41 protein-coding genes and 1 rRNA gene (1 of these 42 cut by a window edge) are annotated in these 52180 nt (G+C 50.6%); 36 read left to right on the top strand and 6 right to left on the bottom strand.

All coding sequences use genetic code 11. The features are described from left to right. Positions 1 to 113: 113 nt before the first annotated feature. From rrf to INP77_RS04115, 15 genes are all read left to right on the top strand, one after another. Positions 114 to 227, top strand: a 5S ribosomal RNA gene (gene rrf / locus INP77_RS04185). 355 nt (positions 228 to 582) lie between these two features. Beyond that, positions 583 to 1278 (top strand): 2-C-methyl-D-erythritol 4-phosphate cytidylyltransferase, encoded by a 696-nt coding sequence (ispD, locus tag INP77_RS04180; RefSeq protein ID WP_368667900.1) that lies wholly within the window; start codon positions 583 to 585, stop codon positions 1276 to 1278. A gap of 12 nt (positions 1279 to 1290) precedes the next feature. Continuing rightward, positions 1291 to 1773, top strand: coding sequence for a 2-C-methyl-D-erythritol 2,4-cyclodiphosphate synthase (gene ispF / locus INP77_RS04175; RefSeq protein WP_194747455.1), 483 nt, complete (start codon positions 1291 to 1293; stop codon positions 1771 to 1773). 6 nt (positions 1774 to 1779) lie between these two features. Continuing rightward, a complete protein-coding gene (locus INP77_RS04170; protein ID WP_194747454.1) occupies positions 1780 to 3609 on the top strand; it encodes an ABC transporter ATP-binding protein in 1830 nt (609 codons plus the stop codon). A gap of 187 nt (positions 3610 to 3796) precedes the next feature. Beyond that, positions 3797 to 4219, top strand: a complete 423-nt coding sequence (gene gspG / locus INP77_RS04165; protein WP_194747452.1) for a type II secretion system major pseudopilin GspG — start codon at positions 3797 to 3799, stop codon at positions 4217 to 4219. Between the two features lie 5 nt (positions 4220 to 4224). Further along, on the top strand, positions 4225 to 5397 hold the full coding sequence (locus INP77_RS04160) for a type II secretion system F family protein (protein ID WP_194747450.1): 1173 nt from the start codon (positions 4225 to 4227) through the stop codon (positions 5395 to 5397). Further along, a complete protein-coding gene (locus INP77_RS04155; protein ID WP_194747448.1) occupies positions 5394 to 7106 on the top strand; it encodes a GspE/PulE family protein in 1713 nt (570 codons plus the stop codon). Before INP77_RS04160 ends, INP77_RS04155 begins: the two co-directional genes overlap by 4 nt. Beyond that, a complete protein-coding gene (locus tag INP77_RS04150; protein ID WP_194747446.1) occupies positions 7087 to 7929 on the top strand; it encodes a hypothetical protein in 843 nt (280 codons plus the stop codon). Before INP77_RS04155 ends, INP77_RS04150 begins: the two co-directional genes overlap by 20 nt. Next, positions 7913 to 8491 (top strand): hypothetical protein, encoded by a 579-nt coding sequence (locus tag INP77_RS04145; RefSeq protein WP_194747444.1) that lies wholly within the window; start codon positions 7913 to 7915, stop codon positions 8489 to 8491. Before INP77_RS04150 ends, INP77_RS04145 begins: the two co-directional genes overlap by 17 nt. Beyond that, positions 8488 to 9105 carry a hypothetical protein gene (locus tag INP77_RS04140; protein WP_194747442.1) on the top strand — a complete coding sequence of 206 codons (618 nt, stop codon included), beginning with the start codon at positions 8488 to 8490 and terminating at the stop codon, positions 9103 to 9105. Before INP77_RS04145 ends, INP77_RS04140 begins: the two co-directional genes overlap by 4 nt. Then, on the top strand, positions 9095 to 9724 hold the full coding sequence (locus INP77_RS04135) for a hypothetical protein (RefSeq protein WP_194747440.1): 630 nt from the start codon (positions 9095 to 9097) through the stop codon (positions 9722 to 9724). The genes INP77_RS04140 and INP77_RS04135 overlap by 11 nt, the downstream gene beginning before the upstream one ends. After that, positions 9721 to 11748, top strand: a complete 2028-nt coding sequence (locus INP77_RS04130; protein ID WP_194747438.1) for a secretin N-terminal domain-containing protein — start codon at positions 9721 to 9723, stop codon at positions 11746 to 11748. The genes INP77_RS04135 and INP77_RS04130 overlap by 4 nt, the downstream gene beginning before the upstream one ends. Beyond that, a complete protein-coding gene (locus tag INP77_RS04125; protein ID WP_194747436.1) occupies positions 11748 to 12254 on the top strand; it encodes a type II secretion system protein in 507 nt (168 codons plus the stop codon). The genes INP77_RS04130 and INP77_RS04125 overlap by 1 nt, the downstream gene beginning before the upstream one ends. Next, positions 12241 to 12633 carry a type II secretion system protein gene (locus INP77_RS04120; RefSeq protein ID WP_194747434.1) on the top strand — a complete coding sequence of 131 codons (393 nt, stop codon included), beginning with the start codon at positions 12241 to 12243 and terminating at the stop codon, positions 12631 to 12633. The genes INP77_RS04125 and INP77_RS04120 overlap by 14 nt, the downstream gene beginning before the upstream one ends. A gap of 24 nt (positions 12634 to 12657) precedes the next feature. Next, positions 12658 to 13185, top strand: coding sequence for a type II secretion system protein (locus INP77_RS04115; protein ID WP_194747432.1), 528 nt, complete (start codon positions 12658 to 12660; stop codon positions 13183 to 13185). Here INP77_RS04115 and INP77_RS04110 read toward each other — a convergent pair. Next, on the bottom strand, positions 13182 to 13829 hold the full coding sequence (locus INP77_RS04110) for a lytic transglycosylase domain-containing protein (protein ID WP_194747430.1): 648 nt from the start codon (positions 13827 to 13829) through the stop codon (positions 13182 to 13184). The two genes, INP77_RS04115 and INP77_RS04110, sit on opposite strands and share 4 nt — an antisense overlap. A 264-nt stretch (positions 13830 to 14093) precedes the next feature. Between INP77_RS04110 and epsA the strand changes: the two genes are divergently transcribed. The 20 genes from epsA (at position 14094) to INP77_RS04010 (ending at position 46282) form a co-directional block, all read left to right on the top strand. Further along, positions 14094 to 14927: an XrtB/PEP-CTERM-associated transcriptional regulator EpsA gene (gene epsA, locus INP77_RS04105; protein ID WP_194747429.1), complete on the top strand. Its 834-nt coding sequence runs from the start codon at positions 14094 to 14096 to the stop codon at positions 14925 to 14927. 265 nt (positions 14928 to 15192) lie between these two features. Then, positions 15193 to 15990 carry a PEP-CTERM sorting domain-containing protein gene (locus tag INP77_RS04100; protein WP_194747428.1) on the top strand — a complete coding sequence of 266 codons (798 nt, stop codon included), beginning with the start codon at positions 15193 to 15195 and terminating at the stop codon, positions 15988 to 15990. Positions 15991 to 16073: 83 nt separating this feature from the next. After that, positions 16074 to 17579, top strand: a complete 1506-nt coding sequence (locus INP77_RS04095; protein WP_194747427.1) for a hypothetical protein — start codon at positions 16074 to 16076, stop codon at positions 17577 to 17579. Between the two features lie 341 nt (positions 17580 to 17920). Next, positions 17921 to 19621 carry a ShlB/FhaC/HecB family hemolysin secretion/activation protein gene (locus INP77_RS04090; protein WP_228518686.1) on the top strand — a complete coding sequence of 567 codons (1701 nt, stop codon included), beginning with the start codon at positions 17921 to 17923 and terminating at the stop codon, positions 19619 to 19621. Between the two features lie 51 nt (positions 19622 to 19672). Next, positions 19673 to 29866 (top strand): filamentous haemagglutinin family protein, encoded by a 10194-nt coding sequence (locus INP77_RS04085; protein ID WP_228518685.1) that lies wholly within the window; start codon positions 19673 to 19675, stop codon positions 29864 to 29866. Between the two features lie 286 nt (positions 29867 to 30152). Further along, a complete protein-coding gene (locus INP77_RS04080) occupies positions 30153 to 33236 on the top strand; it encodes an ExeM/NucH family extracellular endonuclease (RefSeq protein ID WP_194747424.1) in 3084 nt (1027 codons plus the stop codon). 57 nt (positions 33237 to 33293) lie between these two features. Next, the gene (locus tag INP77_RS04075; protein WP_194747422.1) at positions 33294 to 34061 is read left to right on the top strand and encodes a PEP-CTERM sorting domain-containing protein; all 768 of its coding nucleotides are present in this window, start codon (positions 33294 to 33296) and stop codon (positions 34059 to 34061) included. Between the two features lie 69 nt (positions 34062 to 34130). Then, positions 34131 to 36428 carry a 5'-nucleotidase C-terminal domain-containing protein gene (locus tag INP77_RS15020; RefSeq protein WP_194747420.1) on the top strand — a complete coding sequence of 766 codons (2298 nt, stop codon included), beginning with the start codon at positions 34131 to 34133 and terminating at the stop codon, positions 36426 to 36428. Positions 36429 to 36513: 85 nt separating this feature from the next. Beyond that, the gene (locus INP77_RS04065; protein WP_194747418.1) at positions 36514 to 37023 is read left to right on the top strand and encodes a PEP-CTERM sorting domain-containing protein; all 510 of its coding nucleotides are present in this window, start codon (positions 36514 to 36516) and stop codon (positions 37021 to 37023) included. Between the two features lie 155 nt (positions 37024 to 37178). Next, the gene (locus tag INP77_RS04060) at positions 37179 to 38855 is read left to right on the top strand and encodes a DUF2341 domain-containing protein (protein WP_194747417.1); all 1677 of its coding nucleotides are present in this window, start codon (positions 37179 to 37181) and stop codon (positions 38853 to 38855) included. A gap of 10 nt (positions 38856 to 38865) precedes the next feature. Continuing rightward, the gene (locus tag INP77_RS04055) at positions 38866 to 39276 is read left to right on the top strand and encodes a biopolymer transporter ExbD (protein WP_018986307.1); all 411 of its coding nucleotides are present in this window, start codon (positions 38866 to 38868) and stop codon (positions 39274 to 39276) included. Positions 39277 to 39279: 3 nt separating this feature from the next. Next, positions 39280 to 39684: a biopolymer transporter ExbD gene (locus tag INP77_RS04050; RefSeq protein WP_194747416.1), complete on the top strand. Its 405-nt coding sequence runs from the start codon at positions 39280 to 39282 to the stop codon at positions 39682 to 39684. A gap of 9 nt (positions 39685 to 39693) precedes the next feature. Then, positions 39694 to 40404 (top strand): TonB C-terminal domain-containing protein, encoded by a 711-nt coding sequence (locus tag INP77_RS04045; protein WP_228518683.1) that lies wholly within the window; start codon positions 39694 to 39696, stop codon positions 40402 to 40404. 93 nt (positions 40405 to 40497) lie between these two features. Beyond that, positions 40498 to 42123, top strand: coding sequence for a putative porin (locus tag INP77_RS04040; RefSeq protein ID WP_194747414.1), 1626 nt, complete (start codon positions 40498 to 40500; stop codon positions 42121 to 42123). A gap of 9 nt (positions 42124 to 42132) precedes the next feature. Then, complete coding sequence (locus INP77_RS04035) at positions 42133 to 42807, top strand: hypothetical protein (RefSeq protein WP_194747413.1); 675 nt, start codon at positions 42133 to 42135, stop codon at positions 42805 to 42807. A gap of 49 nt (positions 42808 to 42856) precedes the next feature. Further along, entirely contained in the window at positions 42857 to 43543 is a 687-nt protein-coding gene (locus INP77_RS04030; protein WP_194747412.1) for a CAAX prenyl protease-related protein, read from the top strand. A 119-nt stretch (positions 43544 to 43662) separates the two neighbouring features. After that, complete coding sequence (locus INP77_RS04025; protein WP_228518682.1) at positions 43663 to 44622, top strand: EpsD family peptidyl-prolyl cis-trans isomerase; 960 nt, start codon at positions 43663 to 43665, stop codon at positions 44620 to 44622. Positions 44623 to 44764: 142 nt separating this feature from the next. Next, entirely contained in the window at positions 44765 to 45079 is a 315-nt protein-coding gene (locus INP77_RS04020) for a Crp/Fnr family transcriptional regulator (RefSeq protein WP_275357170.1), read from the top strand. Positions 45080 to 45469: 390 nt separating this feature from the next. Beyond that, complete coding sequence (locus INP77_RS04015) at positions 45470 to 46021, top strand: bacterioferritin (protein ID WP_194747409.1); 552 nt, start codon at positions 45470 to 45472, stop codon at positions 46019 to 46021. A gap of 39 nt (positions 46022 to 46060) precedes the next feature. Then, entirely contained in the window at positions 46061 to 46282 is a 222-nt protein-coding gene (locus INP77_RS04010; protein ID WP_194747407.1) for a hypothetical protein, read from the top strand. A gap of 245 nt (positions 46283 to 46527) precedes the next feature. Here the strand turns inward: INP77_RS04010 and INP77_RS04005 are convergent, their stop codons facing one another. The 5 genes from INP77_RS04005 to INP77_RS03985 are packed head-to-tail and all read right to left on the bottom strand — an operon-like array spanning position 46528 to position 51055. Beyond that, a complete protein-coding gene (locus tag INP77_RS04005; RefSeq protein WP_194747405.1) occupies positions 46528 to 47925 on the bottom strand; it encodes a DUF4350 domain-containing protein in 1398 nt (465 codons plus the stop codon). Further along, entirely contained in the window at positions 47918 to 48664 is a 747-nt protein-coding gene (locus tag INP77_RS04000) for an ABC transporter permease (RefSeq protein WP_194747403.1), read from the bottom strand. Before INP77_RS04000 ends, INP77_RS04005 begins: the two co-directional genes overlap by 8 nt. Before the next feature lie 14 nt (positions 48665 to 48678). Then, the gene (locus tag INP77_RS03995; protein ID WP_194747401.1) at positions 48679 to 49311 is read right to left on the bottom strand and encodes a response regulator transcription factor; all 633 of its coding nucleotides are present in this window, start codon (positions 49309 to 49311) and stop codon (positions 48679 to 48681) included. Positions 49312 to 49326: 15 nt separating this feature from the next. Further along, the gene (locus INP77_RS03990) at positions 49327 to 49680 is read right to left on the bottom strand and encodes a hypothetical protein (protein ID WP_194747399.1); all 354 of its coding nucleotides are present in this window, start codon (positions 49678 to 49680) and stop codon (positions 49327 to 49329) included. Continuing rightward, positions 49667 to 51055: a sensor histidine kinase gene (locus INP77_RS03985; protein ID WP_228518681.1), complete on the bottom strand. Its 1389-nt coding sequence runs from the start codon at positions 51053 to 51055 to the stop codon at positions 49667 to 49669. The genes INP77_RS03990 and INP77_RS03985 overlap by 14 nt, the downstream gene beginning before the upstream one ends. A 292-nt stretch (positions 51056 to 51347) precedes the next feature. Here INP77_RS03985 and INP77_RS03980 point away from each other — a divergent pair, with 292 nt between their 5' ends. Beyond that, positions 51348 to 52180: the beginning of a methanol/ethanol family PQQ-dependent dehydrogenase gene (locus INP77_RS03980; RefSeq protein ID WP_194747397.1), read on the top strand. 964 nt of this gene lie beyond the right edge of the window; 833 of the gene's 1797 nt are visible here — the first part of the coding sequence; it begins with the start codon at positions 51348 to 51350; the stop codon falls past the right edge of the window.

Here is a 52180-nt window from a genome sequence, read left to right as displayed (position 1 = left end):
AGTTGTTTCATACCCTGCCCATTGATGCCTGAAAAAGCAAAATCCTTTACTTCTTCCAATTTGTTAAAGCAGGCTGATTCATATCAGCACCATGCATAACATTACCAGTTATGTTTGGGGACAATAGCAGTTTGGAACCACCCCTTCCCATCTCGAACAGGGCCGTGAAACGAACTTGCGCCAATGATAGTGTACTCTTCGTATGCGAAAGTAGGTCATCCCCAAGCTCCTATTCTAAAAAGCCCTCGGCAGCAATGTCGGGGGCTTTTTTATTGCCTGTATCCGGCAGGCAAATGAAATTCAGGCAGAAAAAAACCCGGTGCAAGCACCGGGTTGAAGTGTCTATTAAGATCAACTCAAAATAGACTGCCATGAAAACTTAAGCGCTGCACTGCAGCGTAAAATATAATTGACACCGCTCAAGCGGTTGTTGATCTGCTGCTTCTCCCTCTTTTACACACATCTTAAAAAATACACAGGCGTATGTCATTGACCCAGGTGGGCTATCAAGAAATCTCAGTAAGAGTTTCAGCGGAATAGACGTGTGAGCATAAAGCCTTAAAAGAGACATGTTAAAATGACATGATGTCTCAATACCATGTCTTAATCCCCAGTGCTGGTCGTGGTTCGCGTATGCAATCATCACGACCGAAACAGTATTTACCATTGAATGGTGAGCCGCTGTTGAAGCATGTGATCCAGACATTTGAGTCGTTTGCAGCCATCGCTAGCATTTCGGTGGTTATCGCAGAGGATGATCAGGACTGGCAACCCGCTTTACTTGCGGGATGCCATAAAACACGCGTGCTGCTGTGTGGTGGCGCGACCCGCGCTGAAAGTGTGCTAAACGGATTGCGTGCCCTGAATACTCAAGTTCAGGCGCGAGACTGGATTCTGGTGCATGATGCCGCGCGGCCTGGCATAGATCATGAGATGCTATTACGGTTAATAGACAGCGTGGGTGATGACGATACTGGAGCGATTCTGGCTTTGCCGCTGGCCGATACGCTAAAGCGTGCCGGGACGCAGACCACGATTGCAGAGACCATCCCGCGTAATCATTTATGGCAGGCTCAAACGCCACAAATGTTCAGATATGCGGAGTTGCAATCTGCGCTCAGTCACTCGATCGAAAAACAACCTACCGATGAAGCGCAAGCCATGGAGTGGATGGGACATCACCCAAAACTAGTCCAAGGTAGCCTTAAAAACATGAAAGTCACTTATCCTGACGACCTGCAAGTGGTTGCTGCGTTGATGCAGATGAGCCAGTCATAGAAAGCAAAAAGTATGATTCCTGTGAGAATTGGGCACGGTTTTGACGTGCACGCCCTGGTAACCGGGCGGGATTGCATTATCGGTGGCGTGAATATCCCGCACAGTCATGGACTGGATGGGCATTCGGATGCAGATGTCCTGTTACACGCTATTTGTGATGCCTTGTTAGGGGCTGTCGCGTTGGGAGATATCGGTAAGCATTTTCCACCAACAGATATGCGCTTTAAAGGCATAGATTCACGCGAGCTTTTGCGGCATGTGGTGCGCTTGCTTCACAACAAGGGTTATCTGGTTGGTAACATTGATGCCACGGTGATATGTGAGGCGCCACGACTGGGCAAGCATACTTCGCAGATGTGTATGAACATTGCCAGTGATTGCGATGTGGCGATTGAACAGGTCAACGTCAAAGCGACGACGACTGAAAAGCTGGGCTTCACTGGCCGCAGTGAAGGTATTGCGGCAGAAGCCGTTTGTACTGTGTATTCCAAGTAGTTGATGATGCGATTGTTTAGCCGTTTTGAAGCACTGGTTTCGCCGTTTCCTGCCGAAATCCTGAGGCGCTTGCCTACGCGTTTCTGGCCTTTTATGTGGGCCTGTTCGTATGGGATGCGCCGTTATATTTTAATCATGACGCTGCTGACAGCCTGTATCGGCTCGTTTGAGGCTTTGCTGTTTGCCTTGATGGGCAAGGTGGTCGATAAGTTGACAGCCATCCAACCGTCACAATTATGGACGACACATCAATCTACATTATGGCTAGTGGCGGCGGTATTGGTTGGCAGTACCGTGGTCATTCTGTTCCAGACCTTACTCAAGCATCAGACATTGGCTGGTAACTTCCCAATGCGTTTGCGCTGGCAGTTTCATCAGCATATGCTCAATCAAAGCATGGGGTTTTATCAGGACGAGTTTGCTGGCCGCGTGTCGGCGAAAGTGATGCAGACTGCATTGGCTGTGCGCGAGGTCTGGTTTATTCTGGCCGATATCATGGTGTATGTGTTGCTGTATTTCACTACCATCGTCACGGTGGTGGGCAGCTTTCATCCTTGGATGGTTTTGCCGTTTTTAGGCTGGTTAAGCTTGTATGCCTGCGCGCTGGTTTATTTTATTCCGCGTTTAGCCAAAGTCTCGCAGCATCAGGCAGATGCGCGTTCTCTGATGACCGGCCGGATTACGGATGCCTATACCAATATTTCCACGGTTAAACTGTTTTCGCATGCCGGGCGCGAGGCCTGCTATGCGCAATCTGCCATGCAAGAGTTTCTGGATACCGTGCATGGGCAAATGCGCATGGTGAGCTGTGTCGAGAGTATCAATCACTTTTTAAATATGTGTTTGATCATTGCCAGTGGCAGCATGGTGCTATGGCTGTGGTCACAGGGCCTGGTCGCTGCCGGTGCGGTTGCGGCCGTAATGGCGATGAGCTTGCGCTTAAATGGCATTTCACATTGGGTCATGTGGGAGCTGACCTCGTTGTACGAGCAAATTGGCACCGTACAAGATGGCATGAATACGCTGTCGATTGAAAACCGCGTGCTCGATCAGCCAGATGCCGTCGCGTTAAACGTCCCTAAGGGGGAAGTCGTATTTGAGAAAGTGGAGTTTGCTTATGACAAGCAACCACCGCTCTTGAAGCAGTTTGATTTGCATATCCGCCCCGGAGAGCGTGTCGGCCTGGTCGGCCGCTCTGGCGCGGGCAAGTCTAGCATCGTCAATTTGCTGATGCGGTTTTATGACATTCAGGCCGGGCATATTCGTATCGATGGGCAATCGATCGCCTCAGTGAAACAAGACTCCTTGCGGCAACAGATTGGTATGGTGACGCAGGATACTTCTCTATTACACCGCTCCGTCAGGGAAAATATTTTATATGGCCGCCCAGATGCAAGCGATGAAGAGATGATAGTGGCTGCCAAGCGGGCCGAGGCACATGAATTTATCCTCACCTTGCGCGACGCCAAAGGCCGTACCGGCTATGACGCCCATGTCGGTGAGCGCGGGGTTAAGCTGTCCGGTGGCCAGCGGCAGCGCATTGCCATTGCCCGTGTCATGCTGAAAAATGCACCGATTCTGGTGCTGGATGAGGCCACCAGTGCCCTGGATTCTGAAGTCGAGGTCGCTATTCAACATCATTTGTCGCAGTTGATGGAAGGTAAAACCGTCATTGCGATTGCGCACCGCTTGTCTACCATTGCGGCCATGGACCGATTGATTGTGCTGGATCAGGGGCGGGTGGTCGAAACCGGCACCCATCAGGCCTTGTTGGCGCAAGATGGGATTTACGCCAAATTATGGACGCATCAGAGTGGTGGCTTTTTGGGCGAATAGCCCGTTCAACTACCAGACGTTTCCTTTTCTAATATCACGTTTGAATCATCAGGCCATTCGGCCTGATTTTTTTATGGCTGTGCTTGGCATCGCCTCTGTTCAATTGTGACAGTCTGTCATATTACCGCCACTTTTCTGCAATCTAATCTGCTTAGTATTGTCATCAAATTTTCATGGAGTATTTTCGATGGCTAGTCTTGCTATCCGTTGTAATCGCGGGTTTACCTTGCTGGAGTTATTGGTGGTGATGGTCATTATCGGCCTGTTGGCCGGCTATGTCGGCCCCAAATATTTCCAGCAGATTGGCAAGTCAGAAGTCAAAACGGCCAAAGCGCAGATCGCCGCGCTGGAGCAGGCTCTGGATCAGTTCCGTCTGGATGTCGGGCATTATCCGAGTACCGAACAAGGTTTGACGGCCCTGATGAATAACCCAGATAACCAGCCAAACTGGGCCGGCCCTTATTTGAAAAAAGAAGTGCCCAACGACCCTTGGGGCAAGCCTTACCAATACCGTATGCCCGGCCAGCACGGCGAGTATGATCTCTACAGCCTGGGTAAGGATGGCCAGGTCGGTGGCAGTGACGAAGCGCAGGATATCAGCAACTGGTAAATGCCATGCACTATCAGGCAAAAGTGTTGAATGGCAGCACCCTGACCATGGTGGAGCTGCAAGCCGATGATGAGCAGGATGCTTACGCCCAGTTAAAGGCGAAAGGCTTGTTGCTGGTCTCGCTGCAGGCACAAAAGCAGGGCAAAATAGCCAAGCGCCAGGCGTTTCCGTTGGCTTTGTTCAGCCAGGAGTTGCTGGCCTTGCTCGATTCCGGCTTGAACCTCGTCGAAGCCATTGATGCACTGGCTTTGCGGCAGGATCATACACGCGGTGTTTTACAAGGCATCTTGCAATCACTGCAGCAGGGTAAGTCGTTTTCTGCGGCCCTAGAGCGGCAGTCTGCGGTATTTCCGCCCCTCTACATCGCCACGGTGAAAGCCGCCGAGCGCACGGGCGACCTGGGCAATGCCTTGTCTCGCTATATCGCTTATGACAATCAGGTGTCATTACTCAAAAAGAAAATCGTCAGCGCGTCAATTTACCCGCTGCTGCTCATCGTGGTTGGCGGCTTGGTCATTGCGTTTTTGATGGGCTTTGTCGTGCCTAAATTCAGCAGTGTCTACGAAGGCACGGGGGCAGACTTGCCTTGGATGTCGCAGCTGATGCTGCAATGGGGCAGCCTGATTGCCCAGCATGGCGAGCTCATGTTGACGCTACTGGGCAGTGTATTGGTCATGCTGGTCGTGTTATTGAAACATCCAGCCATGCGGCAGTGGATGTTACGCACCTTGTGGCGTATTCCTGCCATCGGTGAAAAGCTGCAACTCTATCAATTGGCACGCTTTTACCGCACGTTGGGGATGTTGCTGGCGGGAGGGACCCCAGTGATGGTGGCGCTTGATTCGCTGGAAGGATTGCTGGATAGCAGTCTTGCGCTGAGTCTCAAGCAGGCACAAACCATGATTAGCCAGGGCCAACCCCTGTCGCAAGCCTTCCAGGTCAACGGCATGACGACGCCGATTGGCGAGCGCATGTTGCTGGTGGGCGAGCGCGGGGGTAATGTGGCACAAATGATGGACCGCATCGCCAGCTTTTATGATGAAGAGTTGGCACGCTGGATAGACTGGTTTACCCGGCTGTTTGAGCCCTTGCTCATGCTGTTTATTGGCCTGGTGATCGGCGTGGTGGTGCTGTTGCTGTATATGCCCATTTTTGAACTGGCAGGACAAATTCAATGAACCAGCCTCTCCCCAATCAGCACGTGCCTGCTGAGCCACTACAGTCGCTCTCTGCAGAACTATTATCGCAAGCACAAACGCAGGCCTTGCAACAGCAACGGCGCGTGATCGAGGTGCTCGAAGACCTGCTCCCGGTGGACACTGAAATTCTGGTGAGCCAACTGGCTGACTTGCTGCATTACCCGGTCGCCACCATGCGCGATATGCGCGAGTGGCAGGTAGCTTTTGAAGTCATCAGTTATAACGAAGCGCAGCAAAAAGAGTGTCTGGCGTTTTATGACGCGCAAAAAACACTCATTCTCGTGTTTGCTGACCCGTTTAACCGCCAATTGCCGTTGTGGGTACAGCATGCCGTAAAGCAGCCGTTTGTCTGGCAGCTGGCACATCGGCTGGAGATTAGCGCCTACCTCGCGGGTGAAGAAGAGACCATGCGCGCCATGGATGGCGTAGGTTTGCCCAGTGAGCAAATGCAAGAAGGCGAGGACGAGCTGGTCATGCAGCTCTCGCTCAAGTCCATTCACGAAGATGCCAACCCCATCGTCAAGCTGATTAACTCCACCTTATATGATGCCCTCAAAACCGGCGCCAGCGATATCCACCTCGAAACGCATGCAGGCGGTCTGGCCGTGAAATACCGGATTGACGGCGTGATGGCCAGCATCGCCAATAGCCCCGGTCTGGACAGTGCCGAGCAGGCTATTTCGCGGATCAAGGTCATGGCGCAACTCGATATTGCTGAGCGCCGGATTCCGCAAGATGGCCGCTTTAAAGTGCATGCCATGGGCCGCCTGATTGATTTCCGTGTCTCTATCATGCCCAGTGCGTTTGGCGAGGATGCCGTACTGCGGGTGCTGGACCGCAAGGCCTTGACCGAGCAGGCGCAAGGCTTGAGTTTGAAAGCGCTGGGCTTTGATGCCGATGTGATTGCCAGATTCCGCAAATTAGCCAGCGAGCCGTATGGCATGGTGCTGGTCACTGGCCCGACCGGCAGTGGTAAAACCACCTCTTTATATGCCGCCATCTCAGAGGTGAATACGGGGTTTGACAAGATCATCACCATTGAAGACCCGGTTGAGTACCAGTTACCTGGCGTGCTGCAAATCCCGGTCAATGAGAAAAAAGGCCTGACCTTTGCGCGCGGCCTGCGGTCAATTCTGCGGCATGACCCGGACAAGATTATGGTGGGTGAAATCCGCGATGCCGAGACTGCGCAAATTGCCGTCCAAGCGGCGCTGACTGGCCATCTGGTGTTTTCTACCGTGCATGCCAACAGTGTGCTCGATGTCATCGGCCGTTTCATGCATATGGGCGTAGACCCTTACCATTTTGTGTCAGCAGTGAATGGCATTATTGCCCAGCGCCTGGTGCGCGCCTTGTGCCCGCATTGTGCCGAACCGTTTGTGCCGGATGCTGATTTACTGAGTGCCTCTGGCTTAAGTGCTGAGCAGGCCGCCAGCATGCAGTTTATGCATGCCAAGGGCTGTGGCCATTGCCGCGGCACGGGTTACAAAGGCCGTAAAGCGGTGGCCGAAATACTGGTGCTTAATGACGAGTTGCGCGAGATGATTATTGCCCGCCAGCCGATCCGCCAGTTGAAAGAGGCGGCTGCCAGAAATGGCATGCGTACCATCCGCGAGGCGGCGATCAGCGCCGTGGCTGAAGGCATGACCAGTTTGCAGGAGGTTAACCGTGTCACGTTTGTTGCCTGAGTTCAGCGTACTTGGCCTGACGCGGATCCTGGTGTTGTCTGACCAGTTGCAGGCCGAACATATTCCGGCGGGCTTTGCTTCGTCCCCTGTCTTTGCGACGACTGCCTGGTCAGGCGCAGATGCGCTTGCGCTGCAGCCAGCATTACAGGCAGTGCTGGCACAGTTGCCAGCCACACGCTGGCAAAAGATAGAACTCTATCTCGCTGACCAGCATGTGCATCTGATGCGCTTGCCTGCCATGACCCAAGGTCTGCAGGCATTTGACTGGAGCGGGCAGGATCAGCAAGCCTATGCGCGCGCCATGCTTATGCAAACTTATGGTGAAGCCGCACGTAGCTGGCCTTTCCGCTTACAGGATGTTTGCCAACCACAAGATAGCCTGCTGGTGGCTATCCCGGTGTTGCAGACACTGGATTGGACTGCGTTGTTACGTCCGCATGCCCTGCAATGGCAGGTGCAAGCCTATGCTTGCGCCTTGTGGGCCAACACTAGGCTGCCCAAAACCGGCACCGTGCTAACCGCAGAGCCGCAAATGCTCAGACTGTTGCAGCTTGAGCAAGGTCGTATCATGCATGTGGCCGGGCTGGCGACCTCTCTGCAGGCAGTGGAAACCATGGCAGACTGGGTGTTGCGTGAGCGTACCTTGCTGGGCGTGCAGGCGTCAGCATGTTACTGGGTAACCGAGCCCGGCAACCACAGGGCGTTAAATACCGGTCATCGCCTCAAACAAGCTTTGGCGGGCCAGGTCAACTGGCAGCTGTTGCCATCAGCGAGATCACTCACTCAGTTGCGTCAGGAGGTCAGTCATGTGGCCGCAGCCTGAGTATCATATGGATTTTGCGCGTCCGTTATTTGCCTGGCAACGTGTGCGTTGGCCAGGACTGGCGCTGGTGGCAGCATTATTGATGACGGTATGGCTCACCTATGCCGAAGAGGCCGAGCAAACCTCTCACTTGCAGTTACTCACAGCGCGGCAGCAGCAACTGACCGAGCAGCAGTCCGCAATGCAGGGCGCTGCACCGCGTACTGAGCAACACCCACTGAGTCAAGCCAACATCAAGCCGGTAGCGGTATTAAGCCAGCCGCAACAAAAGGCGGCGCAAAAAATTGTGCAGCAACTCAATGTGCGCTGGTTTGACTTGTTGCAGGCGCTAGAAGCGAGCCAGGTCGCCGATATCGCGTTGTTGCAATTGACCCCTGATGCCAATCGCGGCCAATTTGTGTTGTCGGGCGAGGCGAAGAGCTACGCGGCGTTATTGAATTATGTGAGTCACTTGCAAGGCCTGACGACGCTGCATGAGGTGCATTTGCAAAAACACCAGGTCAATGACAGCCATCCGCAGCGCCCGGTCAGCTTCGAAATTCAAGGGGGCTGGCAACCATGAAATCGGCACGTATGTTCTCGGCCCTGACTATGGTCTGGCTGCTACGGCGTGCGGCTTGGTATCTTGGCTGGCTGCCCATGCTGATGAGCGTCTTGTTGCTCATCTTATGGGGCGTGTTGTCGCAGCAGCAGTCTGCCACAACGGCGCAAATTGCCTTGCTCACGCAAGCCATCCAGCAGCTTGAGAGTCAAGCGGTAGCACCTGTGGCCCCGGTCTCAACCGTCATTGTCAAACCGGAGGTGAGCGAAAGTGCGCCGGAATACCTGGCCGCCTTATGGCAGCAATTACCAGAGTTTGCCGACCTGTCGCCACGCATGATGCAGATTGCGCGCCTGGCGCAAAAACGCCAGATGGCCTTGAATGTGGGCGATTACCAGTGGCAACTGCATGCCGCCAGTGACGCCACGCAGGAGATTCAGCAATATGACATGCGCTTCAATATTCAGACCGATTACCTGACTTGCCGGCAGTTTATTGTCGATGTGTTGCGGCAATATCCTGCCATGGCCTTGACTGGCCTCGAGTTGCGCAAAAACGAGACCATGCAGCCGATGCTGGACGCGACGCTGACGTTTTCAGTGTTTATCCGGGGAGGGCGCAAGCATGGCAGTTAGCGCCAAATCCTCGACTTCGCCCGTGATTTGGCTGGCCTTGCTGTTGACGTTGGGCCTGGTCTACTGGCAATGGTCGGCAGCGCCTCAAGCGGAGCTTGATCTGGTTGCGGTCAGACCTGCCAAGAAAGTAGCAGTGGCTGAGTCTGTGCCAGTCAGCGCGGATACGCATCAGCCGTCAGCGCGTGTGGCGAGCAGTCAAACTGCCAGCCCTCAAGTGGAAACCGCTGCCATGCCAGAGGCCGCGTATTTCAAGCGCCAGTTACCCGCGGGCAAGCCTGCGCATGTGCTATTTGCGGCGCATGAATGGTTACCGCCCCCGGTCAAGCCGCCCCCACCGCCTCCGCCGCAGGCGCCGCCTTTGCCTTATAGCTATGTCGGTAGTCTCAAGGAGATGCCGGGGGGCGACTTGGTGATTTTAATGCAGCAGAAAAAGATGTTGATGCCCAAACTGGGCTCTCAGGTCGATACGCAATGGCGCTTGGACCGCGAGGATATGCTGGCGGTGTATTTCACCTACCTGCCATTAAACAAAGGGGTGGTGTTGAGTAAAAGCAAAGCCGCAACCACGCGTCAGGTTGAGCCAGAAAACAATCCAACAGAAGAAATGTTAAACCAATGAATGTTTTGAATCCAAGTCTGCGATCATGGTCAAGCGTGCCACGCAGTTTGTCTTTCGCTGCCTGTACGCTGGTACTGTCATCGTGCGGCCTGTTTCCGCCCAAACTGACGGCGACGACCCCGGAAGGCAAAGTCCAAGAGCTGGCCCAACAGGTGGCAGAGCATCCTGCGGATGTGACTTTGCGCAACCGCTGGTTTCGCGAGCGTGAGCTGGCAATCAACGCCTTGCTGGCGGACGCCGCTGCGGCAGATGCCAAAGGCGATATTGCCACCGCCAAGCAAGCTTATGCCCGCATCCTGACGCTGGATCCTTATCAACCTAAAGCGCTGGATTATGCGCGTGCCAGTGATCGTGAAATTGTGCTGCGCAAGCAGTTAGAGATTGCCAAGCAGCATATCAACCAGCCCAAGCAGGCACTCAAGGAAGTGCGGGATATTTTGTTGGAGCAACCGACCAATAGCGAAGCCCAGGCGCTGGAAAAGCAACTGATAGCCATGGAGCCGCGTGCACGTGCCAGCCTGCCGCAATTGCAAACCGCCATCAACAAACCGGTCACGCTGGAATTGCGGGATGCCAACATCAAGGTAGTGTTTGAGGCATTGTCCAAAGCCACCGGGATTAATTTTGTGCTGGATAAAGACATTAAAGCCGAGACCAAGGCCTCGGTGTTCGTCAAGAAAATGCCAATTGAAGAGGCGGTGGAGATGGTGCTAGCCAGCAACGGCTTGCAGAAAAAAGTGCTGTCACCCACCAGTGTGTTGGTGTATCCGGCCACCCAGCAAAAGAACAAGGACTATCAGGACCTGTTGATCCGTAACTTTTATTTTGCCAACACCAGTGCCAAGCAGTGCGCGGATATGTTACGGACGATTTTAAAAATCCGTGATGTGTATGTCGATGAGCGCCTGAACATGCTGGTGTTGCGTGACCGGCCGGAAGTGTTGGCCTTGGCAGAAAAAATGATCAAGGCGCAGGATATTGCCGACCCTGAGGTCATGCTCGAAATTGAGGTGATGGAAGTCACGCGTGGCAAGTTGCAACAACTGGGCATCAGCTATCCCACCTCACTCACGGTGCTTAATAGCCCTTTGACGCTGGAAGCGCTCAAGAGCATCAAGTCGAGTGATATTGGCGTCAGCCCTAACCCTGGCGTACAGTTCAAAACCACAGACAGTGATTTGAATCTGTTATCCAATCCGCGTATCCGCGTCAAAAATAACGAAAAAGCCAAGGTGCTGGTGGGTAACAAGGTACCAGTGATCACCACTAACACCACGGCCAATGTGGGGACCTCCGAGAGCGTGTCCTATGTCGATGTTGGCCTCAAGCTCGAGGTCGAGCCGCGCATCATGCTGGATGATTTTGTCAGCATCAAGGTGAACCTCGAAGTCAGCTCACTGGGTGAGGCTGTGACCTTGAGCAATAACTCCAAGGTTTACAATATTGGTACCCGCAATGCCAGCACCATCCTGCGGCTTAAGCATGGCGAAACGCAGATCCTGGCCGGCTTGATCCAGGATTCCGAGCGCAAGAACGCAACCAAATTACCTGGGCTGGGCGAAATCCCGATCTTGGGCCGCCTGTTCTCCAACAACACCGATGACAAGAGTAAAACAGAAATTGTGTTGGCGATTACGCCCAAGGTTATCAGTAACGTCACTTTGCCAGAAGCCACCTTCTCTGAGTACTGGAGTGGCACCGACAGCGTGATTTCAGACAAACCACTGATGAACAGCATGCCTGCTGCGCCTTCACTCAATCGTAGCCAGCAAATCCGTGAGCTGCAGTTACAGCGACAAAATGAGTTAAATGAGGGCAGCAGCACACCTGCCAATGAGCCCGCCAATGATACGCCTGACGCTGCGCCGCCGCCTGAACCGGCCTTACCCGCGCCAGACACGACACCGGCCAATATAAACGCCGCGCCACAAGCGACGCCCTCAGCGGATGGTCTTTCAAACAATATCAGGGACTTGCCCGAACAGGGCACGACCAGTTTGCCAGCGCCCAAGGAGATCCCCTGATGCGCCAACGCGCGTGCTTGCAGTCTAGTGCTTGCCCAGGCTGTGGATTCACGTTGATTGAGCTCATGGTGTCACTGGCGATTATCGCCATCATGGCCAGCATTGCCACGCCCATGATACAAGTCACCGTGCAGCGGCAAAAAGAACAACAGTTGCGTACACATTTGCATGATATCCGCCGCGCGATTGATGCCTATAAAAAGGCGGCGGAGGATGGCCGTGTGAAAAAAAATTCAGATGCCAGCGGTTACCCGCCCAACTTGCAAGTGTTGGTCGAGGGCGTCGACGATCTTAAAGACCCCAAGCACAAAAAATTACGTTTTTTAAGGCGCATCCCTTTTGATCCCATGCTCAATAAGCGCGACGACACTGCACCAGTGGCGGCTTGGGGCTTGCGTAGTTATGACAGTCCACCCGACCAGCCGCGCTATAACCAGGATGTCTATGATGTGTATTCACTGAGCCCGCGCATCGGCCTGAATGGAGTTCCCTATGCGCAGTGGTAATCGTTGGCGGCGGTGGCGTGGTTTCACTCTGGTGGAATTATTGGTGGTGCTGTCGATTTTAGCCTTGTTACTGTCGCTGGCACTACCGCGCTATTTTTCTGGTGTACAACGCGCCAAAGAGCAGGCGCTCAAACAACAGTTAATTACCACGCGCAAGGCGCTGGATGAGTTTTATGCCGATCAGGGGCAATACCCGGAAAGCTTGCAGGAGCTAGTGGACAAGCGCTATCTGGACAAATTACCTTGGGACCCTATCTCGGAGCATAACGATACCTGGGTAATTACACCGCCAGAGCTGCCTTTGCTGGGTGGCGTTTATACCTTGCATAGCAGTGCGACCGGCCAGGCTTCGGATGGCAGCGCCTATACGGACTGGTAATGGGCCAGGGCTATGTCGCTTGATATGAGGCCTGTTAAACCAGCAGTCACCTATCCGCGTGGCAGCGTATTCCTGCGAGGCTTTTCGTATTTAGGCATCATGGTCACCCTGGCGATTGCCGCCATTGCCATGCAGGGCGCGGCCAGCCTTTGGCAGCAACAGTCCCAGCGCAGCAATGAGGCCCTCTTGCTTGAGGTGGGAGAGGCTTACCGGCTGGCAATCGGCCGCTATTATGAATCTACGCCGCAAGCCGTTAAACAATACCCGGCGAGTCTGGAAGAGCTGTTAGAAGACAAACGGTTTCCTGTGCCAAAAAGACATCTGCGCAAAGTGTACGCAGACCCCTTTGCGGTCAAGCAGGGCATGCGTCTGATCCTCAGGGATGGGCGCATCATCGGCGTTTACAGTCCGTCTACGCTTGTGCCCATTTGTCGCAATGGTTTTCAGGATGCGCAGGCCGACTTTCAGGCGGCCAAGCATTACAGTGACTGGAAGTTTGTATATGAGCCGAATAGTCTGGCCAGTTTGGAAGAGGCCTGGGCCAACCGCTAATGCAGCGGCTGGATGAGTTTGGACTTAAATACCTGATAGTAGCGCAATACCTTAGGCACATATTGCTGAGTCTCAGCATAAGGCGGCACCGTCCGCTGATGCGATTTGACCGCTTGCGGCCCGGCATTGTAAGCCGCCAGTGCCAGCACCACATCGCCTTCAAACAAGTCCATGAGTTGCTTTAAATAGCGGGATCCCCACAAGATTTGCTGCGAGGCCGACCAGGCACGCACCGGGGTAGGGGTCAGCGTTTTAGCAGTGGCAGGCATCACCTGCATCAGGCCATAAGCACCTTTGGGCGAGGTGGCTTTGGCATCGTAGCCAGACTCGGTAGCAATCACGGCATGAATCAGTGCGGGCTCGAGTTGTGTGACTTGTGCCGCCGCTTGTACTTCTGCCTGATAGGGCAAGTGCGCTGAGGACCAACGAGACCCCGTCAAGGTTTTGCGCCCGTCGTCTGTAATTACTGGCTCGGTTTCTGTGTCCGTCCCCCCGGTATTGCTGATCACAATTTCTGTGTCATCAGAAGGGTCTAGTACAATTTGTCCGGCCAGATGTTCAATCGCGTCAGCCGCGTGTGCTGGAATGCACACCAGTAAGGTGAGCACAAAAAATACACGCAATTTGACTACGAGGTTTCGCATTTCTCAATAGTCTCATGCGCAAGTGACATTCTTAAGACACGTAGACTGGTTATATTGTTAATGAGCGCTCAGTGCGTGAATGCTTCGATAACCATTGCTGTTGCTTGATGACTGCTTTGTCTGATGAATTTCTCTCTTCGTAAAGAATAGTCCGCGTATTAATCCATTGTCATTAATTCATCAACAAACTGACGCTGTGCAATCATTTTTGTGTCACAAATTTTAAGCACACTTGCTGCACATTTATATCAATGTGCACAACACATGGACACCATAATCACAGGGAACGATCAGGCCAATGATCAATGGACGTTGGCACTGAATGAGGAACAACGCACGCTATTTATGGAGGTGATCGAGGAATCACTTCGTCTGCAAAATCGTGCACATTTATTTAACTGGCTGCAGCGTGGCTTTCAATATTTGCTTGCCCACGAAGTGGTGATTATCGCTGTGCGTGGCATGGAGCGTGCCAGTTACGATTACGAGTATCTGACCTCTAGTCGTTATTTCGGTGATGCGCAGTTCGATCTGGTGTTGCACGAACAAGACGGTCTTGTTAATCAGGCTTTTATGCAGTGGGGAAAACTTGGTACCCCTCTGTTCTATACCACCGAACACGCATCACAGGTTCATAGTCATTATGCAATAGAACAAATTGCTGCCGAGCCTATGCTAGCTTCTGAGCTTAAACGGTTCGTGGTGCATGGATTTGGCAATGAACACAGTCGGATTGCCACCATGGTGATGTTTGGTCGCTTGAGCTCTCCATCCAACGCACGTACTGCACATCTGCTTGAGTTGTTGATGCCACACTTGCACTGTGCGATTGTCAAAGTCACCTCTAACAAATGCCCATCTGTATTATCAACCGCAACCAAAAACGGTCGAGTCAAGCCGTTAAGCAAGCGCGAGGTCGAGGTGCTTGAGTGGTTGCTGGTCGGAAAAACCAATTGGGAAATTGGCAATATTATGCAAGTCAGCCCGCTCACAATCAAAAACCACGTCCAGAATATTTTGCGTAAGCTCGATGTTGAAAATCGTAGTCAGGCTGCGAGCAAGGCGCTAAAACTAGGGTTAATTCATAGAAAGCAGTAAACCTGCTGTCGTTTATTTCGTACCGTCCTCAAGCCTATATAGTCCGATAGGACTAGTCTTTGTTGAATGGATGTCATCTCCTCTCCTTAAACTCTGCTGGATTCATCGACTGGCAAATTATTTTGTTTTGAACTAGTCCATGTGGACTAACTGCAAATCATATGTATGACATGCCAGCCTGACAATATTTCTGATGTTGTGTTTTAAATCGCCATCTTGATGGTCTGTTCTTTCAGCTGTTTTTAATAATTCTTAGGAGAGGTTTATGAAATTTCAATATAAAGCATTGGTAGCCGCGTTGGCGTTGTCTACAGCATCCTTGTCTGCACAGGCGGCGTTTGATCTGAACGCAAGTGGAGACTCCAGTTTCTTCCTGACTGTAGTTGATAACACCAATAATGTTTCTGCATTGTTTGATCTTGGTTTTAATAATAGCCAGTTCAGCGCTATGGTTTCCCAAGCAACAGCAAATGGTGGTGTATTGAGCTGGGATCTGACAAAAGGTGACTACGCAAGCGCATGGAGCAGCTTCTGGTCAATTGCCCAAGATAATGCTGCTTTGCAATGGGGTGTAATGTCTGCTGACAACACAGGTGGTGCAGCAGGTTCGAGAAACGTTATCACTACTTATGCATCAGGTACCAAGTTTGTTTCAACTACGCAAATGCAATCATCATTAACAAACTTTGATGACTATTTGAAAGCTAACCAGAGCTTAGGTAACCACGCTGATGTTGCAAATGGTGCTAGTACTGCTACAGCAGGAGCAGCTTTTGCTGAAAGTAAGGCCTATGGCACATCTGGTCGTATTAATGGTACTGGCTACGATACAACAAAACGCCTGGGTGAGGTAGCTGATATTCGTCAAGTGTTTACAGGCGCTAACGCACCTGCTCCAGTTACAGAATTTACACTGGGCAATGCAAATGGCCGCTATACATTTAGCCTGAGCAGTGCCGGTGTGTTGACCTTTGCTGCTCCTGTTCCAGAAGCTGACAGCTACGCCATGTTGTTGGCAGGTTTGGGTGTGATTGGTCTGGTTGCACGTCGTCGCAAGGCTTAAGAACAACATTAAAAGCCATGAATTGAAAGCCAGCCAAAAGCTGGCTCCTCATCATATAGATACTTTTACTGAAGGAAGCGAAAATGTTTACATTAAATAAACTGTTGCTGGCTGTTGCTGGCACTTTGATGGCAGGTCAAGTATTTGCTGTGCCAGTGACGCCAGATGATATTAAATCAGCCAAGCAAAATGGCAGCCTGCATGAAGCTTGGATTTCAGGCGCTTCTGCACCTACATACAATGTGTTCCAGGGGTTTGCTGCTGGTTGTGATCCAGATACCTTGTCATTCTTCCATGATCAAACAACCACAAATGCTGTAAGACCAGGCTCTGCAGGCGATAACCTTGGTTATGCTTGTAAGCGTGGCGGCACTGTTTCAGTGTTGTATCACACCATTGCTGGTGGCTCTTATAACGCATTTGCGCCCCACGTTGATGGCGTTAAATTAACTCGTCTTAAAAATCTGAATAGCTTATCCAACAACGGCTGTGTGGCTGGGCCTACTATCCGTGTGAATGACAACCAGACTGCTGTTCGTGTTTATCGTACTTGTGCTACTGGCGTTGGTGCAACTCTAAATGACAATGCACCAACCTTGCCAGCAGGTGGTTTTTCTGATGTTGAAGCGCAATTGTTTGGCAAAGATGTCAGTGCTGTGGGTTCACAAGCACCTGCTAACGTAGGTCAGGTATTTGGTGTTGCAGTGTCTGCCCCTCTGTATCGCGCATTGCAAACTGCACAAAAAATTGCCAAAAATACTGATGCGTTAGACCCAGGTTTCGATCCAGAAAACGCACCTAGTATCAGCAGCGCGCAATACACGGCCTTGATTACTGGTACTTATACTGACTGGAACAATATTGTTCCAAGAGCTACTTGGGACAATATTATTGGGAGCAATAAAACGGCTCAAATACGTATTGGTCGTCGTGTCGATACTTCAGGTACACAAGCCTCTTCAAATGCGTTCTTCTTGAAGAACCCATGTAATGGTGATCCTGCGATTTTGGGTGCATTGCCTCCACAATCTGCAGCATCTGCTGCAAGCCTTGAGGTTCCTACATACATCGTGACTGAGGATTCCTCTACCTCTTCACTGAAGTCCAAGTTCAAAAATTCCACATCAACACAAGAAGATGATTATGTAATTGGCATTATGTCGCTGGAAAACAACTGGCGTACAGAAGTTAATACTGCACGCAATGGTTACCGTTTTATCAAGGTTGATGGAATTCACCCTGAAATGCCACAAGCAGGGAAGACTTACGCTGCTCAGGAAGCTGTGAATGGCGTATTGGTAGACGTAACAACGACTAAGTATGATCCAAATGCCCGTTTCAATGCTGCCAATGGCCAGTATGGTTTCCACATGGAAATGGTTTCATTTGTGGCTAACTCCGCTGCTGGTACTTTTGGTGAGACAGTGATTGGTGAGATCGTGGGTGCATTTGCAGGCTTGGCTTGTGCTGATGTTCCACGTGGTTTGACATTGAACCCACTGGCCGGCTCATCATGCGTCGCTGGTGAAGAAGTGGCAAAAATGACACGCAGTGGTAACAATTGCCAAGCAAACCAGATGTTGTTCTAAGTCATAGTAATCACTACGATCAAAAGTCGTAGTATGCTGATTTAAAGCACACCTTACCAGGTGTGCTTTTTTATTTATGCTCTGGTTTTTGAATACTCGTTGATGTATACACAGCACCATTCAAACGCATTTTTCAGCCACCCACTGATTCATTGATTCGCATTCGATTGCTATAGAAACGACTTGATCTCATCGGATCGCTGCAATGACCCACTCGGGCTAACCAAATCAGCCACCGGACTAGTCCGCATTTCATCTTTGTGACACGGTGTGCTCTCAAAATGGCAAGCCTTAAGAAGCGCCTTTGGCGATTCAACTGATTTTGAAAGGGCTTGCAATTGTTGCTACGTGTAATAACTTTGACCTGTGCGCTTTGGTCTTTTGCCTTGTATGCGGAGGAGACCGAGCTATCTGCACCAAAACCGATGAATGCATGGGGCACAACAATTAGCGACGAGGCTAAGGCGAAAGCACTGGTCGAACCACAAGCAGAAAACAAAGATCAGTTTGATATTTTTGAATATGTGATTGAGGGCAATACTGTTCTGGGTATTTCTGACATTGAAAAAGCGGTTTACCCCTATCTTGGAGAGCAACGCACGATTGAAGATGTCGAGAAGGCACGCAGTGCGCTTGAGAAAGCGTTTCATGATGCGGGTTATCTCACCGTATTTGTGAATATTCCCGAGCAGGAAGTCAATGCAGGGCTTGTGAAGCTGGACGTGCTGGAAGGCAGGGTTGAGCGGCTCAATGTGGTTGGCTCCCGGTACTACTCTCTCGGTAAGATCAGACAAAGTGTGACCGAGTTCAAGGAAGGTCAGGTTCCACATTTTCCAACTGTGCAGAAACAAATTGCCTCAGTGAATATCAATCAGGATCGTGTTGTAGCGCCTGTGTTGCGCCCTGGCAAAACACCTGGCATGGTCGAAGTGGATTTGAAAGTAGACGACAAGCTTCCATTACACGCCAGTATGGAATACAACAATCGCTATACGCCTAACACGACTAAAACGCGGCTTTCCGGCAACTTGAGATACGACAATCTATGGCAGAGCGATCATAGCCTTGGTTTAGGTTTTCAGGTGACCCCTGAAGATACAAATCAGGTCAAGGTCTTTTCAGCCACCTATGTGATCCCTTATGCCGGAGACTACTGGGCCATTTATGGTGCGGTTAATGAAAGTGATATTAGTGCGGTGGGTGATTTGAATGTGGTCGGCAGGGGGGATTTGTACGGACTGCGCTACATCCATCCGATGCCTAGCCCGATTTCTGGATTTAATCACAATGTGACACTCGGTGTCGATTACAAGGATTTTCAGCAAAATACTCGGCGATTGGGTGCCGACTTAGACAGTAATCCGATTACTTACTTGCCTTTTTTGATTGGCTACAACGGCAATCTATCTACCTCTGCAAGTACAACCAAACTGGACTTGAACTTTGTGTTTTCTACCAAAGCGTTGGTCAATGATGAAAAAGAGTTTGCACTTAGGCGTTATTTGGCGCGGCCAAATTTTTCTTATTTGCGCGGTCAGCTTGAGCACACACACACCTTGCCATACCAATGGCAAGCCTACGGTTCTATTGGTGGTCAGGTCACAGGTGACTCTTTGGTTTCCAATGAGCAGTTCTTTTTGGGTGGCCTAGATACCGTACGCGGCTTTCTTGAAGCCAGTGCGCTCGGTGACAATGGTGCCAACCTCACGATGGAGTTGCGGACACCGCCCTTGCAAAAATATGTTGGCTCTTGGGTGAAAGAGTTACGCCTGCTGGGTTTTTATGACTATGGTCTGGCCAAAACACGTAATCCACTTTCTTTTGCCGACGACAGGATTTCACAAATTGAGCGCTATATTTTGTCGTCTTATGGATTTGGCGTAGATGTAAAAGGCTTGCGAGGGTTATTTATGCGGCTGGATTTTGCCCGCGTTTTGCAGTCAAGCTGGGAGCTTGAAAATGGGCGGAGAGCAACCAAACCTGCTGGTATGTATGAAAGCGGTGATACGCGGTTGCATTTTAGAGTGGGTTTCGACTGGTAATACAAAAACTGACTTTTGTCAGTGGGTTCCTGAAGTATATGAGGTGATGTGATGAACAAGTTACGATTCAAATTGGTATTTAGCAAACGTTTGGGCATGCTAGTGCCTATTGCTGAAATTGCTCGGACGCATCAGAAAACAGAGAACTCTTCCAGCCGCTCTTCAACAGGTGTACGGGCGGCAACGATTCAACCCTCTTTATGGCGCATCTCCAGCGCAAGTGTTGCCTTGCTATTGGCAGGCTATTTGAGCTGGGTTTCATCGTCAGTGTTTGCAATGGATGCTAATACCTTGCCAACAGGCGGCAGCATCGTTTCTGGTGCTGGCAATATCCCGATAAATCCAGTTGGGAATATTCTGGATGTGACCACGACGACCAGAAATGCTGTCATTCGCTGGGATAGTTTCAGCATCGGTTCAAACGCAGCCGTCAAATTTATAATGCCTGATAGTTCCTCTAGTGTGCTTAACCGGGTGATGGGTAGTACTCCCAGTATCATTAACGGCCTGCTTGAGGCGAATGGCCATGTTTATATCGTCAATCACAATGGCATTTATTTCGGCGCTGGTTCACAAGTCAATGTTGGTTCGTTGACTGCGACCACACTGGATAACGTGTTCGACAAGAGTATTGAGGATGTTTACAACCGGGGCATTTTGTCTAACCAAAATGAGCCAGTGTTTTCATTTGCTGATGCTGTTGGCATCATTGAAGTCGCTGGGGCCGTTTATAACGAAAAAGGCGAGTTGGTCAAAAAAGGCGCTGAGATCAGAACAGCTCCTAATGGTCGCGTGATGTTGTTAGCGCCAGATGTGAAAAATAGTGGTTTGATTTCAACCCCGGATGGTCAAACCCTGCTGGCGGCGGGTAAAACCATTTACATGGCCAAACAAAATGAAAATATTCTGGTAGAGGTTTCCTCTGGCGGTACGGTAAAAAATATTGGTCAGATTGTCGTCGGTAACGGCAATGCGAGCCTAGTTGGTTTAGCAGTAAACCAGGAGGGCAGAATCACAGCCACTACCTCTGTCAGAAACAACGGTAAAATTCTTTTAAAGGCTGAAGAGATTCAATCTAAAGGTACACCTGTGAATAACCGTTTGGGCACCGTTACGCTGGCAAAAAACAGTACCACAGAAGTGTTGGTTGATATTGCGAACACTGAAGAGGCCGTTCTTGCTCAGAAGGTCGGGGAGAAAAATCAGTCTATCGTTGAAATTCTGGGTAAAACCATTGATATTCAAGGCCGCGTGACGGCCAACGCCGGGCAGGTGAATGTGACGGCAAACTCAAATGGTATAGGAGAGTCCAGAATATTTTTGGGTGAAAATGCGATTATTGATGTGTCTGGCGTAGATGCAAATGCCCCGATGTCACGTAATCAACTCATCATACAGCTTTACTCAGAGCAGTTGAAAGACTCACCTGTGCTGCGGGGCGGCCCATTGTTTGGCGAGTTCCTGTATCTGGATTCAAGAGACGGAACGCCTATTATTAGTCAGGCAGTCATCGAGCAGGCCAAGCAGTCACAAAAACAAACCATTGCCGAAGCTATGACTAATGGTGGTAGCGTGAAGTTTACAGCAGATGGGGTGGTAACCAAAGCAGGTTCTGTGGTGAATACTTCCGGAGGTAAAACTACCTATGCATCTGGAGCAATTAAAGAAAGCAGGCTGCTCTTCAATGGTCTATGGGTAGATGCCTCTGATGCTCAGGCCGGGGTCGCTTATGAGTCTACGGGTACAAAATTCACTATCAAAGATCCACGGTGGAGTGCGACACGCACTTGGGATTTAGCTTCAAGCCCTGATGGCACATATCAGGCTGGCTACGTACAGGGTGGTAATGCAGGGTCTTTTACTGTTAACTCAAGTCAACTGGCATTGCAAGGTGATCTCGTTGCCAATACGACAGCAGGTACTTACCAGCGTGGAGATACAGCTAATCGTCTGACACCTCAGGGAGGTGCCCTCAATATCAACTTTACAGGTAACAGTACCCTGAACTTTGTCAACCAGTTGAGTGACCCGTTGAACACGGCTTTTAATGCCAATAGTGATTTAAGTGATAAGCAAAAAGCCGTTTCAGAAATTGACACCAAGGTGTTGCGTCAAGGGGTTAATCGATTAGTTGTGAATGCGAACAGCCAGATCAATGTCAACACGCAATTACAAGCCAATCCTAATGGCAGTATTCAACTGGATGCCAATGGCGGTTTAAATGTCAATGCCAATATCATTGTGGCAGGAGGCAATATTACGTTGGCTGCCAGCGAGCGTAACAATGTAGTTTTGGCTAAGGGAGTCAACATCAATACCTCTGGCCTGTTAACCAATGATAAACCTGGCATTGCAGGTGCCATGACAGGTTTGGTAATCAAGGATGCTGGCAATATTACGGTGGCTGATGGTCTAGTCATGCAAGATGGCGCAAGACTAGAGGCTAATGCAGGCGCTTGGATCACGCAGGACAAAACTACAGAAACCGGGCATGGCGGTGATATTAATGTCACGCTGGCACAAAACAAGGTGGATCGAGAAGCTTTTTCAGCTTATGGTTTCTATGATGATGCTAAAACTAGTCAGGGCGGCAAGCTGACAGTCAACTTACAAGGTGATACAGGTTCGAGTCCGGTCCGGAATATTCAGTTGGGAGGAGTTAATCCTGAAAAAGCCGAGACTTTGTGGCTTGATGAAGGCTTTGTCAGTCGCGGTGGTTTTTCGAATTATGTGTTAAGTAATGAAAGTCGCGTGGATGGTGATATTGTTATTGGTCAATCTGGTGTGAGCACTCTAATACAACCACAACAAAATGCTCGTATCTTGATTGATAGTGCCCTAGTTGCAAGCAGTGGTAGTGCAATCAATAGCGTTTCATCAGTCACTGCACCTCCTGCTATTTTCCGCAGCCCCGTGGCATTAACCATGAAAGCAGGAGACGATCTTACGCTACACGAAGGTGCCGCGATCATCACACAGGCACCTAACAGCAAAAGTGACTTAAGAGGAAATGTGAATTTAACTTCCAAAGGGCAAATGACCATTTTGGGAGATATTACAGCACCGGCCGCAAGCATTTCATTGACGGTTCAGCGGCCAGATGGAATGGATCCGATTACGCCTAACAAGCAGTTTGATCCGACCTTAAGCCTGTTTGTCGGAGAGAAGTCGGTACTCTCGGCCAGAGGTCAATATATTGCACCACCAACAGTAGACGGGACTCTTAATAACGCAGTGGTACTCGATGCAGGCCATATTACAGTTAAGTCTGGTAACGGTGTAGTCATCCTTAAAGAAGGAAGTCAGCTTGACGTGTCTGCCGCTTCAGGTCTTGTAGATTTGCCAACCGTTAACAACTTTGTGCGGCAACAGGTGGATGGCAAGGCCGGTATCATCGAAGTCGAGGCGCGTGATGGCTTGGCGTTAGATGGCAGCATGATAGGTAAATCTGCAGGTCAAGGTGAAGGCGGTACATTAAGAGTCACGCTCGGCGGTGATACTTGGAGTGCGATTGAGAAAGATGATAACAATCCCTTGTTTTTCGCCAATGGTAAGCGCTTGTTAACGGTGACACAAACCAAGAAAATGATGGCTGGCTTAAATCAACCTGGCAGTGATGCAGGCAATCTCATCCAAACCAATGACCCTGATCTGCCTTTAACTAATGCTGTTGGTAAAGGGCAGGTTTCGCAAGCCCAAATCGCCGAAGGCGGATTCGATCATGTGCAGTTAAAGGTGAATAATGCAAACGGCAATCCGGACAGCAAGATTATTCTAGAGTCTGGCACTGTACTCTCAGCACCTGCTAGTGTGACTCTAGATGCAACTGCAATTGCGGGTGCTGGCCGGATCCAAGCTTCGACAGTGAGTTTGAAAAATACCGGTAGTGTAATACTGGATGCACCTGCTAACGGCAATGGAGAGATGGTGGTTGATGCCAATTTCATTGACCTGATTGGTAATGTGACACTGGACCAAGTGTCATCAGTAAAGCTTAACAGTAAAACCGACATCCGTGGACGTGGTGTAGCCAATGGCTTACAGAGCATTGGTTCATTGACCGTCGCTAACAAGCTGGCGATGGATGCAACGCAAATTTATCCAGTCAGCGCAGCCACTTTTAATATTAACGCTCAAGGTAACCAGAGCCGAGTTGAGGTCACGAATTCACAGGGCATTAAGCCACAAGTTCCTATGTCTGCTCAGGGCAAGTTGACTATTAGCGCCAATCAAATTTTGCAAGAAGGTAATTTGCGCGCGCCCTTAGGTGAAATCAATTTAAATGCCAAGCAAAGTTTGGTGTTGGGTAAAAACAGTCTGACTTCTGTTTCTGCCGAGGGGAGTGTGATTCCTTATCTCATGACCGTGTTAGGGGGTACAAGCATGGTAGAGCAGGAAGGGAATGAGCAAGCAATTGCAAAAAGTAAGCTAAACGAAAAGAAAATAACACTGAATTCCAGCAGTATTGACTTACAGGCTGGAGCCAAGGTAGATATCTCTGGTGGCGGGGATACACTCGCTTACGGATGGATACCAGGAATAGGCGGCTCAGAGAATGTGCTTGCCAAGCAGGGGTACTATGCGGTCTTGCCTAAATTGGGTCAGCAATATGCGCCGTATGATTACTTGATGTATGGCAGCAATAATCCCTCAGATCTAAATGTCGGGCAGGCCATTTACCTGAACGGCGGGAGTGGACTGGCGGCAGGGACTTATACCTTGTTGCCTGCGAGATATGCCTTGGTCCCAGGCGCTTATCTGGTGAAGGTCAATACTGACAGCGTGCCTATCAATACCTCACTGATCCAGTTAGATGGTTCCAGCAATATGTCGGGTTATTTTACCCGTCTGGACGGCACCAGCCGAGGCCAGTTTGCCAGCTTTAATGTCATGAGTGGACAGGTCTTTTATAACAACGCTGGCACAAAAGACTATAAAGGTCCTGCAGAGTATTTAGTGACGTTGGGCAACCAGTTTTTTATGAATAAAGCCAGCCAAGATGGAACTGTTACTCCTCAGTTGTCTACAGATGCCGGGCAACTCTCTATCAGTGCAACATCGCAGTTGAATCTTGACGGTCAGATTGTGGCGCAAAAGCCAACTGGTGCAAAAGGCGGGTTGGTTGATATTTCATCTAACAAAATCCAGGTTGTCTCGAATGTGGGGGCGGTGCAAGACGGGGTACTGCAATTAAGTGCCAAACAGTTATCTAATATTCAGGCTGACAGCGTACTGTTGGGTGGGGCGCGCAGCGTTTCTGGTAATGCGCAAACCATTACCACGCAAGCGTCCGAAGTCACCTTCACTAATGATGCAAACCATGTGGTAGAAAATGCAGAGTTGATTGTCAGTGCGAAAGACAAAGTCAGTGTTAAGTCAGGTGCAGTCATTAAAACAACAACCGCTGCAGCCAATCCTGGAAATGTGACTTTAAATACTAATGGTGATGGTGCCTTGCTGGCCGTTTCCTCGAGTAATCATTTAAGCTTTAACCGGACAGGTGCCAATGGTGCAGCTGGCGAACTTGAGATTGATCAAGGCGCCAAGGTAGATGTTGCTCGCTCCGCAGTTTTTGATGGAACAAAGGTTTTTGACAAATCTGGTGATGTGAATGTCGCCACTGGCGGCAGCTTGACATTAGGCTCGCAGCAGTTTGCGCTGGGTGACAGTAACCCGAATGCCGCCACCAAAATTGATGCTGCCACCTTGCAAAGTTATGGTCACTTGTCCTCGGTAGCGCTTAATAGCTACAAGCAAATTGATATCTATGGCGCACTAGATTTCGGATCTCGTAATTTGAATCTTAGGTTGAATTCGAGTGGTTTGGCGCATCATGGTGACGGCAGTGTCGTCATCAATGCAAAAACGCTTACCTTGAGTAATACGCTGGGAAATAGTTTTTTGACTCCTCAGGATACAGGAACATCACAGTTGACGTTGAATACTGAAAACACAGTATTCGGTGCTAGCAATCAATTGAATATTGATGGTTTTGATCAGGTCAACGTCAATGCAGCGCAACAAATCAAATTTGTGGATACGGGCAAGCTCAATATCAATGCCGCAGAAACCAATTTGCGCTCTGCTGTGGTGACAGCAGACACGGGAGCCAAATATGACCTGAGCACAACCGGCGCTTTAGACCTGCTCAATAACGGCAATACTGCTGCAGCGACCACTGGCCTGGGGGCAAATGTTGCCTTGACATCGCGTGCAACGACGATAGCCAATCGGGTAGAAATGCTGGCTGGGCAGTTTAAAGCCACTTCAACTAATGCAGACTTAACGGTGGCTGCTGGTGGGCAGTTGGTTACGAAAGCGGCTACTGTCCAATTTGACCAAACACATAGTAAAACGACCAATGCGGGCAATGTGACACTCGTTTCGAATACTGACAATGTGGCGGTGGCCCAAAATGCGTTGATAGATGTCTCTGGTGGTCAACAGGCCGGTGATGCTGGCAGCTTGACTGTAGAGGCCAAGCGTGGACGGTTTACTGTCGCAGATGGCACGCTTAAAGCCAGTGCTGCTGGCAAGCAAAAAAAAGGGCAGTTTAATCTGGATGTCAACCAGCTAGATAACTTTAGTGGTGTGAATCGGGCACTGGAGAGCGGCCAGTTTAATCAGACGCGTGATATTCGTGTCAGAAGTGGCAATGTTGATATTCAGGCTACGGATATGGTGACTGCTAAACAGTTTTCCTTGGGGGTAGATAACGGCAATATTCAGGTAGCGGGTACCGTGAATGCGGATGGCGATAAAGGTGGAGATGTCGCCATGTATGCCAGGGGCACGGTCACCCTTAAAAACTCTGCCAAAATTACCGCTAGAGGCACACAAACCAATCAATCTATTGGCGATGCGCAAACTGGCTCAGGTGGTAAGGTGTTGCTATCATCCAATAGCTTGGCAACGACAGATGCAGTATCGGCTGAGAGCGGTGCATTGATTGATGTAAGTGGCTACGACAAAAAGACAAATAGCAATGTAGGTGTGGATGGCGCAGATGGCACGGTTACTTTACGTGGTCGCCGTGGCATCAATGGCACTGCTGATTCCGTTAATGTGGCTTTTAATACCACTGGCGCAATTAAAGGCGCAAGTGAAGTGAGGGTCGAGGGTGTCAGGACCTATACACAACCTAACCTCACGCTCGCCAATCTGGCTCCAATCATTAATGATACCAATAGCTTTTATAACGCTAACCTTGGTGCGGGCAGTTATGCCAATACACAAGATGGTTTGGCGGCGCAAGTATTGCCTTATATCGAACTTAGAAGCACCGCTGGTAATAATGCGACTAACATGACCTCCAGTACCGACCTTAACTTGCGTGCATTAGGCACCTTGATAGCAGGCAGAGGAGGTGTGTTTGCATTGCGTTCGAGTGGTGACCTAAGTCTGAATAGCGTCAGTGATGGTTTTAGTACTGCATTAGCAAACACAGGCGTCTTGCAGGATAAAATCAAGACTTTTGATTTGAATTTTGTGGCGGGAGCAGATTACACCTCGGCAAATGTGAATAAAACAGTCGCAGGCATAGGTAATTTCACACTGGCCAATAACAAGATTATCCGAACTGGCGAGGGCGATATTACTATCTCATCAGGTAATAATATTACGCTCGGCACAGGTGTTATTTACACAGTTGGTAAAGCGGATATCGGTGCCGATGGTTTTACCAAACCATCGGCAGCCACCGCGGCTAGCTATGTGAACAACGGGGGTGATATTCATATTGAAGCACAAGGGAATATTTCAGGCACTGCTACTACGCAAAGTGTCAACCAGTGGTTGTTGCGTCAAGCAAGTAACGCTTCCAGTGAAACGGATACCAGCTGGTGGGTACGGCCTGATTTGTTTCAACAAGGCGTTGCCGCACTAGGCGGTGGTGATGTGAATATCACTGCTGGTGGTAATATCACTAACGTCTCAGCCTCGTCTGCTACCAATGCGCAGTTTGATAACAGAGGGGCTAATGCCACCAACAATAGTGTTGTCAAAGGTGGTGGCGATGTGAATGTCAGCGCGGGAGGGAGTGTCACTAATGGTGTGTATTATGTTGGTCGTGGTAAGCTGAATATTGATGCCGATGGAAACATTGGTAAACCAGAAAATGCGCCTGCCAACTCACAAGGTCTGTTGATTGCCCTGCAAGATGCAAGTGCTAATGTCAGTGCCAATGGCAACGTCAAGGTGGATACTGTATTTAACCCTACGTTATGGGCACAAGGTTCAACCAATTCTAGTGTGGCAGCTAATAATAGCTATTTTAATACATACTCAAATCAAGCTAGTTTTGAAGTTTCTTCTCTGGTTGGGGCAGTGCAACTCGGCTTGCAACACAGAGACAATATCTCCTCCGCAGGTTTAAGTACCGCAACGGGGTCGCTTAAAAATCATGACTATGGTGCAATACATCCAGGTATAGTCAAAGCAACTGCGTTTTCGGGTGATATCACAGCGTACAAAATGATATTGGCACCTTCGCAAAATGGACAATTGCAATTGTTAGCCGCTAATAATGTCATTGGTGTTACTTCAACATCAACAGGTGGGCAACTCCCCACTGCATCAGTCATTATTTCGGGTGCGGATGTTTTAAATCAGTTTACGATTAATCAACCCTTTGTTGGTAATGCAGCAGATGGCACATTAGTTGACTTTGTTGCAGCATTCAAAACTGGTCAAGCTGCAATACCTGTGCACACGGGGGATAGCAGTCAATCGATCATTATTGCAAGAGCGGGTAATGTTGAGTTTAAAGGCCGACCGTCTTCCAATGCATCTGATAATGTTTATGGCTTGAAGTCATCGATGCCTGTTTATATCAGTGCGGGCCAGGATGTGACCATGCACGCTTCTATACAGCATAATAATCAGGGTGATATTTCTATTGTCAAAGCGGGTAATGACTTTGTCATGGATCTGCCCAATCCGGACGCCGCGTTTGTGGTCCATGGTCCTGGCGATTTGTTGATTGAGGCCTCCCGTAATATTAATCTTGGCAAGACCAACGGCATATTGTCTGTCGCCAATACTGTTAACGCTAATTTGCCCGAAAATGGTGCCAATATCACCATACTGGCTGGTTTGAGCAAAGCTGGTGCAGCAATTAACGAGTTTGTAAATACTTACATTAACCCAAATGGTACGGGACCCCAAGCGATTGCTGGAGACACGCAAAAATTAAGTGCATACCGCACTGTGGTGGCCGATAGTGTTCAAGTATATATGCAAAATAGAACTGGCAAAGTACTGAGCAAGGAGCAAGCGATGGCCTTATTTTTGGCACTTTCTGTCGATGAGCAGAAGCCACTTGCTTACGCAATGTATGGTATAGAAATGACCAATGCTATAGTTGATTATGTACAGACTGGCAAAGCCATCCGAGGTGAGGAGCTGATCGCAGCCATGTTCCCCAATACTCGTAAATATGAGGGGGATATGTTGATGTATCAGAGTCAGGTTAAAACCTTGCGCTTTGCGGACATTAATCTACTCACACCTGGTGGGCTGATTAATGCTGGTGTCCCGGCTACAACTGGTGATGATGCCGGTAAAGATATCGGTATTGTTACCGAAAAAGGTGGTGCATTAAGAGTCTATGCTGATAAAGGCTTTGAAATCAATCAGTCCAAAGTCTCTACGTTATTTGGTGTTAAGGGGGGGGGCAGTGATCAGGATGCCAATGGAAACTTGCTTGGAGTTCGAGGCAAGGGAAGTGATTTGAGTGCATGGGTGAATAACGGAGATATTGACGCAGGTCGAGGCTCCAAGACTGCGTTGGCTGTACCTGAGCGCTTGGGCAAACTTGACGATTTTGGTAATCGGATTGTTGAGCTGAAAGGGGTCGCTGCAGGTAGTGGTATCAGTACCTCAACCTATGATCCTGATGGGCCAATAGGCATTCAAAAAGAGGTTAAGGCTGGTGTCGTGTTTTTAGCCGCGCCCAATGGTGTCCTCGATGCTGGTGAGGCAGGTGTTTCATCTGGTGCAGATTTGTTTGTTGGCGCGCAAGTGATCAACAACGCAGCTAATATTTCTGCCGCTGGCACTTCTGCTGGCGTGCCGGTTTCTGATACTGGCAGCTTGGCCGGGGCCGCCTTAAGTGCAACCAATACTTCAGCGGGGGCCACCAATGCGCTGACTGAGAACATCTCCAGTCAGATGAATAACCAGAGCGTTGCGCCCAAGGAATTGCCACCGATTGTGACAGTTAAAACGATCCGACTAGAAGATTAGCCGGTTAGATTTCACACTTTTACGCCCGCCTTTTGGTGGGCGTTTTTATTTCTGATCCCTACCTCTGCTGAGTCATGAAGAAGTGTCTTTCTATGGGCTGTTCTGATTACACGGACTAGCGGCCACATAGTCAAGCAAGACTAAAAAAGTACAAATCTCCCTTTGTTTTTAGCAGATTTCATAGTCCGAGCTACCTAGTGTTATGGCGCGAAAATTAATATTGGCAGCAATCTAAGTTGCTAAAGTATTCAGGATTTTACGTGAGCAGATAACGACGGAGTTCTGAATGAAACTAAAAAAAATGCATTGGTTGCTGGCTTGTCTGGGCTGGTCTTCTTTAAGTCTTCCTTTACATGCCGAGGTGGTGATTAGCCAGGTGTATGGCGGACAGGGCAGTGTGTATAACCAGGACTACGTTGAGTTATTCAACAACGGTAGCGCTGCGGTTGATATCAGTGGCTGGTCTGTGCAGTATGCCAGCGCGACAGGGACGGGGAATTTTTCTGCCAATGGGGTGACTACCCTGTCTGGCTTGTTGCAAGCGGGTCAATATTACCTGGTGGGTTTGCGTAGCGCGGCTAACGGTTCAGCCTTGCCAACGCCTGATACCAGCAATAATGGCACTGATATGAGTGGCACCAATGGCAAGGTGGTGCTGGTTAAGAGCAGTACTGGCCTGACTTGTAATGGCAGCTCTAATCCATGTAGCAGCAGCCAGTTGGCGCAGATTGCTGATCTGGTTGGCTATGGCACGGCCAACTTTGCTGAGGGTTCAGCAGCGCCGGCGATTAGCAGCAGCAAGGCCTTGTTGCGCAAAGGCGACGGTTGCCAGGATACCAACCAGAACAGCAGCGACTTTGTCGCTGGCACGCCTGCGCCACGCAATAGCAGCACGGCCGTGAATGTGTGCGGTGGCGGCAATAGTGGTGGCGGCAGCACAGGCAATCAACCGATTGTGACTTCCTGCCCGGCGATTACGCTGCAAGTGGGCGAGACAGGTGCAGGCCAGGTGCAGGCGTCGGATGCTGACAGTGTAGTGAATGCAGCGACCTTGGCTTCTAATGCGCCCAATGGCGTGAGCCTGGTTAATTTTGCCGCAGCCAGCAATGATGGCCAGTCAGCCAGCGCCGCTTTGCAACTGGATGGCAGCTTGCCAGCCGGACAATATACGGCCGATATCCAGTTTGCCAATAACGAAGCGCAGACCGCGACTTGTACCGTCAATATCACGATCAAAAACAGCAATATCACGCGTATTTACCAGATTCAGGGCAGCGCCTTGGGCACCGCCTCTGTCAGCCCGCTGAATGGTCAAACCGTCACCACTGAGGGTGTGGTCACAGCCGTATTCCCAAGCCTGAACGGGTTTTATCTGCAAGATGCGAGCGGTGACGGCAACCCACAAACCTCAGACGGTGTGTTTGTGTACCTGGGAACCGGCGTTGCACCTACCGTCAGCAAAGGCCAAAAAATCCGCTTAACGGCCAACGTGACCGAGTTCAATACCATCACTGAGTTGGTGAATGTGAGTGGTTTGCAAGTATTAAGCAGCAACAATGTCATCTTGCCGACCGACATCAGCCTGCCTGAAGTGACCGAGGGCGATCTGGAAGCCTACGAGGGCATGCTGGTGCGTATCACCACCCCCATGACCGCCTCACAGAATTACTTTTTGGGTCGCTATGGTCAAGTGACGCTGTCTGCGGATGGCCGCATGCTCAAGCCTAGCAATCTGTATCCAGCCAACTCTGCGGCAGCAGCCCAGTTAGCGGATGAGAATGCCCGTCGCCGTTTGGTGCTGGATGACGGCAGCAGTGCACAAAATCCTAATCCGATCCCGTTTATCGGTGAAGACAACACGCTACGCGCCGGCGATGTAGTGGAAAACCTGACCGGGGTGATTGATTATGGCCTGATCACGGCCTCCAGCACCGGCCCACGCGATTACAAGTTGAATCCTACCGAGCCCGTGCAGTTCCGGCGTGAAAACCCACGTACGGCAGCGCCTGCCAGCGTGCCGGGCAATCTCAAGATTGCCAGCTTTAACGTGCTGAATTACTTCACCACCTTTGCCAATGGCGCCACAGCGAGCGGCCAAACTGGCCAGGGCTGCAGCCTGGGCGGCAGTGTTTCTGCCTCTAACTGCCGCGGTGCCAACAACCTGGCCGAGTTTAACCGCCAGCGTAACAAAATCATCCGCGCTCTAAGTGCAATGAATGCGGACGTGGTGGGCCTGATGGAAATCCAGAATAACGGCAGCACCACTGTCCAAAATCTGGTAGATGGCTTGAATGCCGCCGTTGGCGCCAATACTTATGCGGCGATTGCTGATCCAGTGACTGGCACAGGGACTGACGCGATCAAAGTGGCGATGATCTACAAGCCTGCCAAGCTGACCCCGGCTGCGGCGGCCTTGTCTGATAACGACAGCATCAACAACCGTCCAACCTTGGCACAAACCTTCAAGGCGGCCAATGGCGAAAAATTCACAGTGTTGGTCAACCACTTTAAATCCAAGAGCTGCTCCGATGCCTCCGGTAGCAACGCCGATCAGGGCGATGGTCAGGGCTGTTACAACACGCGCCGTGTGGCCCAGGCCGATCGTTTGTTGCAATTCATCAATACCGTACAAGCGCAAGCAGGTGATCAGGATGTGGTGGTGATTGGCGACCTGAATAGCTATGGCAAAGAAGATCCTATCCTCACCCTGACCTCAGGCGGCTTGCAGGACCAGATTGCCCGCTTTAGTGGCGACAGTGATTACTCCTATGTGTTTGATGGCGAGTCTGGCTATATCGACCACGCCTTGGCCAGCAGCAGCATGGCGGCACAAGTGACTGGCACGACCCACTGGCACATCAATGCCGACGAGCCGATGGTGATTGATTACAACACCGAATTCAAACCGCAAGACCTGTATAGCGATAGTCCATACCGCTCATCAGACCATGACCCGGTGATTGTCGGCGTGCAATTGGTGAAAACAGTCAATGGCACGAATCAGCGCGATACGCTGACCGGCACCGCAGGCGATGACGTGCTCACCGGCGGCTTGGGTGCAGACACCCTCACTGGTCTGGCCGGGCGCGATACCTTTGTTTACCAGAGCATGCGTGATGCCACTGACACCATTACCGACTTTACGCCAGGTGAAGACCAGTTGCAGATCAGCGAACTGCTGCAAAGCCTGGGTTACAGCGGCAGCCAGCCGTTTGCCGATGGCTTCGCCCGCTGGGTGAGCGTATCAGGCGGCGTGCAATTGCAAATCGATGCCGATGGCACAGGAGGGACGGCCACCGCCAGACCACTGGTCACGCTGAAAGGATTAGCCATGAATCAACTGGATGCACAACGCGATGTGCGCTGGTAATCAACCATAACAAATCAATAAGTTGTTTTTAACAAACCGAGTGAGAGGATATTTAAGATGAAAAAAATCAGTTTAATGGCAGCTTTGTTGCTGTCTAGCCAAGCCAACGCGGCCCTGAATGCCGGTGACATCATGTTCACTGCGTTTAATGCCGATGAAGATGGTTTGTCATTTGTGACCTTTGTCGATATCGCCGCCAACACCACCATTTTCTTCAGCGATAACGAATGGACTGGCAGCGCTTTCAACAGTGGCGAAAGCTATAACCAGTGGGTTTCCAGCGACGTGGTTGCTGCAGGCACAGTGGTACGTTTCTCTGCCTACGACAAAACCAGCCTGTCTGCTTCCACTGGCGTGCTGTCGCGTGTCAACGTGAGCGGTAGTGCAAACTGGGGTATTTCGAATTCTGGCGAAACTGTTTATGCCTACCTGGGTACTGCTGCGACTGCACCAACCACATTCTTGAGCGCCATTACCAACGGGACGTTTGATGCCCATGGCCCTCTGAACAACACTGGTTTGACTGCAGGCGTGAACGCCATTGAATTGACGGCTAAAGCCGGTGCCTCCAGTAATCCTGACTACGCCGAGTATAACGGTGTACGTGGTGGCCTGAATCACTTTACTGATTACAAGGCGCAAGTGGCTAACGTCAATAACTGGAATGTAGACACTGTAAACAACAGTGATTCTGCTGCATTGGTTCCTAATACCACAGCGTTTACCGTGGCTGCTGTGACGCCAGTGCCCGAAGCTGACAGCGTAGGCATGTTGCTGGCTGGTCTGGGTATGTTGGCACTGGTACGTCGTCGCCAATCCCGTTAATCCCTAAAGCGTCTATCAATCATTTGTCAGGAGTGTCATGCAAGTGCATGGCACTTTGTGGAGAAAAGCATGTTTAAACTGAAACAATTAGCGGCGTGTGTGGCTTTGGCCATGAGCGCCAGCAGTGTATGGGCTGAGGGCGTGACCCTGTTGCATGTGGGGGATCAGGAGAGCTGGTTGCTGTCTGCCCAGGGCAACCTGCGTGACACCAGTGCCCAGGCAATTTCATTTTATGGTGGCGTCGACCGTCTGGCGACCGTGATCAAAAATGCCGAAACGGCAGCCGTGGCCCAAGGCCGTACGGTACTCAAGCTCAATGCCGGTGATGCCTTTTTGCCTGGTCCACGTTTCACGGCCAGCCTGAACAACCTGTCTACCAGCTACAGTGATGGCGGTCAGGATTTTTATGACGCGATCGCCTTGCGCCAGATTGGCTTTGATGCCATGGTGTTTGGCAACCACGAGTTTGATCTGGGTCCACAAATGGCTGCGCGTTTTGCTAAAGTGACAGGCAGCACTTATCTCTCTAGCAACCTGGACTTTAACGCCACCGCTGAATTCAGTGCTTTAAAAGCCAGTGGTCAAGTGGCACCTTCCAAAGTGATCACCACCGCAGCGGGTCATAAAATTGGCCTGGTCGGGGCGACTACTCCGCTATTGCCTACCATTTCTTCACCGGGTGCAGTCAGCGTGATCGGCTACGATGCCAACCACACCGAGGCACAAAACCTGCAAGCCTTGATTCCCCTGATTCAGGCTGAAGTCAATCGTCTGCGTAACGAGCAAGGTGCGACCACCATCATCTTGATGAGCCATCTGCAAAATGCCGCTAACGAAATTGATGTCGTGGTCCCTGCATTGTCCGGGGTGGATCTGGTGTTATCTGGCGGTGGTCATGAACTCATGGTGGATCCAGATGACCTGCTGATCAACGGCGGAGTCGGTGCCACTTATAATTCTGATCCGGTCTATGCCGTAGATGCCAATGGCCGCAATGTGCCTGTGATGACCAGCCATTTTGGTAACCGTTATGTCGGCCAGCTCAATTTTACGATTGATGATGCCAAAGGCACTTTTACAGCGGTTGAATCCAGCAAGATGATGCGCGTGTCTGGCGCGGCCGCCGATGCTGACCGCGTGACTGGGGATGCGACTTTGCAAAGCAAGGTGGTGACACCCGTGCAAAACTATATCAATGCGCTCAATGCACAAATCATCGGCACCACTGCGGTGAAATTAAACGGCCCCACACATACGTCCTGTTCTGCCTTGCCATGCACTTTTGTGGCAGGTGTACGTAATGCCGAAACCGGCTTGGGTGATCTGGTGGCTGATGCGATGCGCTTTGCCGGTAAAACCGATGTGGCGATTCAGAACGGTGGCGGCATCCGTACCAATATCGCTGCGGCTGGTAATGTGTCCGTCGGCGATACTTTTAATATTCTGCCGTTTACCAATCTGGTTAAACGCGCACCGGCCATGAACGCGACCCAGCTCAAAGACTTGCTGGAGCACGGTTATGGCGACACCAGCCCGACCGGTCGTGCCAATGGCCGCTATGCCCAGATTTCTGGCATGCAAGTGATCTACGACAGCCGCAACCCGGCCAGAACCACGCAAGGCACAGGTAGCCGCATTCAACGTGTGGTGCTGGATGACGGCACCGTACTGATTGATAACGGCGTGGTTGTCAACAATAGCCGCACTTTCTCCTTCACCACCATAGACTTTACGGCCGCTGGTGGCGATGGTTACCCGTTTGCAGCCAATGGCGTGGTGTTTGAAAACAGCCCATTCACGATTACCTATCAAGAGGCCCTGGCTAATTATATCCAGACGCCTAAAGCTGAAGGCGGTCTGGGTCGCTTGAACAATGCCGATGGCGATGAAATCACCACCAACCTGTATGGCTTGGAAAACCAGTACGACAAAGGCGGCCGTTTGATTGACCTGGCGATTGCCAGCACAACCGCTGGCGTCACGCGCACGGGCACGGCGGGCCGTGATGTGCTGGTAGGCACTGCGGGGGATGATGTGATCAATGGTGGTCTGGGCGTGGATACGCTGACAGGTGGCGCAGGCAATGACGTGTTTGTCTACAGCAGTCTGCGTGAAGCTGGTGACACCATCACTGACTTTACCCCTTATGCCGACAAAGTGCAGTTAACTGCCTTGCTGGCTTCACTGGGTGTGTCTGCCAATACCGCATTGACTGGTGGCTATCTGCGCCTGGTGGATGTGACAGGCGGTGTACAGCTTTGGGTAGACAGTGACAGTGCTGCCGGTCCTGCCGCTGCCAGATCGCTGCTCACGCTCAAAGGCCTGACGGCGAAACAAGTCATGCCTGCTCGCGATTTCACACTTTAACGCTCAAGTTTTCACAGTTTTACTAATACATACTTTTACTATTTAAAAGTTTTACGATTTCAAAGTTTTCTAGAGGAATATTGCAATGAATATGCTCAAAAAAATCACCCTGGTGGCCTTGCTGGCTGTGGTCATGCCCGCGCAAGCCGCTATTCAATCCCTGCAGTTCAGTGGCCTGGTAGATTCCGGCTATTACAATGGCACCAGCTATCAGGGCTTATTCAGCTTTGATGATGCGGGCGTACAGGCAACTGGCAACCAGCTCATCAATCTGAGCAGCTTGAACTTTAAATTTGGCAGCAGCCTGTTTGATCTGGCCACGCCTGCGTTGTCAAACGCAACCGCTGTATTTCAGGATGGCGTGTTTACTGGCATTGAGTGGTCTGTTAACTCAAACACCCCGGCGATTGGCTTTAGCTTTATCGCGGGCAGTGTTGATGCCTCTGATGCTTACTTTGCCTATGACACCACACTGGGTTTGTCCGGTGTTGGTAGCCTGACTTACGCAGCTGCAGTGCCAGAGCCTACCCAGTCTGGCCTGATGCTGCTGGGCTTGGGCATGATTGGCTGGATCGCTACCCGCCGTCAGTCATAACCCTGTTTGCACTTGCAGCAAAAAAGCCCGGTTCGCCGGGCTTTTTTGCGCTCTGCCTATGTGTCAGAAAAAACTAGTCCGACTAGTCCTGTCTTAATGTGACTGCAACATTCACTCTTTAGACTTGCTGCTCAAATTCACTTGTCAGCAAAACTATGAAGAACACACTTGGTTTATTGGTTGCAATTTTAGGGCTCACACTCTCTGTTTCCGGCGAGGCTGCATGGAACAAAGACTGGGCTACCCAGCAAAAAATCAGCATAGACACTACCAATATCAAAGAGGCAGTCAACCAGGCGCCGATGCTGGTGCGTCTGCATTCCGGTAATTTTGATTTTACCGGCGCCAATGTGGATGGGGCTGATCTGCGCTTTATTGCGGCGGATGACAAAACCGAACTCAAGTTTACCCTGGAAAAATATGATGCCGTCAACGAATTGGCAGTGGCCTGGGTGGTGTTGCCGCAAGTATCTTCGGCCAACAAGGATTTGTTTATCAATCTGGCAGCAGGCAATGAGTCTGCCACAGCCGCCAGCGATGCACAGGCACTGAATGATCCGGCCTTGCTGGCACGGTTTGCCTTCTCTGAAAATGCCTTGCTCAAGGATAGCGGCCCGAGCCAGCTGACGGCCAGCGGCAACGCGACTGTACAAAAAGCCGGGTTGATTGCAGAAAGCGCCGTACTGAATAACAGCCCATTGGCATTGACTTTGCCAGCCGTACTAGCGTTGGCCAATGGCAGCACCTGGTCAGTCTGGCTCAAGCCTGCCAGCTTGCCACAAACCGCCGTATTGTTCAAAAGCGGCAATATCAGCCTGCAGCTGGATGGCAGTACCTTGTCATTGCAGGCCGGTGGTGCAGCCACCAAAGCAGGCGAATTAAAGGCCGGCCAATGGCAGCATGTGGCGTTGGTGTTTCAGGCTGGCCAGGTTTTGGTTTACCTGAATGGCCAAGTCGCTGGTCAAGTAGCAGTGACCGATGCGCAAGCGGCTGCGACATTCACGCTGGGCGAAAACCTGAATGCTGAAGTCGATGAATTGCAGTTGGCGAACACTGCCCGCAGTGCCGCCTGGCTGACCTTGGTTGCCCAATCACAAGGCGCGGATGCCAGCATGGTGAAAGTGGCAGCCGCGGGCGGGGAAGAAGAAGCAGAAGGCGGCGAAGCCAACTACATGGGCATCCTGATCAACAGTCTGACCGTGGATGCCAAAGTGGTGATCGCGATTCTGGCAGTGATGTTCGCCATCAGCGCCTGGGTGATGGTGAGCAAAGCACGCCTGGTGAGCCGGACTGACAAAGACAATGACTTGTTCTTGAAGCGTTTCCAGCAATCGAACGCAGCCGACTTGCTGGCACTGGACAAAACCGGTAGCTACACCCACTCCAATCTGTTTGGCTTGTACAAAGCTGGCTTACGTGAAATCAAAAAACGTGAAGTGGATGGCAAAGTGGCTTTGGGCGGCGCCTCAATTGATGCGATCAAGGCCGCTGTGGATGCCGATCTGGTGCGTGAAACCCAGCGCATGAACAGCATGATGGTGTTGCTGACCATTGCGATTTCCGGTGGACCTTTCCTGGGCCTGTTGGGGACTGTGGTGGGTGTGATGATCACCTTTGCGGCCATTGCCGCCGCCGGTGACGTTAACGTGAACGCGATTGCGCCGGGGATTGCAGCCGCCTTGCTGGCCACGGTGGCTGGCCTGGGCGTGGCGATTCCTGCCCTGTTTGGCTACAACTATCTGGCTAGCCGCGTCAAAAACATCACCATCGCCATGCAGATTTTTGTCGATGAGTTCATTACCCGTACCGCTGAACTGTACGGTAAGGAATAAGGCATAAGCGATGTCAGAAGGCGTCAAAGAAGAGAACCAGCTCTACGATGAGATCAACATTACGCCCATGCTGGATCTGGCGTATGTGCTGCTGGTGATTTTTATCATCATGACTACCGCGTCCGTGCAAGGCGTCAAAGTCGACATGCCACACACGGTGAACTCTGCTGCCTTGGCCAAACCGCAAATGCGCGCGATTACCGTTACCAGTGATGGCAGTGTCTACCTTGATGCGTTCCCGGTGGATATGGCACAGCTGGAGCAGCGTCTGGCGCAATACAAAAGCAGTAATCCCGAGCTGCCGGTGGTGCTCAAGGGCGATGCCGCTGCGCATTATGAAAAGGTCTCTGAAGTGCTGGAAATCTGTAAACGGCTGGACATTACCGAAGTCGGCCTGGTGACCAAGAAAGTGGTGGAGTAAGCCATGCAAGTTCAGAACGACGCCCAACCATACGACACCATCAACATTACGCCCATGCTGGACCTGGCCTATGTGCTGCTGGTGATTTTTATCCTGATGACCACGGCGGGCGTGCAAGGCTTGACCATGAATCTGCCCAAGCCGTCCAACAAGCCCAGCACTGAAAAACACGACATCAAAATCGTGCAGGTGCAGCAGGGCGGCACGCTCACCATCAATGGGGTTGGCGTGACCATGGCTGAACTGGAGACACAACTCAACCAGGCCAAGGCCATGGATCCCAAGTTCAACGTCATGATCAAGGGTCAGCCACAAGCCCCGTATGCCGGTGTGATCGGCGTCATTGACCTCGTTAACCGCTTGCAAATTGAAAATGTCGGCCTGGTGACCGGCAAAATCGGGACTTAGGGTATGGCGATGGAAGATAACCTTTCCACTGACACGCCGGTACATCTCGCACGGCTGTGGGCGACCCGCATCCTGATTGCTGTATTGGTGCTGGTCGTCTTGGCTGGCATCGCTTATGGCATCAAAAAACTGTTTTCGGGTGGGCCGACGCAGAAAAAGCAAATCACTACTGTGAAATTGCTACCCGACACACCGCCGCCACCGCCGCCACCGCCGCCACCGCCTAAAGAGCCGCCCAAGGAAACGCCGAAGGAGCAGCCGAAAGAAGCGCCTAAAGAGCCTGAGCCCAAACCGGTTGAAGCACCGCCTGCCGAGAACCTCAAGATGGAAGGCGCTGCGGGAGATGGCCCAAGTCCCTTCCAGTCCGGTGCCGTGAATAATGAGTACAAGGGGGGCGACGTCACCACTGGCCCCAAAATTGGCGGCAAAAAGAATATGGCTGCGTTTGCCTGGTTTACCAACAAGGTTGATGCGCAAATCAAGAAAGCGCTGGATGCAGAAAGTGGACTGAGCAAAGTGAAGTATCAGGTCGATGTCAGGGTGTTTTTAAATGCCCAGGGCGACATTGATCATGCGGAATTGATTGACTCCAGTGGTGATGCTGAAACCGATGCCTTGATCCGCAAAGTATTGAGCCGGATTCCGCCGTTGAAAGAGTCTGCGCCAGAGGATATGCCAAGAAAGGTCATCGTCAGAATGGCCTCGAAAAACATGTCATGAAGTACGGAACACACAACAGCGTTAATTACTATTGATCGCAAGCCTCGCAGTAAAGAGCCTCTTGGTAAAGAGCGAAAGTAACTAGGGAAAGATATGAAGATAAAAGCAAAGAACTGGATGATTCCATGGCTGGTGGCCGGCCTGTTTAGCACACAAGCCCAGGGTGTACTCGCCGGTGAGCGTGAATCACTGGAAGAGGTGCGTGCCACCACCATGAATTTGATCGAGTTGCTGGTACAAGAGGGTGTACTGTCTAAAGAAAAAGCGGATGCTTTGCTCAAGCAAGCGCAAGCTGCCAAACAAAAAGCACAAGAAGAAGCGGCCAGTGTTGCCGAATCTGCAGCACCAGATGCGCCAGCTGCGGCGACGCAATCGAAAGCGATCCGCGTGCAATATGTGCCTGAGCATGTCAAAAACGAAATGCGTGCTGAGATTGAGCAAGAGGTGATGAAAAAACTCAATTACAAGGCAGGCGAGCGGTTAGGGATTCCAGAGTGGATTGATCGCGTTGAGTGGACGGGGGCTCTGCGTTTGCGCTACCAGGAAGATATGTTCAGTGATAATAATGTGACGCCTGCAGATCTTGCTTCTAATAATAGGCAATATATGCAAGTCAATAACACCAGTGAAGACAGACAGCGTCAGCGTATTCGCGCCTTGTTTGGCGCTAATCTACATATTAATGACTGGTTGAATGGTGGTATTCGGTTTACCACTGGTATGCTACAGACGCCAGTGACTCCAAACCAGACAGAAGGCTTCTCGCAGGGTAAATTTATCTTTGGGCTGGACAGAGCTTTTCTTGAGGCTAAACCCTATGATTGGTTAACCTTAACAGGCGGCCGGTTTGCCAACCCATTCTTTACTGGCAATCAGACGTTCAACACAGACTTGCTCTGGGATCCTGATTTGGCATTTGATGGCTTGGTAGCGAGAGTCAATCCTAAACTTAACCAACACTGGCAACTCTTCTCAACAGCAGGAGCTTTCCCTATTGAAGAGATTGAAAGTTCAGATACCAACAAGGCTCGCGATAAATGGTTATATGCCGCGCAAGGTGGGATTGAATGGACCTCTGATAACAACAGTAAGGTGAAGCTTGGCGTTGCCTATTATGATTTTAAAAACGTTGAAGGTAAGCCGAGAGAGTTTGTTGGAGATACACGCTATGACGCGACTGTTCCTCTCTGGCGACAAAAGGGGAACAGTACCTTTAAAATGAATCCGTTTGGAAATAACTGCGGCAGTCAAAACAATCCTTCACTTTGTGGGCTGGCCTCGCAGTTTCAGCTAATCAACTTTACTGGTGAGGTCGACTTGGCAGTTTTCGATCCTGTCCATGTCATTTTGCATGGGGCCTATGTTAAAAATATCGGCTTCGATCAAGAAGAAATATTGCGTCGAACCAACACATTATATGATGAGCAGGATGAGGGGTATGAGTTTGCGCTCATGGTTGGGCATCCAATGATTAAAAAACTGCATGACTGGCAAGTGTTTGGGGGATATAGGCGTCTTGAAGCTGACGCTATGTTGGATGGTTTCACCGACTCTAACTTCCGTCTTGGTGGCACAGATGCCAAAGGCTTTTATTTGGGCGCACAGTACGGCTTGGGCAAAAATGCCTGGTTATCTTCCAGATACGTCAGTGCCGATGAAATTTCTGGTTTGCCATTCTCTGTGGATACCTTTTTCCTCGACTTTAATGGCCGGTTTTAAAGGGACTGTATGAAACTCATCTCGTCACTCCTGCTGAGCCTGAGCTTGATTGGACTCTGTGTAGAGCCAACGGCTGCTGCAGAAAAGCAGGACAAATCGGCCAAACGTGCCGCCATCCTCATGCAAAAAATGAAGCAGGATTTGGAGGCTGAAAAATCTGCCCTGCAATCGCAGTTTGAGCAAGAAAAACAGGGCTTGTCGCAAGCCTTGGATCAGGCACAGTCTGCACAGCGCTCGCATTCGGCCAAATTGCAGGGACAGCTGAAACGTAACCAGCAATTGCAGTCTGACAATCAAAAGCTATTGCAGGAAAAAGACGCGTTATCTGCACAACTCAAACAGCTGCAAACACAGCTCGCCGAAAAAAACCAGCAACTTGAGGCGGCCGAACAACAACTCAAGCTTGCACATGCGACGCAAGAGAGCAGCGAGCAGCAACGCAAACAACTGCTTTCCAAAGTGAGTGACAGCCACCAGAAGCTGACCAGCTGCGAAGAAAAAAACAGCCGTTTGTATGCGTATGGGCATGAGTTGGTGGATTTGTATGACAATGCCAGTTTTTATCAAAAAGTGCTGCGTTCAGAGCCGTTTTTTCAATTAAAGCGGGTTGAACTTGAGAATATCCTTCAAGAAAAGCACAGTCAGTTACTGGAAAACAAGGTCGACAAAGTTGCAACGCCTTAAGTGGCTTCCAGCATAGGCAGGTAGACTGTTTGATGATAGGCTTACCTGCATGATGCATTTAATTGATCACTGGTTCACGCGCGCAGAATGTGCGCGCATCTTTCCGTTTATCGGCTTTATTTTGCTGTTGGCCCTGCAGCCTTGGTTAGTGGATCTCTTCACTGCGCTGGGGGTGGTTGGGCAAGCGGCGTATTTGTGTCGCTGCTTGCTGGCCTTGGCGTGCCTGTTCTACTTTAAAACCGATTATCGCGAGTTGACCGACAAGCCTGCGCGCGCGCAGATCGGGCTTGCCTTACTGGCGGGGGTGCTGGTGTTTTTGCTGTGGATTGCGCCTTACCCAGTCTGGTTGGGCGGGAGCGAGACACAAGCCATCGTGGCGATGCCTATGCAGACTGGGACGGACTTGTTCTGGTTAGCTTGCCGTTGGGCGGGTTCTGCATTGGTGGTGCCTGTAATTGAAGAATTGTTCTGGCGTTCGTATCTGATGCGCAGGCTGGATGCGAACGATTTTCTGACTGTGTCACCTGCCGCAGTCACGACTTATGCAATCCTGCTAAGTAGCGTATTATTCGCTGTGGAGCATCAACTCTGGTTTGCAGGGCTGTTGGCAGGATTGGTATATGCCTGGTTATACCGTCATTTCCAGGTGCTCTGGGTCGCAATCATTGCGCATGTCACCACCAATGCTCTCTTAGGGGCGTGGGTAGTGTTTGGTGACCATTGGCAATATTGGTGAACCGAGTGTGTAAGCGTTTGTCTTGAACAGCGCGTCTTGCTCAAGACGGCGGATTAAAAACCGTTATCAGGTTGCGAGTGATCGCAACAGAAGTTAAAAATAGCGAATATTAAAGGGTGATGATGAAAAAAATCGCATTGATCGTACCAGCACTGATGCTGGTAATGGCTGGTTGCAGCAAACATGATGAAGCCAGTAAAGGCGGCTCCCAGGTGGTTGCCAAGGTGAATGGCAGCGAAATTACTGTGCATCAGTTGAATTTTGCCTTATCCAAACTGGGCAAGCTGGACCAGTCGCAAGTGAAAGCCGCATCTGAAAAAGTGTTGCAGCAAATGGTAGACATGGAATTGCTCAAGCAAAAGTCTGTGGACGAAAAGCTTGACCGTGACCCGAATGTGTTACAAGTGCTTGAGGCCACCAAGCAGCAAGTGCTGGCGCAAGCCTATATGCAAAAAGTGGCTGCTAAACAGGGCACCCCATCTGCAGCGGATATCCAGAAGTTTTATGACACGCATCCTGAATTATTCAGCGAGCGTAATGTGTATGTGATCCAGGAATTTGCCGTGAAAGATGGCACGCAACACGTCAGCGAAATTGAAGCAGGCATTAATGCTGCCAAGACGCCTGAGGAAATTGCGAAATGGCTGCAAGACAATAAATACGTCTTTAACGTGAATGCCAGCCGCAAAGCCGCCGAACAGTTGCCACTCGAGTTGCTCAAGCAGCTTAACGCGTTGAAAGCCGGTGATACCTTGGTGGTCAAAAGTCCACAAGCGCTGGTTTTGCTGTATCTGGCCAAAGTCGATCGCCAACCGGTCAATTTTGACAATGCTAAACCAGTGATCCAGCAGTTCCTGGTCAACTCGGGACAGCAAACACTGATCAAGAATGAAGTTGCGAGTTTGCGCAAAGAGGCCAAGGTCGAGTTTTATGGCGACTTCTCTAAAATGACCCTGAACGCTGACACCACTGCGCCTGCAGTCCCGGCAGCCAAACCAGAACCTGCAGCGGTTGCACCAACATCGCCAACAGATGCTACACATAATCAGGCGATTGAAAAAGGCCTGTCCGGTTTGTAAGCATTGACTTGCCAACCGGGCGGCAGACCTGTCGCACCAACAAAAGCCCCGCATATTGCGGGGCTTTTGTTTTAATGGTGATCACTGAACGGGCCTGACTTTCAAGATGATATCTAGCCTAGCTGCCCACAATGAATTAATTGTGGATGAAAACTTAGTTTCTGTTGGACAACGAAATGCGACCGAGAGGATCGCTCTATTGTTCATTAGTTTATACAAACGGGCAGCTCAACTTGGATTAGTCGAATCCAAAGGATTTGATTTTCCAATGACTCAACAACACATCGCTGACGCGATGGGATTGTCATTGGTTCATACGAACAAGTCGTTGGCAAAACTTAAGAAAATGGATTTGTTTGAGTTTGATGGTCAACGATTGATCATCAAACAATATGAGAAACTTAAGAAGCATGCAGACTACTATTCCTTGCCTTTAAGACAAAGGCCATTAGTCTGAATCATTACGCATGGACCCATGCACAAAAACGAAAGATTGAAGCACTCGTTTCAATTGGTGGCATCCTTCACAGTCAATAAAGCCATTCCTACAAGGTTCAATCGACCTTTTTCACAGTTGTTTAGTTAGACACAGACGCTATGAGCGTTATCCAGGTGGTATACGACAGTGGATTCTGACAGTACTTTGCCCTTTTTGCCGATAACAAGCATCCACAAAAAAAAGCATCATGCATATAACGCTCAATTTTCACTAAATCATTTTAGTTGTCTTAAATCACTAAGGAGAATGCAATGGGTAAATACGTGTTGGCTTGGCTTTTGGGAGTGCCGGGGCTTTTATTGCTGATTATTTATTTCTTTTTCCACTAATTTTTTGAGGTGTAAGTGAATGAAAAAAGATACAAGAAAAAGTAGTGCTTCATTGAATTTGGACATTAAAAAAATCAAAGAGAATGCAAGAAAACATGTAGAAGACGGCGCAAAGACCTCTTCATACAAAGGAAACGTTGATGAGGTGATCGCATTACTAAACGCTTCTTTAGCAACAGAAATTGTGTGTGCACTTCGTTACAAACGCCATTATTTCACCGCAACTGGCATCCACTCCAATTCTATTGCGAGTGAATTTAATTTACATGCACAAGAAGAGCTATCCCATGCAGATCTGATTGCTGAGCGTATCGTTCAACTTGGCGGAGAGCCAGATTTCTCACCAGAAACCTTAACACTTCGCAGTCATGCCGATTATGTACCATGCCTGGCATTGAAAGAAATGATTAAGGAGAATTTAGTGGCTGAGCGCATCGCAATCGATACATATCATGCATTGATCCGTTATATCGGCGATAGCGACCCGACAACGCGTGTAATGTTAGAAAAGATCCTCGCTCAAGAAGAAGGGCATGCCGATGAATTATCAGATTGGCTCAAGGTTGCTTAGCTTGCCAGCCTCAGCATTTTATTTTTTAGGAATTAGAAAATGAAATTCTGTTCACTTAAAACTAGTATCTTTGTAATGGCCACATTGATCTCAATAACGGGCTGTAAAAAGCATGAAAATGCTGAGGCTTTAGGCAGACAAATAGATAATAAAGTCGAAAAAGCAGGAGAAAAAATCGACGTTACACTAGAGCAGTTCTCTATAAAGGTTGACGAGGCAAGAGAAGCAATTAAAAATGAAATTGAAAGTGACCACGATTAGAATTGGTATGACGACTTTAACTCCACAGCGTGTTGAATTTGTATAAAGGCCGATGGGTGACAAAGTGGGCTTTTATCTTTGGATATTTCTAAGCGTATGGTAAACCTGATACTCACAGGAGACCAATCTCTGCGTGGTGCAGCCCGTGTAGGGCGGACTCGTTTACAGTCCGCAATCTCACTGATGATCTTGCGGTTATCAAGCGTCCTCTCAATCCTCTGAACGCACTAACCTTTAACCTTACCTCAAGCGCGCTGTTTTCTGCGCCAGGCCCAGCCGCCAGCGAGCAGCAAGGCCAATGGCAGCCCAAACTGAAACCCGTTAAACAGCAGCATGAGCCAGGTACGCTGCGTTGGTAATGCAATCACGGTATCGCGTAGTGGCGTCACCGGCAGGCTGACGCTAGGCTGGTTATTTACTACCCATTGCAGGCTTTGCAGACTGAGTGCCAGGTTGCCGCCGCGCTGGATTTGCTGGTTAGAAAAAAAGTCTGGGCTTGCGATGACCAGAATGCGTTGTTTGTTGCCCGAGGCTAGGGGTTTTTCCAGCGCCAGCATCAGTGTGGCCGGGCCGGGCGTATCTTTGGTGGCATTAAAGGTCATGGCGGAGGGCGCCGGATGGGCGGGCTGATAGCTTGCGCTCACCCAGCCTTGCTCTGCGGCGGCCACTAGCGGCAGGCTTTGCCACGGGTCATTCGGGATGCGCTGGTGTTCTATCGCATGCGCCTGGGTGAAGAAGGTGCGCAAGGCAAATTCCTGGGTCGGTCCGCGGGCGCCATAGCGCTGGGTACTTAAATCATGCAGGGGAATATCAAACTGGCGATTGACTGGATCAATGACTATGCCTGGGCTAATGGTCAGGCGCAGGTCTTCTGCCAGTGCTTGCAAGCCTTGTGCCTGTGGCGAGGCGGTGAGCCAAACCAGGTTGCCGCCCTGTTGCACATGTTGGCGAATCGCCGCGATTTGTGCAGGCGAGTAGGATTTGTCGCTCCCGGCCAGGACCAAACTTGGTAAGGTTTTCGCCGGTGTGGCTGGCAGGTCTCCGGTCAAGACGGGGATGCCTGCGTTTTGTAGGGCTTGTGCCAATTGGCTCAAGCCAGTGCCATGCGTGTCATGCAATGCATGGGCCACGAGAAATTGCAGCGGGGCGCGTTCGCCATGCTGCAGGCTGAGCAAGGCATTGGTAAAGGCTTCTTCGGTGTAAGGCAAATACAGGCGCTGCTGCTGGCCGGCATAGCGGATCAGCATTTCGCCTTCTTTTTTTATTTGCCATTCTCTGGCCAGCGTAGGCGCGGTGACCGGATCAATAAATTGCAGGTGTATGTCGCGGTGTTGCTGCTGATAGCGCTGCACCAGCGCCACAATCGACTTGCGGAAATAGCGGCCTTTGAACGGGCTGTTGCTGCAAAAGGCGATAATCTCTATGCGCCCCGGCAGGTCATGGAGAACCTGCTGGCTGGCGGCAGATAAGGTATTACGATGATTGTGTGTTGTGTCTGCCGTGGCATGAAACTGCCAGCCCAGCCAGCCCAGTCCCAGTGCCACAATCAGCAGCGCAGGCACCACCAGTTGATGCTGCCACCAGTGAGCAAGGCGCTGGTTGAAAGGAGGGGCGGTGGAGGTGTCTTTGGTTGTATTAGCCATACAGTCGGTCCGCATGTAAACGCCGGATCGCCAGCAGCACAAAAAAGCCGGCAAACAAGACAAAAAACAGGATGTCGTAGCTATTGAGAATGCCCAATGCAAACTGGCGGTAATGTTGCATCAGTGAAAAATCATGAAACAGGGCCTGGTGGTCGTCGCTGAAAAACTTGTCCAGTAACAGCCAAAAAGTCAGCGCGGTCAGGCTGCAGAATGCTGCCAGGATAGGGTTGGCGGTCAGGCAAGAAATATAGAGCCCGAGCGCACTGCTGGCTAGCATCAATAACCATAAGCCAAACGCATGCGTGAGCAGATAGGGCAGGTCAATTTCTGCCCAGGGCAGCAGCAGCGCGATCATCAGCACCATGCTGAGAATTAACAGGCTCAAATAGCTGAGGATGCCAAGCAGCTTGCCCAGGATCAGTTCAGTCATGCTGAGTGGTGCACTCATGAGCAAGGCCATGGTCTGGTTTTTGCGCTCCTCACTGATCAGCTTCATGCTTACCAGCGGCACCACAAACAGCATCAGCACGGCTGCCACACCAAACACACCTTCTGCCATAAACTGGGTGAGGCCGATACGCTGTACCTGCCAATGCGCGCTTTGCATGATCTCGAAATACTGGTTAAAACTCAGGCTGTAATAAGTGCCAACAATGGCCTGAAAGATGGCCAGCACCAGCCAGCCCATGGGTGTGGCAAACAGGCTGCGTAATTCTTTGCGGGCAATGATCAGTATCATGGGCAACCCTGCGCTTACAAGCCCTTGATAATGCCAAAACGCACGGCAATATGCACCAGCTGGCCCGTGGTTTCGACGCCCAGCTTTTGCCGCACACTGGTCTGGATATTGGCGACGGTTTTGTAGCCAATATGCATGGCCTTGGCAATTGCCGCCAGCGCCTCGCCTTGGGCAATGCGTCTGAACACCTCAAACTCGCGTGGCGAGAGTTTCTGGATCGGGTTTTCCTGGCTTTCCAGGTGATACATGGACAAACTCTGCGCCAGTTCGTTATTGATATAGCGGCCGCCCTTGAGGATTTTCTGCACCGCTTCCAGCACTACTTCTGGCGGCTCAGTTTTGGTCACATAGCCGCGTGCGCCTGCTTGAATCGCACGCGTGGCATAGATGCAGTCATCATGCATGCTAAAAATCAACACGCGCATCTGCGGCTTGCGGTGCAAAATGCGTTTGAGCGTTTCCAGCCCCCCTATGCCAGGCATGTCCAGATCGAGGATCAGCAAGTCCGGGTGGTTTTTTTCCACCAGCAGGCAGGCTTCTTCGCCGCTCAATGCATCTTGCGTGACCTGGTGGTTGGCCTGCTCCAACATGGTCCGCAAGCCTTGTCTGAGCATGGCGTGGTCATCTGCGATCATTACTTTGGCCATGACGCGTACGACTCCTTACTTCTTGTTGGCAAAGGTGATGTTCACACATTTGTCGTTGGCAAATGTGAGTTCGGCGGTATTGAAATATTTATTCGGCGCATATTGAATCTTGCCCTGGTAATACCACATTTCAACGCTGTCACCTTCGCCTGCCGTCGCTTGACCTTTTTCCTGCAGGATCTGGTCAGCGTTATGGGGTTTAACGGCCACTTCCTTTTTCACCGGTTTGCCCAGTTGCTCTTCGACAAATTGGCGGGATTTTCCGCTATAAGCCTGCAAGAAGGGTTGCTCTAGCGTGTTGAGGTCTTTGGCTGCGAGCGAAAAAGGGAACAGCAGTACGATCAGGCCTTGCCATTTAGGATGTTGCATAGTCATTGACTCCCGGGTTGGTGGGTAAGGAAGAGGCAGGCAAAGCCTGCGGGTGTGCCTGCAAGGGCAATAGGCCGGTAATCAAGGTGCCGGCTTGCAAGCCACTCATGAGCTTGAAGCTGCCATGCAGGGATTCGATGCGTTCGCGCATGCCGACCAGGCCGACGCCTTCGGTGGCCAGTGAAGTATCCATGCCTTTGCCATTGTCACGTACTTCAATCTGTAACCACCATTTGTCCTGACGCTGGATCACCTGCAAATCGATCCAGACTTCGGTGGCCTGGGCGTGACGTGCAATATTGGTCAGCGCCTCTTGCGTCACGCGAAACGCCACGATATTGATATCTTCGTTTAAGGCATGCTCGCCGGTATCCAGCATCAAATGGCAATCCACGCGCGGATTGAGTTTTTTCCAGTCACTCACCAGTCGCTCGATGGCCCCGACCAGGCCCAGTGAATCCAGCGCGGGTGGGCGCAGATGCTTGATCAAGGCGCGGATGGATTGCTGGACGTGTTGCGTATTGGAGGCGATTCTGACCGCAATCACATGCGCCTGCTCTGGCGTGCTTTTTTGCAGGGTGAGTGCATCCATACGGATCGCCGTCAGGTATTGCCCGGTTTCGTCATGAATCTCGCTGGCAATATATTTGCGCTCATGCTCTTGCACCTGCATGGCATGGCGCGCCAGCACACGGTTTTCTTTCAGAGTACGTTCCAGGTCCTGCTCGACTAGGCATTGCTCGGTCATATCTACCAGATACCCATGGATTTGAGCGGCCTGGTTGTCGCTGGGCGCCATGTAAACAAAGCGGGCACTCACATAACACGGCAGGCCATCCGGGCGGCGGATTTGCAGCTTGTTGAAATTGATTTCCTGCTGCTGTTGCAATTGCACAATAAATGGCAGCCAGTCAAAGCTGAACAACTCACGTGTATTGCGGTTGTGGCTCAGTGGGCGGCAAATACGCTCAAAGGCGCGGTTGTGCATGCCGATGTTGCCTTCCAGGTCCAGCACTACATTCCCGGTCAAATCTCCATCAAACAGGGTTTTATAGAGCTGCTGGCTGCTACTCAGACGCGCCTCGGTCTGTTTGCGGCGCTGGATTTCGGCATGAATCTCACGCCAGCGGCGCTGACTGAACCACACACTGAGCAACACCAATACAAACAGGGTCAGTGGGACTTCGTCTAATTGCGCATATTCATAGGTGAGTAGCCAGGCGTTCACACGTTCTGCCAGGTCGAATGCGGATGACAGCACAAAAGTGACGGCCACGCCTGCGATCACGATAAGCGTGTCACGACTGGCCCGACTGAGATGGCCGAGCTGATGAAATACCCTAAAGAATGGCATAGACCAATGATATGAATGCATGACTTGAAAGATCCACTCAGTCAGCGCAGAGCACATCTGCTATTGACGGTGTTGGCGGTCAATTTGCGCCAAGTGAATGTGCGCCACTATAGACCACATCCTTAAGCTGGCTGTAGTGAAAGATTCCCGTTGTGGGGTGTGATGCGATGATGAATTCTTGAATAGATGATAGGGAATGTTTCATCTATTGCCAATGTTACAAATTATTAACAATTTCGGTCGTGAAGTGCAGCATTCGGGGGGGTGACTGCAACAACACATCAAACTCATTCTTGAGAGATTAGGAGATCGTATGAAAAACAATTCAACACGTGCCATTGTTGGCGCTTTGGTTGGAGGCTTGTTTGCCAGCGTTTCTGGTCTGGCATTTGCGGATGCTGACCTGGACAAGGCATTAAACACCCCAGGGGCTTGGCCTGTGGCAACCGGTGGCTATTATAGCCAGCACAACAGCCCGCTGGCACAAATTAACAAATCCAACGTTAAAAATGTGAAAGCAGCCTGGTCATTCTCTACCGGTGTGCTCAATGGTCACGAAGGTGCGCCATTGGTCATCGGTGACATGATGTATATCCACTCCGCTTTCCCAAACAACACTTATGCTTTGAATCTGAACGATCCAGGCAAAATTGTTTGGCAACACAAACCTAAGCAAGATGCTTCTACCAAAGCAGTGATGTGCTGTGACGTGGTAGACCGTGGTCTGGCTTACGGCGCGGGTCAAATCGTGAAGAAACAAGCCAATGGCCATGTACTGGCATTGGATGCCAAAACCGGTAAGGTGAACTGGGAAGTGGAAATGTGTGATCCGAAAGTCGGTCAGACATTGACACAGGCACCGTTTGTCGCCAAAGACACGGTCTTGATCGGTTGTTCTGGCGCTGAGCTGGGTGTGCGTGGTGCGGTTAACGCACTGGACCTGAAAACAGGTGAACTGAAATGGCGTGCGTTCGCAACCGGTTCTGACGAGTCCATCCGTTTGGCAAAAGACTTCAACAAAGAAAACCCACACTACGGTCAATTTGGCCTGGGCCTCAAAACCTGGGAAGGCGATGCCTGGAAAATCGGTGGCGGTACTAACTGGGGTTGGTATGCTTACGATCCTAAGTTGAACCTGTTCTACTA

The organism is Methylophilus sp. 13, from assembly GCF_015354335.1.
Classification (GTDB): domain Bacteria; phylum Pseudomonadota; class Gammaproteobacteria; order Burkholderiales; family Methylophilaceae; genus Methylophilus; species Methylophilus glucosoxydans.
This window is presented reverse-complemented; position numbering and strand designations above follow the sequence as displayed.

What these genes read in the sequence shown, in the direction of transcription:
- ispD (WP_368667900.1), top strand. Translation starts at nt 583, where the DNA reads ATGATGTCTCAATACCATGTCTTAATCCCCAGTGCTGGTCGTGGTTCG.
- ispF (WP_194747455.1), top strand. Translation starts at nt 1,291, where the DNA reads ATGATTCCTGTGAGAATTGGGCACGGTTTTGACGTGCACGCCCTGGTA.
- INP77_RS04170 (WP_194747454.1), top strand. Translation starts at nt 1,780, where the DNA reads ATGCGATTGTTTAGCCGTTTTGAAGCACTGGTTTCGCCGTTTCCTGCC.
- gspG (WP_194747452.1), top strand. Translation starts at nt 3,797, where the DNA reads ATGGCTAGTCTTGCTATCCGTTGTAATCGCGGGTTTACCTTGCTGGAG.
- INP77_RS04160 (WP_194747450.1), top strand. Translation starts at nt 4,225, where the DNA reads ATGCACTATCAGGCAAAAGTGTTGAATGGCAGCACCCTGACCATGGTG.
- INP77_RS04155 (WP_194747448.1), top strand. Translation starts at nt 5,394, where the DNA reads ATGAACCAGCCTCTCCCCAATCAGCACGTGCCTGCTGAGCCACTACAG.
- INP77_RS04145 (WP_194747444.1), top strand. Translation starts at nt 7,913, where the DNA reads ATGTGGCCGCAGCCTGAGTATCATATGGATTTTGCGCGTCCGTTATTT.
- INP77_RS04140 (WP_194747442.1), top strand. Translation starts at nt 8,488, where the DNA reads ATGAAATCGGCACGTATGTTCTCGGCCCTGACTATGGTCTGGCTGCTA.
- INP77_RS04135 (WP_194747440.1), top strand. Translation starts at nt 9,095, where the DNA reads ATGGCAGTTAGCGCCAAATCCTCGACTTCGCCCGTGATTTGGCTGGCC.
- INP77_RS04130 (WP_194747438.1), top strand. Translation starts at nt 9,721, where the DNA reads ATGAATGTTTTGAATCCAAGTCTGCGATCATGGTCAAGCGTGCCACGC.
- INP77_RS04125 (WP_194747436.1), top strand. Translation starts at nt 11,748, where the DNA reads ATGCGCCAACGCGCGTGCTTGCAGTCTAGTGCTTGCCCAGGCTGTGGA.
- INP77_RS04120 (WP_194747434.1), top strand. Translation starts at nt 12,241, where the DNA reads ATGCGCAGTGGTAATCGTTGGCGGCGGTGGCGTGGTTTCACTCTGGTG.
- INP77_RS04115 (WP_194747432.1), top strand. Translation starts at nt 12,658, where the DNA reads ATGAGGCCTGTTAAACCAGCAGTCACCTATCCGCGTGGCAGCGTATTC.
- INP77_RS04110 (WP_194747430.1), bottom strand. Translation starts at nt 13,829, where the DNA reads ATGCGAAACCTCGTAGTCAAATTGCGTGTATTTTTTGTGCTCACCTTA.
- epsA (WP_194747429.1), top strand. Translation starts at nt 14,094, where the DNA reads ATGGACACCATAATCACAGGGAACGATCAGGCCAATGATCAATGGACG.
- INP77_RS04100 (WP_194747428.1), top strand. Translation starts at nt 15,193, where the DNA reads ATGAAATTTCAATATAAAGCATTGGTAGCCGCGTTGGCGTTGTCTACA.
- INP77_RS04095 (WP_194747427.1), top strand. Translation starts at nt 16,074, where the DNA reads ATGTTTACATTAAATAAACTGTTGCTGGCTGTTGCTGGCACTTTGATG.
- INP77_RS04085 (WP_228518685.1), top strand. Translation starts at nt 19,673, where the DNA reads ATGAACAAGTTACGATTCAAATTGGTATTTAGCAAACGTTTGGGCATG.
- INP77_RS04080 (WP_194747424.1), top strand. Translation starts at nt 30,153, where the DNA reads ATGAAACTAAAAAAAATGCATTGGTTGCTGGCTTGTCTGGGCTGGTCT.
- INP77_RS04075 (WP_194747422.1), top strand. Translation starts at nt 33,294, where the DNA reads ATGAAAAAAATCAGTTTAATGGCAGCTTTGTTGCTGTCTAGCCAAGCC.
- INP77_RS15020 (WP_194747420.1), top strand. Translation starts at nt 34,131, where the DNA reads ATGTTTAAACTGAAACAATTAGCGGCGTGTGTGGCTTTGGCCATGAGC.
- INP77_RS04065 (WP_194747418.1), top strand. Translation starts at nt 36,514, where the DNA reads ATGAATATGCTCAAAAAAATCACCCTGGTGGCCTTGCTGGCTGTGGTC.
- INP77_RS04060 (WP_194747417.1), top strand. Translation starts at nt 37,179, where the DNA reads ATGAAGAACACACTTGGTTTATTGGTTGCAATTTTAGGGCTCACACTC.
- INP77_RS04055 (WP_018986307.1), top strand. Translation starts at nt 38,866, where the DNA reads ATGTCAGAAGGCGTCAAAGAAGAGAACCAGCTCTACGATGAGATCAAC.
- INP77_RS04050 (WP_194747416.1), top strand. Translation starts at nt 39,280, where the DNA reads ATGCAAGTTCAGAACGACGCCCAACCATACGACACCATCAACATTACG.
- INP77_RS04045 (WP_228518683.1), top strand. Translation starts at nt 39,694, where the DNA reads ATGGAAGATAACCTTTCCACTGACACGCCGGTACATCTCGCACGGCTG.
- INP77_RS04040 (WP_194747414.1), top strand. Translation starts at nt 40,498, where the DNA reads ATGAAGATAAAAGCAAAGAACTGGATGATTCCATGGCTGGTGGCCGGC.
- INP77_RS04035 (WP_194747413.1), top strand. Translation starts at nt 42,133, where the DNA reads ATGAAACTCATCTCGTCACTCCTGCTGAGCCTGAGCTTGATTGGACTC.
- INP77_RS04030 (WP_194747412.1), top strand. Translation starts at nt 42,857, where the DNA reads ATGATGCATTTAATTGATCACTGGTTCACGCGCGCAGAATGTGCGCGC.
- INP77_RS04025 (WP_228518682.1), top strand. Translation starts at nt 43,663, where the DNA reads ATGATGAAAAAAATCGCATTGATCGTACCAGCACTGATGCTGGTAATG.
- INP77_RS04015 (WP_194747409.1), top strand. Translation starts at nt 45,470, where the DNA reads ATGAAAAAAGATACAAGAAAAAGTAGTGCTTCATTGAATTTGGACATT.
- INP77_RS04010 (WP_194747407.1), top strand. Translation starts at nt 46,061, where the DNA reads ATGAAATTCTGTTCACTTAAAACTAGTATCTTTGTAATGGCCACATTG.
- INP77_RS04005 (WP_194747405.1), bottom strand. Translation starts at nt 47,925, where the DNA reads ATGGCTAATACAACCAAAGACACCTCCACCGCCCCTCCTTTCAACCAG.
- INP77_RS04000 (WP_194747403.1), bottom strand. Translation starts at nt 48,664, where the DNA reads ATGATACTGATCATTGCCCGCAAAGAATTACGCAGCCTGTTTGCCACA.
- INP77_RS03995 (WP_194747401.1), bottom strand. Translation starts at nt 49,311, where the DNA reads ATGGCCAAAGTAATGATCGCAGATGACCACGCCATGCTCAGACAAGGC.
- INP77_RS03990 (WP_194747399.1), bottom strand. Translation starts at nt 49,680, where the DNA reads ATGCAACATCCTAAATGGCAAGGCCTGATCGTACTGCTGTTCCCTTTT.
- INP77_RS03985 (WP_228518681.1), bottom strand. Translation starts at nt 51,055, where the DNA reads ATGCATTCATATCATTGGTCTATGCCATTCTTTAGGGTATTTCATCAG.